The following is a 57,671-nucleotide window of genomic DNA, read 5'->3' as shown; positions in this document are numbered from 1 at the left end:
ACCCGGCGTCCTTGTCGCCCAGGTCCGGCCCGGTGAGCAGCGGACCCTTGCGGATCGAGTGGCTGAAGCCGAGCGTGCCGTCCGGTCCGGGGGTGTAGAGCAGGGCGGTCTCGCCGACCCCGTCCACCGCCGTGAGGTACGGCTGGACCATCGCCGTGCGGCCGGCCTCATGCAGACGGGCGACGTGCTTGACGGCCAGGTCCGCCTCGCCCGGGAACGCGTACCGCCCGGTGTCCTTGCTGCCCGCGCTGATCGTCGGCTTGACCACCCACTCGCCGGTGGTCCCGGGCTGCCAGGTCTCCCCCGGCTCCACGAACGTGGTGGGCGTGACGGGCACCCCGGCCGCGGCCAGTTCCCGCAGGTAGTGCTTGTCGGTGTTCCACTCGACCACGGCGGCCGGGTTGGCCAGCCGTGGCACGGTGTGCGCCCAGGCCACGAACTCGTCCCGGCGGGCCGGGTAGTCCCAGGTCGAGCGCAGCACCGCCAGGTCGTACGAGGCCCAGTCAGCCGCCGGGTCGTCCCAGAGCGGGGACTCCACGGTCACCCCACGGGCGCGTAACGCGTCCCGCAGGTGGAACTCCTCCTGGTACAGCTCGGGGAACATCTCGCACGTAACGAGAGCGACCCGGGGTTCGGCCCGGGTCGCTGCTGAGTCTTCTCGGGTCATGCGTGGTATCAGATCAGCTCTCGTTTCAGATCAGCTCTGGATTTTCAGCTCAGCGGGCCATGCTCCGGCGCGACATCGAGCGCCACAGGTCGTTGCTCGGGCGCATCTGCTCCATCAGCTCGCGCTCCCATTCGTTCTCCACCTGGACCCCGGCGGCGTCACATGCCTGCCGTGCCACGTCGGTGCTGCCGGCGAACTGGTCGGACCATTCGCCGTCGTCGCCGACCAGGACGATGCGCGCGCCCTTCTTGCCGACGTACTCGATGACCGCCTTCGCCCCGCCGTGCTCGCCGGCGAACGACTTGATGCCCGCGGTCAAATTCGTATCGGAACCGTCTGCCATGAACCGAAGAGTAAGCAGACTTCTAGGCAAGGCAAGCAGACATGCCCGCGAATTGTGATGCCAATTACCTGCGGGTTTAGCCTGGACGCGCATTGGTTCATACCGATTTTGTCCGAATTGCACCCCGACACGGTTCCACCGAAGGACGTACCCCCAGTGTCGGGCAAATCCGACATTAGATCAACGCGTCGACAGCCACCGCGATGAAGAGAATCGTCAGGTAAGTGGTGGACCAGTGGAACAGGCGCATCGGGCGCAGCGGCCGACCGGCCCGCGACCGGCGTACGAGGAGCACCGCCTCGCCGAGGAACAGCGCCCCGGTGACGAGAGCCGCGGCGCCGTAGATCGGGCCCAGCCCGATGCTCTCGCCCAGCGGCCACGCGGCCACCGAGGCGGCCACGGTCAGCGCCGTGAAGATCAGGATCTCCCGGTTGACCCGGGCCGCCGAACGCACCACGGGCAGCATCGGAATGCCGGCCCGCGCGTAGTCGTCCTTGTACTTGATGGCCAATGCGTAGAAGTGCGGCATCTGCCAGAAGAAGACAACTGCGAAGAGGGCCCAGCCCATCGGGCCGACTCCGCCGGTCACCGCGGCCCATCCGATGATCACCGGCGCGGCCCCGCAGACGCCGCCCCAGAAGGTGTTCTGCGAGGTCCGGCGCTTCAGCCACAGCGTGTAGACAACGTCGTAGTAGAAGATGGCGGCCGCGGTCAGCGCGGTCGCCAGCCAGTTGGTGAAGACCGCCATCAGGGCCACCGCGATCACCGCGAGGGTGAACCCGAAGATCAGCACCGCCCGCGGCGTCACACTGTGGGCCGGCAGCGGGCGCCGCTTGGTGCGGCGCATGAGCTGGTCGATGTCCCGGTCGATGTAGCAGTTGAGCGCGCTGGCCGCACCGGCCGCCAGCGCGCCGCCGACCAGCACGATCGCCATCAGGCCCAGGTCGGGAAGCCCGCCCGCGGCCAGCATCATGGCCGGGATCGTGGTGATCAGCAGAAGCTCGACGATGCGCGGCTTGGTGAGAGCCACGTACGCACCGAGGACGGCCCGCAAGTCGCGCTTGGCCGTCGTCCCGTCCCTCTCGGCGGTCGGCTGGGCCGCTGGGCCGCTCGACCGTCCCTGGGCGGGACGCTCGGTGATCATGCTCACGGACAGCCACCTTCCGGCATCGGCACAAGTGCTTGACGGCCGTTGCCGGGGTCGATCCGGCGGCACGCTCGGACAGACTACGCGCAGCCTGGGAGGCTCCTCCGACGACCCGTCGTAGATGCCGGGCGTCACATGTTTGAACCCTGCTGTCCGCTCTCAGCGTATGGGCCTGTGCTGTTACCCGGGCGGGGGTTTACGGGGAATGAGTAGGGTCAACTTCATAGAGTTCTGATAACAAGTCCGCTCACCATGTCTAGGAGCACACCGACGTGGCTGCCAAGCTGCCAGAGCTGAATTGGTCCGACCTCGACAAGCAGGCGGTCGACACCGTCCGCGTCCTGGCGATGGACGCCGTCGAGAAGTCCGGCAACGGCCACCCGGGCACCGCGATGAGCCTTGCCCCGGTCGCCTATCTGCTGTTCAACCGCGTGATGCGGCACGACCCGAGCGACCCGCACTGGGCCGGCCGCGACCGGTTCGTGCTCTCCTGTGGCCACTCCAGCCTCACCCTCTACATTCAGCTCTACCTCTCCGGCTACGGCCTGGAGATCGACGACCTGGCCTCGCTGCGTCAGTGGGACTCGCTCACCCCGGGCCATCCGGAGTACGGGCACACCCCCGGCGTCGAGGTCACCACCGGCCCGCTGGGCCAGGGCATCGGCAACGCGGTCGGCATGGCGATGGCCGCCCGGCGCGAGCGGGGCCTGTTCGACCCGACCGGCGAGCCCGGCGCGTCGCCGTTCGACCACAGCATCTTCGCGATCTGCTCGGACGGTGACATCGAGGAGGGCGTCAGCCACGAGGCCAGCGCCATCGCCGCGGTGCAGAAGCTCGGCAACCTCACGCTGATCTACGACGACAACGAGATCTCCATCGAGGACGACACCCGGATCGCCAAGAACGAGGACGTGGCGGCGCGCTACGAGGCGTACGGCTGGCATGTCCAGACCGTCGACTGGCGCACCGGCGACGCCGACAAGGGCGACTACCACGAGGACGTCGAGGCGCTCTGGGCGGCGATCCAGGCGGCGAAGGCCGAGACCGGCCGGCCGTCGTTCATCGCGCTGCGCACGATCATCGGGTGGCCGGCGCCGAACAAGCAGAACACCGGCAAGATCCACGGTTCCGCGCTGGGCGCCGACGAGGTGGCCGCCACCAAGCGGGTGCTGGGCTTCGACCCGGAGAAGACGTTCGACGTCTCCGCCGAGGTCATCGAGCACACCCGCCAGGTCAAGGCCCGAGGCCAGGAACTGCGCGCCGAGTGGCAGAAGTCGTTCGACGCGTGGGCCGCGGCCAACGACGACGCCAGCGCGCTGTTCCACCGCCTCGACGGCCGGAAGCTGCCGGAGGGCTGGGAGAAGTCGCTGCCCGAGTTCCCGGCCGACGCCAAGGGCCTGGCCACCCGGGCCGCGTCCGGCAAGGTGCTGGAGGCGCTGGCCCCGGTCCTGCCCGAGTTGTGGGGCGGCTCGGCCGACCTGGCCGAGTCCAACAACACCACGATGAAGGGCGAGCCCTCGTTCATCCCGGCGGAGTACGCGACCAAGGCGTTCCCCGGTAACGAGTACGGCCGCACGCTGCACTTCGGCATCCGTGAGCACGGCATGGGCGCGGTCCTGAACGGCATCGCGGTGCACGGCGGCACCCGCCCGTACGGCGGCACCTTCCTGGTCTTCAGCGACTACATGCGGGGCGCCGTCCGGCTCTCCGCGCTGATGAAGGTCGGCGTCGTCTACGTGTGGACGCACGACTCGATCGGTCTCGGCGAGGACGGCCCGACCCACCAGCCGATCGAGCACCTGACCGCGCTGCGCGCCATCCACGGGCTCGACGTGGTCCGCCCGGCCGACGCGAACGAGACCGCGTGGGCGTGGCGGGGCGCGCTGGAGCACAACGACCGGCCGACCGCGCTGGCGCTGTCCCGGCAAAACCTGCCGACCATCGACCGCTCGAAGTACGCGAGCGCCGAGGGCACCCTCAAGGGCGGCTACATCCTGTCCGAGGCGTCGAACGGCTCGCCGAGCGTGATCCTGGTCGCCACCGGCTCCGAGGTGGAGATCACCCTCATCGCGCAGGAGCGCCTGGAGGCCGCCGGCACACCCACCCGGGTCGTGTCGATGCCCTGCCAGGAGTGGTTCTTCGAGCAGGACACCGCGTACCAGCAGCAGGTTCTGCCGCGAGGTGTTAAAGCCCGCGTAACCGTTGAGGCTGGCATCCGGATGAGCTGGGACCGCATCCTGGGTGAGGCCGGCGAGGCGGTCAGCATCGAGCACTACGGCGCCAGCGCTCCCGCCAAGATCCTGTTCGAGCAGTTCGGGTTCACCGCTGACAACGTGGTGGCCAAGGCCAACGCCGCCCTCGCCAAGGTCGGCGAAATCACCGGTCACACGACCGGAAGCTGAGGAGTATCACGATGACCGACCGACTGGCCGAACTCTCCGCCGCGGGTGTCGCGGTGTGGCTCGACGACCTCTCCCGGGTCCGTCTGCAGAGCGGCTCGCTGGACAAGATGCGCCGCGAGCAGCATGTGGTGGGCGTGACCACGAACCCGACCATCTTCGCCAAGGCGCTGTCCGACGCCGACGCGTACGACGAGCAACTCAAGGACCTGGCCGCGCAGGGCGTCACCGTCGAGGAGGCGGTACGCCTGCTCACCTCGTACGACGTGCGCTGGGCCTGCGACGTGATGAAGCCCGCGTACGACGCGTCGAACGGGGTGGACGGACGGGTCTCCATCGAGGTCGACCCGCGCTCGGCGTTCCAGACCGAGAAGACCCAGGCCGAGGCCAAGACGCTGTGGTGGCTGGTGAACCGGGACAACCTGTTCATCAAGATCCCGGCCACCGAGGCCGGCCTGCCGGCGATCACCGCCACGCTGGCCGCGGGCATCAGCGTCAACGTGACGCTGATCTTCTCGCTCGAGCGCTACCGGGCCGTCATGGACGCGTTCCTGGCCGGCATCGAGCAGGCCAAGGCCAACGGCCACGACCTCACCAAGATCGCCTCGGTCGCCTCCTTCTTCGTGTCCCGGGTGGACACCGAGATCGACAAGCGTCTCGACAAGATCGGCAGCGAGGAGGCCAAGGCGCTCAAGGGCAAGGCCGCGGTGGCCAACGCCCAGCTCGCCTACCAGGCGTACGCCGAGGTCTTCGGCACCGGCCGCTGGCAGGCGCTGGCCGACGCGGGCGCCCACCCGCAGCGCCCGCTGTGGGCCTCGACCGGCACCAAGAACCCGGACTACAAGGACACGATCTACGTCGAGGAGCTCATCGCCCCCGGCGTGGTCAACACGATGCCCGAGGCGGTCATCAAGGCCTATGAGGACCACGGCGACACCAGGGGCGACACCGTCACCGGCGTGTACGCGCAGGCCCAGAAGGTCATGGACGACGTGGCCGCGGTCGGCGTGGACCTCACCGAGGTCTTCAAGGCACTCGAGGACGAGGGCGTGGAGAAGTTCGAGGCCAGCTGGGGCGAGCTGCTCGACGACGTGAAGAAGTCGCTGGACGCCGCGAAGGCGGGCTCCGACAGCCCGAGCGACGCCGCCGACAGCTGATCCACCACGGAAGCCGCCGCGGGTCACTTGACCTGCGGCGGCTTCCCCCCGCGTAACCCAGCGACATTTGGCAGGATGGACCCGTGGGCAATCCGCTGCGTACCGCACAGGACCGTCGCCTCCCCCGGATCCCGGAGCCCTGTGCTCTGGTGATCTTCGGAGTCACGGGTGACCTGTCCCGAAAGAAGCTCATCCCGGCCGTCTACGACCTCGCCAACCGCGGCCTCCTGCCGCCCGGCTTCGTGGTCCTGGGGTTCGCCCGGCGCGACTGGGGCGAGGGCGAGTTCGAGTCGCTCGCCTACGAGGCCGCCAAGAAGGGCGCCCGGACCACCTGGCGCGAGGACGTCTGGCAGCGGCTGGCCAGCCAGTTCCAGTTCGTGCCCGGCTCGTTCGACGACGACGCCGCATTCGACCAGCTTGCGGCCACCCTGGACGACCTGCGAGAGCGCAACGGCATCCCGGGTAACGCCGCCTTCTACTTCTCCATCCCGCCGGCCGCGTTCCCGCTGGTGCTCAATCAGCTGAACCGCACCGGGATGGCCGACAACGCCAAGTCCGGCGGCTGGCGCCGGGTGGTCGTGGAGAAGCCGTTCGGCAACGACCTGCCCACCGCGATCGCGCTGAACCAGCTGGTCGACGAGGTGTTCACGCCGGAGGACGTCTACCGGATCGACCACTACCTGGGCAAGGAGACGGTCCAGAACATCCTGGCCCTGCGCTTCGCGAACAGCCTGTTCGAGCCGGTGTGGAACTCCAAGTACGTGGACTCGGTGCAGATCACCATGGCCGAGGACGTCGGCATCGGCACCCGGGCCGCCTTCTACGACGCCTCCGGCGCTGCCCGCGACGTGCTGCAGAACCACCTCCTGCAGCTGCTCGCGCTGGTCGGGATGGAAGAGCCGACGAGCTTCGACCCCAATGAGGTACGCGCGGAGAAGCTCAAAGTCCTCAAGGCGATCAGCATCCCCGCCGACATCGAAGAGGGCTCGGTGCGCGGGCAGTACCTGCCGGGCTGGGTCGCCGGTGAGCGCGCGGTCGGTTACCTGGAGGAGAAGAACATCCCGGAGGACTCGACCACGGAAACCTACGTGGCGGTGCGGCTGGGCATCCAGAACCGGCGGTGGGCGGGTGTCCCGTTCTTCGTACGCGTGGGAAAGCGCATGCCGCGCCGGGTGACCGAGATCGCGGTCCTCTTCAAGCGCGCCCCGCACCTGCCCTTCGACCCGGCCGACGTGGAGATGCTGGGCCACAACCAGCTGGTCATCCGCGTGCAGCCGGACGAGGGCGTGGTCCTGAAGTTCGGCTCCAAGGTGCCCGGCACCACGATGGAGGTCCGCGACATCGCGATGGACTTCCAGTACGGCGAGGCGTTCACCGAGTCCAGCCCGGAGGCGTACGAGCGCCTGGTCCTGGACGTGCTGGTCGGCGACCGCACACTGTTCCCGGACGCGGCCGAGGTGGAGCAGTCCTGGCGAGTCATCGACCCGCTGGAGGAGGCGTGGGCGGGCACCAAGCCGGAGCCGTACCGCTCCGGTGAGTGGGGGCCCCGCGCGGCGGACGAATTGCTGGCCCGCGAGGGTCGTAGCTGGCGGCGTGCCTAAATGAAAAGGGGAACGAAGTGATCGGGCTCTGGGACACCACCGGCAACGAGGTCGTCAAGGCGCTCGCGGCAGAACGCCGCAGCGCCGGCGGCGTGGCCTCCGGACTCGCTCTGACGCTGGTCGCTGTGGTGGAGGAGAGGAAGGTACGCGAGGCCGAGGCCGCCGCTACCATCGCCGCCGCCGCACACCCCTGCCGGTTGCTCATCGTGGTCCGCTCCGACCTGGAGGCCAGCCGCAGCCGGCTGGACGCCGAGATCGTGGTCGGCGGACGCCTGGGCCCGGCCGAGGCGGTGGTGATGCGGATGTACGGCCGCCTCGCCCTGCACGCCGAGTCCGTGGTCATGCCACTGCTCGCACCCGACGTCCCCGTGGTGACCTGGTGGCACCAGGAGCCGCCAGGGGTCATCGCCAACGACTTCCTCGGCGTGGTGGCCGACCGCCGGATCACCGACGCCGCGCTCGCCGCCGACCCGGTCGCCGCGCTGCGCCAGCGGGCCAACGACTACGCGCCGGGCGACACCGACCTGACCTGGACCCGCATCACCCTGTGGCGGACCCTGGTGGCGGGCGCCTTCGACACCACCGACGAGCGGGTGACCGGCGCGACCATCGTGGCGCCGCCGAGCGACCCGACGGCCGCGCTGATGAAGGGCTGGCTGAAGTCGCGGCTGGGCATCGAGCCGGTGTGGGAGCCGACCGACCGCTCGCCGCGCATGCACTCGGTGCAGCTCGAGTGCGCCAACGGCGACTGCGTCACGGTCACCCGGGACGAGAACACGGCGCTGTTCAGCCGCACCGGCCAGGAGGACCGCTACATGCCCCTGCCGAAGCGGCCGGTCGGCGACGAGCTGGCCGAGGAACTGCGGCGGCTCGACCCCGACCAGATCTACGGCGAGGCGCTCGGTGCGATGGCCGGGCTCAGCGGCATGGAACAGAAGCCGCCGGCGCGCGTACACGTCTGGAAGGACCCGGCACAGGCCGCACGGGCCGGCGACACCTCAGGCGCGATGGCCGGACCGGGCGGCACCGCGGCATGACCGAGACCGTGGTGGTGGTAGTCCCCGACGCCGACATCCTGGCGTCGGCCGTGGCGGCCCGGCTGGTCGTCAAGATCATCGACGCGCAGGCGGAGCGCGGCTGGGCGAACGTGGTGCTCACCGGCGGCCGCATCGCCAAGAAGGTTCTGCGGTCCGTCAAGGAACTCCCGGCGTCCGACGCGATCGAGTGGTCACACGTCGACCTGTGGTGGGGCGACGAGCGGTTCGTGGCGTCCGGCGACCCCGACCGCAACGAGACCCAGGCCCGGGAGGCGCTGCTCGACGCGCTGCCGCTCGACCCGGCCCGGATCCACGCGATGCCGCCCTCGGACGGCCCCGACGGCACCGACGCGGAGGCGGCCGCCGACCGGTACGCCCGCGAACTGGCCGCCGCGACCAAGCCCGGGAGTTCCGAGCTGCCGCACTTCGACGTGCTGATGCTCGGCGTCGGCGAGGACGGCCACGTGGCGTCGATCTTCCCCGAGCACCCGGTGTACCACGAGACGGGCACGACGGCGGCCGTACACAACAGCCCCAAGCCGCCGCCCACCCGCATCACCCTGACCCTCCCCACGATCAACACGGCCGAGGAGATCTGGCTGATCGCGTCCGGCCCCGACAAGGCCGCACCGGTCGGCATGGCCATCGACGGGGCCGGCCCCAAGCAGCTTCCCGCGGCCGGGGTGAGCGGCACCAACAAGACGGTGTGGCTCCTCGACCGCGCGGCGGCCGCGAACGTGCCGGCCAAGCTGCGTAGCCTGCGGAGCTGAATGGTCGTCGCTTCGCTCCTCCGGGCATTTCGCCCTAAGGGCGGTCGGTGGCTTGGGCGCGAAAAGGACCACGGCTTCGCCTCGACCTTTTCGCGCCAAGTCACCGACGGGCGAAATGCGGGTGGTCAAGCTCTAGATCAAGACCTGCGGACTGGCTGCGTGCGCTTCAGCTGGTCGGGCGCGGACGGGTGCCGGCCGGGCTTGGCGCGACGTTGTCGTTGCGGCGGCCCGGCTCGGCCTCTTTGGCGCCGGGGCTCGGCTCGGCCCGGTCGGCGCCGGGACTCGACTCGGGAGCGCCGCCGCCGGGCGTGGGCAAGGGACCGGGCTTCCTGACGTCGGTCGGCGCCGGCTGCGGCCCGTCCACGACCGCAGACGGCGAGGGGGCGACCGGCGAAGGCGCGGCCGGGGTGGAACTCGCCGGCGGACCGGCGGGTTGCGCGGGCGGCCGGTCCGGCTGCCTGATCACGAGTACGGCGAAAAGCACCGCCATCGCCGCGGCCCCCACGAGCCCAGGCGCCAGCCACCGCCGCACCACATCCCACCGCGCCAACCTCCGCGGCCCGGCCGGTTCCGCCTTGCCGGGCAACTCCGCGGGCCGCAGCCGCTCCGCGGTGATCTGCCCCGCCCGCGCAGCGAGCGCCCGCCGCACCCGGACGTCCAGGTCGTCACTCATCGCCGCCCCTCCAACGCCCCACGCAGAATGGTCAGCGCCCGGCTGGCCGTCGACTTCACCGTGCCCCGCGAAACCCGCAGAGCGTCCGCGATCTCCTGCTCCGACAACTCCGACCAGTAGCGCAACACCACCACCTGCCGCTGCCGGGCCGTCAACCGCCCGAGCGCCGCCAGCACCTCCCGATCCCCTTCACCCAGCAGCGCCAGATCTTCGGCGGCCGGCGCCACACCCACCCGCGGCAACACATATCCCCGCGCCACCCGCCGCCGCCGCAACGCCGACCGGGCAACGTTGAGCACCGCGGTCGTCAGATAGGCGGAGGGGTCATCCACGCCGCGCAGATCCGCCCCGTGCCGCCGCCACAACTTGGCGAACGCCTCCTGCACCACATCCTCGGCAGTCCCCAGGTCATCCACCATGAGCACCGCGAGCCGCACCAGAGCGAGCCGCCGAGCCCGATAGAGCTCATCGATCCCCGCAGCCCCACCGCCGCCAACGCCACCACCGGCACGGGCACCACCGGCACCACCGGCGCTGACACCGGCGAGGCCGCCGCCAACGGCACGGCTGCCGACGCCAGCGCCGCCAAGGCCACCGGCACCGCCACCGGCACCGGCGCCGCTGCCCCGCCCCGGCCCCGGCCAGGCCGACGGAGCGACCCGCTCGGCCATCGACCGGAACAGCCGCGCCAACGTCCCACCCCGCCAGGAGGCGGAAGGCAGAGGAAGAAGAAGACTCATCGCATCCAGACGCCGAGAAGAGAGGGAAAGCCGGGCCGGCCCGACCTGTGGACAACCACCGAAAACTGTCGTACCCCTCCCCTACGTTGAAGCCCACCCAGTGCACGGGGTGGGGGTGGCGGCGGGGGCCGCAACCAAGATCAAAACCGACGGCCGAAGCGGCGACCAGCGACGATATCCGACCGGAGCGACCTCAACGCGCCAGCGCAGGCATCAGCCCGCACTCAACACACCGGCACTCAACACGCCCGCACAGGCGTCGCCTCGCACTCAACACGCCCGCACAGGCGTCGGCTCGCACTCAACACGCCCGCACAGGCGTCAGCCCACGCTCAACGCGCCGGCGCAGGCGTCGGCCGGTTCTCATCGGCCGGAGCAGGCCGCGGCGCCGAAGCACCCCCCGGCGACGGCACGGGCCGAGGCGCCTTCTCACCGAGCCTGGTCGGCGAAGGCGCAGGCGCCGGCGCACCCCGGCGTCCGGGCGCGGACTTGCCAGGCACCTTCCGAGCGTCCGAGGGCACCGGGCTCTCGGCGACCCCCGGCCGTGCGCCACCCGGCGCCGGGCTCTCCGCGGGCGCCGGCGCTCCCGGGCTGACCGTCGGCGCGGGCGCCGGATCGTCCGACGACGAGCGGTCCCAGTCGCTGCCGGTGGAGGCCGGCGGTCGCTTCGGCGCATCGTCCGCGTTGGCCACCGCCGCGATCGCCGTGCCACCTACTCCGGCTACCACAGCCGCCGAAACCAGCACCATCGTGCGCATCCGAGCCATCAGCTAACTCCCACCAGGCGAAAATCGAAGAGGATGTTTCCCTTACGCATGGAGGGACGCTTGAGCCGAAAAGAGGTTGGCCCCCCGTACGTGATCCACGTCACCCTGAGAGCGCTCTCTAGACTTGAGGAGTGCAGCCGATGATCCGCTCCTACCGCCCCTCCGACCTCGACGCCGTCTACGACATCTGCGTCCGCACCGCGAACAGCGGCGGCGACCTCCGCGGCGAGACGATCGACGACCGCCTGGTCGGCGACATCTTCGCCGTGCCGTATGTGACGTTCGAACCGCAGCACGCGTACGTCCTGGACGACGGCGACGGCAACGCGGTCGGCTACATCCTCGGCACCGCGGACACGCGAGCGTTCGTCCGCCGCTTCCGGGAGGAGTGGCTGCCGCTCATCAAGACGCGCTACCCGGCCCCGAGCGACCCGCCGGTCACCCGGTCGGACTTCTGGCTCGGCCTGGCCCTCGACCCGGATCGCATGCTCGTGCCGGAGCTCGCCGGCTACCCGGCCCACCTGCACATCGACCTGTTGCCGGACTGGCAGGGCAAGGGCTTCGGCCGCGGCCTGATGGAGGCGTTCCTGGGCGGGCTGCGCAAGGCCGGCGTCGACCGCGTCCACCTGGGCATGGCGCGGGACAATGTGAGCGCCCGCGCCTTCTACGACCGGCTCGGCTTCACCGAGCTGCCGGTCAAGGACGCGGGCGCACTCTTTCTGGTACGGGAGACCAGCTAGCCGGTCAGCGGCCGCGGCGCTGGCGAACCTTGGCCAGCGCCTCGGCGAGGATTGCCTCGCCGTCGGCCTCGGAGCGACGCTCCTTCACATAGGCCAGGTGCGACTTGTACGGCTCGGTCCGCATCCGCCCGGGCGGGTTCTGCCGGTCGAGGCCGGCCGGCTGACCGCAGCGCGGGCAGTCCCACACCTCGGGCTCGACGGCCTCGGCCGCGAACTTGATGATCGAGTCATGCCCTGCGGCGCAGAAGTAGTTCACCTCACGGCGCGGGGCGGGTTCACTGCGCTCGTCGGGGCGCATCGGGCTGGAACCGACGCGGCTGCCACGGATGGCGCTGCCACTGGACACGGAATGAACTCCTGTCAGGAGTGGAAAGTATTCCAAAAGAACCGCGCGACCCGGTGTAACCGGACCGCGCGGCAGAGTCTACGACTCCGATGTCGCCTGAGGAAGGCGCAATCGTCAGGCGGCCTGGTGGACCTTCAACCAGAGGCCGAGGCCCACGATGCACGCGAACCAGACGATGCCCACCAGGACGGTGTAGCGGTCGAGGTTCTTCTCCGCGACCGAGGAGCCGGCCAGGCTGGAACTGACACCGCCACCGAACATGCTGGACATGCCGCCGCCCTTGCCGCGGTGCAGCAGGATCAGCATCGTCAGCAGGACGCTCGTCAGCACGAGCAATGCCATCAACGTGTATGCGAACCAGGTCGGCATGGTCGGGGTCAGTCCTCTCAAAGGGCACAACAGCGCCCCAACAATAGCGGAGTACCCGGCCACTGCGGTGAGCGGCCGGGTGTTCTCAGCGAGCCACGTGCTCCTGGTAGCGACAGATGGACGCGAACTCCTCGGCGTCCAGGCTGGCGCCGCCGACGAGAGCACCATCGACGTCCGGCTTTGCCATGATCGCGGCGATGTTGGCCGCCTTCACAGATCCACCGTATTGGATGCGGACGACGTCGCCGACCTCAGCGCCGTGCGCCTCGGTGAGCCGGGCCCGGATGGCGCCGCAGACCTCCTGCGCGTCCTCGGGCGTGGCGGTCTTGCCGGTGCCGATCGCCCAGACCGGCTCGTACGCGATCACGGTCTGCTTGATCTGGTCGGCCTTGAGCCCGTCCAGGCCGGCGTCGACCTGGCTCAGCACGTACGCGACCTGGTCGCCCGCCTCGCGCACGTCCAAGCCCTCGCCGACGCAGAAGATCGGGGTGAGCCCCGCCGCGAAAGCGGCCTTGATCTTGGCGTTGACCAGCGCGTCGTCCTCGTTGTGGTGCTGCCGGCGCTCGCTGTGGCCGATCACGACGTACGTGCAGCCGAGCTTGGCGAGCATCGCGCCGGAAATGTCCCCGGTGTACGCCCCGCCCTTGTGCGGCGAGAGGTCCTGCGCGCCGTACACGATCTGGACCTTGTCCCCGTCCACCGACGTCTGCACGCTGCGCAGGTCGGTGAACGGCGGGATCACGGCCACCTCGACGGCGGCGAGGTGCTCCTCGGTGAGGCTGAAGGCCAGCTTCTGCACCAGGGAGATCGCCTCGAAGTGGTTGAGGTTCATCTTCCAGTTGCCGGCCATGATCGGCCGGCGAGCTTGGTCAGCCATTCACTTCTCCAGAGCGGCGACGCCGGGGAGGGTCTTGCCCTCGAGGTACTCCAGCGACGCGCCGCCGCCGGTTGAGATGTGCCCGAAGGCGGACTCGTCGAGCCCGAGCGTGCGCACGGCAGCCGCCGAGTCGCCGCCGCCGACCACGGAGAAGCCGTCGATCTTGGTGATCGCCTCGGCCACGCCCAGGGTGCCGGCCGCGAACGGCGCCAGCTCGAACACGCCCATCGGCCCGTTCCAGAACACGGTGCGAGCCCCGCCGATCGCCTCGGCGAAGAGCGCAACGGACTTGGGACCGATGTCCAGACCCAGCCGATCGGCCGGGATGTCCGAAATGTCAACGGTGTCGAATGAAGCGTCGGCGGCAAACGAAGAAGCGGCGACGACGTCCACCGGCAGCACCAGGCGGTCACCGGCCGACTCGAGGAGCGAACGACAGGTGTCGATCATCTCGGCCTCGAGCAGCGACTTCCCGACCTCGTGCCCCTGGGCCTTGAGGAACGTGAAGCACATGCCGCCGCCCACGAGCAGCTTGTCCACCTTGGGCAGCAGCGCCTTGATCACGGCCAGCTTGTCGGAGACCTTCGAGCCACCGAGCACCACCACGTACGGCTGTTCCGGGCTCTCGGTGACCTTCTTCAGCACCTCGAGCTCGCGCAGGACCAGGCCACCGGCGTAGTGCGGCAGGAGGGCCGGCACGTCGTACACGGAAGCATGCTTGCGGTGAACGGCGCCGAAAGCGTCATCGACGTAGGCGTCGCCGAAGGCGGCGAGCTGAGCGGCGAACTCGCCGCGCGCCGCATCGTCCTTCGAGGTCTCCCCCGCGTTGAAACGCAGGTTCTCCAGCAGCAGCACCTGGCCGTCCAGCAGCGCGTCCACGGCGGCCGAAGCGGCCGGGCCCACGGTGTCCGAGGCGAAGATCACCGGCGCGCCGAGCAGCTCACCCATGCGGGTCGCCACCGGGTCCAGCGTGAAAGCCGGGTCCGGCGCGCCCTTGGGGCGGCCGAGGTGTGAGAACACGATCACGCGAGCGCCCGCGTCACGCAGGGCGACGACGGTCGGCAGCACCGCACGGATCCGGCCGTCGTCGGTGATGACACCGGCCTGTTTCTTGTCGAACGGGACGTTCAGGTCGGCGCGCACGAGCACGCGCCGACCCGCAACACCCTCGCCGAGCAGGTCGTCGAGAGTCTTCAAGATCAGCCGACCAGCTTGACCAGGTCGACGAGGCGGTTCGAGTAGCCCCACTCGTTGTCGTACCAGCCGACGACCTTGACCTGGTTGCCGATCACCTTGGTGAGGCCGGCGTCGAAGATGCAGGAGGCCGGGTCGGTGACGATGTCCGAGGAGACGATCTCGTCCTCGGTGTAGACCAGGATGCCCTTGAGCGGGCCCTCGGCGGCGGCCTTGATGGCGGCGTTGACCTCGTCGACGGAGGTCTCCTTCTTCGCCTGGAAGGTCAGGTCGGTGGCCGAGCCGGTCGGGATCGGCACGCGCATCGCGAAGCCGTCCAGCCGGCCCTTGAGCTCCGGCAGCACCAGGCTGACGGCCTTGGCCGCACCGGTCGAGGTCGGCACCACGTTGAGGGCGGCGGCGCGAGCGCGACGCAGGTCCTTGTGCGGGCCGTCCTGCAGGTTCTGGTCCTGGGTGTAGGCGTGGATCGTGGTCATCAGGCCACGCTCGATGCCGATCGTGTCGTTCAGGACCTTCGCCATCGGCGCGAGGCAGTTCGTGGTGCAGGAGGCGTTGGAGATGACGGTGTGCTTCGCGCCGTCGTAGAGGTGGTCGTTCACGCCCATCACGATCGTGATGTCCTCGTTCTTGGCGGGCGCCGAGATGATGACCTTCTTCGCGCCGTTGTCGGCGTGCACCTTGGCCTTGGTGGCGTCGGTGAAGAAGCCGGTCGACTCGATGACCACGTCCGCGCCGACGTCACCCCACTTGAGGTTGGCCGGGTCACGGTCCGCGAACGCCTTGAAGGTCTTGCCACCCACGGTGATCTCGTCCGCGGTCGCCTTCACCTCGTGCGGCAGGCGGCCCAGGATCGAGTCGTACTTCAGCAGGTGCGCCAGGGTCGCGTTGTCGGTCAGGTCGTTCACGCCGACGATCTCGATGTCCGCGCCTGAGGCGAGCACCGCCCGGAAGAAGTTGCGGCCGATGCGGCCGAAACCATTGATGCCAACCCGGATGGTCACAGGTACTCCTCGTGCTAGGCCGACCTGTTCTTATCTCGGCCGGCGAGTCTGGGTGTGGCCGTCGCAGCCGCATCTGTGCAGCGCGGTCGGGCCATCAGTAGCGGCACCGTCGCCGTCACCCGCACCCTATCCGAGATGCGGGTCGACCCTTCTGCCGGGGCGCGACCCTATCGTTACTTAACGACCTTTAGGGGTACGCGCACAGCACCTGCACGTGACCCGCGCGCGGCCTCACTGCAACTCCAGGCCGTTCCGAGCCGCCGGGTCGGCGGGTTTACGCCGCAACCACCCGCATTTCGCCCGCTGACGACTTGACCGTGAAAAAGTGCTAGGCGAAGCCGTGGTGCTTTTTCGCGGTCAAGTCGTCAGCTACTCGGGGCGAAATGCCCGGAGGAGCGGAGCGACGACCAGCTAACAAGCCATCATCTCTGGCGTGACTGCGGCCTCGGTGTCCGGAATGCCCAGGTCGCGGGCGCGCTTGTCCGCCAAGGCTAGGAGACGCCTTATGCGGCCGGCGATGGCGTCCTTGGTCAGTGGGGGGTCGGCGAGGGCGCCGAGCTCCTCGAGTGAGGCCTGGCGGTGCTCCAGGCGCAGCTGGCCGGCGCTGGTCAGGTGGTTGGGGGCCTCGTCGGCCAGGATCTCCAGGGCGCGGGTGACCCGGGCGGCGGCGGCCACCGCCGCGCGGGCCGAGCGGCGCAGGTTCGCGTCGTCGAAGTTCGCCAGGCGGTTGGCCGTGGCGCGCACCTCACGGCGTACACGACGCTCCTCCCAAGCAAGCACGGACCCGTGCGCGCCGATCCGGGTGAGCAACGCCGCGATCGCGTCCCCGTCCTTGATCACGACCCGGTCGACGCCGCGCACCTCCCGCTCCTTGGCGGTGATGCCGAGCCGGCGCGCGGCGCCGCGAAGGGCGAGTGCCGCCTCCGGGCCCGGGCAGGTGATCTCCAGAGCGCTGGACCGGCCCGGCTCGGTGAGCGAGCCGTGTGCCATGAACGCGCCCCGCCACGCGGCGACCGCGCAGCAGACGTTCGCGGAGACGACGTGCGGCGGCAGGCCACGCACCGGGCGGCCGCGGACGTCCAGCAGTCCGGTCTGCCGGGCCAGCGCCTCGCCGTCCTTCACGATCCGGACGATGTAGTGGCTGCCCTTGCGCAGGCCGCCGGACGCGAGGACATGCACCTCGGACTGGTAGCCGTACACCTCGGCGATCTCCCGGCGAAGCCGCCTGGCCACCGCGCCGGTGTCGAGCTCGGCCTCCACCACCACCCGGCCGGAGACGATGTGCAGTCCGCCGGCGAACCGCAGCAGGGCCGCCATCTCGGCCCGCCGGCAGCACGGCTTGGGCACGTCGACCCGGCTCAGCTCGTCCTTGACCGCCGCCGTCATAGCCATCGCGTTCGTCACCTCGTGTGCCGGATCTTCAACAGTGTGTGCCTTGCTGCGCCTGATGCTTAACGATCGGCACCCAGGACAGGCACCAGTGCAACACCCAACGACTCAGGATCATGCCTGGCGCTGCCGTCCGCAACGGCCAGTGGTGCCAGAACGAGCCGCGCGCCGAGCGCTTCGGCGGCGTGATGCACCGGTTCGGGTTCGCCTACCCATTTCGCGTCGGCCAGCACCACATCGGCGCGCAACGCCGGCAGATACCAGCGCAGCGCCGCCAGGTGGTCGGCCACCGACATGCCGAACGTCTCGTTGTCCGCCGCCAGGTTCAGAGTGACCAGCCGGCGGGCCGGGCTGGCAACGATCGCCCCGGCCAGCTCGGGCACCATCAGGTGCGGGAGAACGCTCGTGTACCAGCTGCCCGGCCCGAAGATCAGCCAGTCCGCCTCGGCGATCGCGGCCAGCGCGTCCGGGCAGGCCGGCGGCGCCGACGGCACCAGGCGTACCGCCTCGACATGGCCGGTGGTGATCGCCACCTGATGCTGACCGCGGACCGTGACCGTCTCCTGAGGCCGATCCGGATCGGCGCCGCGGACCTCGGCCTCGATGCCCACCGCGTGACAGGCCATCGGCAGCACCCGCCCGTGCGCGCCGACCATCCGGCCGGCGTGCTCCAGAGCGACCACCGGGTCGCCGAGCAACTCCATCAGTCCGAGCAGCAGCAGGTTGCCGACGGCGTGCCCGCTCAGCGGGTCCGGGTCACCCGAGCCGACCGCGGCGAACCGGTGCTGCAACAACTGGGCGGTGCGCTGCGCCGTGGCGTCGTCGTCGGCCAGCGCGGCGAGCGCCTGCCGCAGATCGCCCGGGGGCAGCTGCGCGTCCCGCTCGGCTCGCAGCCGCCCGCTGGAGCCGCCGTCGTCCCCGACCGTGACGACAGCGGTGATGTCCAGATCGAGCTTGGACAGCCGCAGCGCCCGGAGGGACGCGCTGAGTCCGTGCCCACCGCCGAACGCGACGACCCGCGTTGCTCTTGTCACTCGCGCCCCACTCGTTCCTTCGTCACCCGCGCCCCACGCAGTCCGTCGTCAACAGCGGCCCGTCACAGCGCCGGGGGGCCTGTACCCCGTGCGGCACTTCACCACTCGCGGCCACTTCCCCACTCGCGGCCCTTGCTCATCTCCTGGCCTTGCTCATTTCCTGGCCCTTGCTCACTCCCGGCCCAGGTCGCGGTGCGAGGCGTGGGCGGACAGGCGAATGTCACGCAACTTGCTGGTCAGCTCCTCGGCGATCGCCACACTGCGGTGCTTGCCGCCGGTGCAGCCCACGGCGACGGTCAGGTACCGCTTGCCCTCACGCTCGAAGCCCGGCGCGGTGGTCGCGATCAGCGAGGCGTACGTGGTCACGAAGTCCCCGGCGCCCTCCTGACCCAGCACGTACCCGCTGACGGCCTCCTCGAGCCCCGTGTGCTCGCGCAACTCTGGCACCCAGAACGGGTTGGGCAGGAACCGCGCGTCCATCACGTAGTCGGCGTCCGGCGGCAGACCGTACTTGAAGCCGAACGACAACACCGTGATCCGCAGCTTCCGAGCGTCCTCCCCGCCGAACAGCTCCTCCACCCGGCGACGCAGCTGATTCACGTTCAGGTGGCTGGTGTCGATGATCACATCGGCCTGCTCGCGCGCCTCCTCGAGCAGTTTCCGCTCGGCGGCGATGCCGTCGGCCAGCCGCCCGTCCCCCTGCAACGGGTGCGACCGGCGCACCGACTCGAAGCGCCGGATCAGCACCTCGTCGTCGGCGTCCACGAACACCACGCGCGGCGAGAACCCGCGTTCACCCAGAGCACGAATCGCCCCGGCCAGGTCGGTGGAGAACGCCCGGCTGCGTACGTCGAGCACCATCGCGGTCCGCCGAGCAGCACCGCCGGCCTTCAACGCGAGCTGAGCCATGTCGAGCATCAGTGCCTGAGGAAGGTTGTCCACGACGTAGTAGCCGACGTTCTCCAGAGCGCGGGCCACCGTGCTGCGCCCGCCACCGGAGAGCCCGGTGACGACCACCAGGTCGGTCTCCTCCTCGGACAGCGTCTCGTCCGCCAGATCCGCCACGCACGCCTCCCGCGTCACTTCCCGCCCCCGTCGGGCGACACTGCATCCTAGGCCGACCGCCCCGGCCGCTGCCCGCGGATGCACTGTCCACTACCCGATCGGTCAGCCCTTCCGGGCACTCCTGTCCCCGAACCAGCCCTTGATCTTGCCGTCGCGGCCCCCGCCGCCGCACCAGGCCCTCACTGCAAAAGGTTTCTCGCAACGCTGCCCGCGCTGTCCGCGCCGGCGTCCGCGTTGTCAGAGGCGCCGACCGCGCCGCCCGAAGCGCCTACCGCGGCGTCAGGGGTCGCGGCGTCTTCGGCGTCGGCCCACTTCTCTGCGGGGCTGTCTTCCGTGTCGGGGCGGCGGGCCGGGCGGGCCACCCGGTTGCGGTTGGCTCCCGCCTTGGTTCGGCCGGCGCCGCCCGTGGGGACCGCTTCCGCGTCTGCCTCGGTCGCCGGCTTGGCGTCGGCGTTGAGGGCGTTGAGCACGGTCTCGGCGGTGCGCTTGCCGATGCCGGGCACCTCGGCGATCTCCTCCACCGTGGCCTGGCCGACCTTCTTCAGTGAGCCGAAGTGCCGCAGCAGCGCCTTGCGCCGCGTCTCCCCCAGCCCGGGGATGCTGTCCAGCGCCGACGCCGTCATGCGCTTGGAGCGCCGCTGCCGGTGGAAGGTGATCGCGAAGCGGTGCGCCTCGTCCCGCACGCGCTGCAGCAGGTAGAGGGCTTCGGAGGTGCGCGGCAGGATCACCGGGAAGTCGTCGCCGGGCAGCCACACCTCTTCCAGGCGTTTGGCCAGCCCGCACAGCGCCACGTCGGTGATGCCGAGGTCGGACAGCACCGCGGCGACGGCGTTGACCTGTGGTTGCCCACCGTCGACCACGACGAGCTGGGGCGGGTACGCGAAACGTCGCGGCCGCCCGGTCAGCGGGTCGATGCCGGGCAGGTCGCTCGTCGCCAGGTCGATGCCACCAGCCTCGCCGCCGACCCCCGCGCCGCCGACCCCCGCGCCGCCGACCCCCGCGCCGCCATGACCGACGTCCGCGCCGCCAACGCCGCCCTGTCCGGCGCCGACCACGCCGCCCTGACCAACGCCACGCCCGGCCGCCCCGCCAACGCCACGCGCGGCCGCGTCATCGATGACCGCGCTGTCGATCGCCGCGTCGTCGATCGCCGCGTCGTCGATGACCTCCTCGATGTCGTCCTCATCGGACTCGGGGGTGTCGCGGGGTGCCTCGGCGCCGGCCTGTGCCTTGTAGCGCGCGAACCGCCGCCGCATCACCTCGCTCATCGCGGCGAGGTCGTCCGTGCCGCTGCCGTCCGCGTTGCCGCGCACCGCGAAGCGCCGGTACTCGCTCTTGCGCGCCAAGCCGTCCTCGAAGACGACCATGCTGGCGACCACGTCGGTGCCCTGGATCTGCGACACGTCGAAGCACTCGATGCGCAGCGGCGCCGTTTCCATGCCCAGCGCCTCGGCGATCTCGTCGAGGGCCTTGCTGCGGGTCGTCAGGTCGCCGGCGCGGCGCAGCTTGTGCCGGGCCAGGGACTCGCCGGCGTTGCGGGCCACGGTCTCCATCAGCGACCGCTTGTCGCCCCGCTGCGGCACCCGCAGGTGGGCCTTGCCGCCTCGCTTGTCGGAGAGCCACTCGTCGAGTGCCGCGGAATCGGACGGCAGCTCGGGGACGAGGATCTCGCGGGGGACGTCGCCGCCTTGCTCCGCTCCGTACATCTGGGAGCAGAAGTGGTGGACCAGGTCGCCGGTCGTCAGGTCCTCGACCTTTTCCACCACCCAGCCGCGCTGGCCGCGCACGCGGCCGTCGCGGACGTGGAAGACCTGGACGGCCGCCTCCAGTGGGTCCTCCGCGAAGGCGACCACGTCGGCGTCGGTGCCGTCGCCGAAGACGACGGTCTGCTTTTCCATCGCGCGGCGCAGGGCGGCGATGTCGTCGCGGAGCCGGGCCGCCCGCTCGAACTCGAGCTCCTCGGAAGCGGCGAGCATGTCGCGCTCGATCCGCTTGACGAACGTGTCGGTCTTGCCGCCCATGAAGTCGCAGAAGTCGTCGACGATCTCGCGGTGTTCCTCGACGGTGACCGACCCGACACACGGCGCCGAACACTTGCCGATGTAGCCGAGGAGGCACGGCCGGCCGATCTGCCCGGAGCGTTTGAAGACGCCGGCCGAGCAGGTGCGCGCGGGGAAGACCCGGAGCAGCAGGTCGAGCGTCTCGCGGATGGCCCACGCGTGCGAGTAGGGGCCGAAGTAGCGCACGCCCTTGCGCTTGGCGCCGCGCATCACCTGCAGGCGCGGGTATTCCTCGTTCAGCGTGACGGCGAGGAACGGGTACGACTTGTCGTCGCGGTATTTGACGTTGAACCGCGGGTCGAACTCCTTGATCCAGGTGTACTCCAGCTGGAGCGCCTCGACCTCGCTGTTGACCGTGACCCAGTCGACCGAGCCCGCGGTCGTCACCATCTGCTGGGTGCGCGCGTGCAGGGACCAGGTGTCGGCGAAGTAGGAATTCAGCCGGCTGCGCAGGCTTTTCGCCTTGCCGACGTAGATGACCCGGCCCTGGGGATCGCGGAAGCGATAGACGCCCGGAGCGTCGGGGATGGTCCCTGGAGCGGGTCGATAACTGGACGGGTCAGGCACAGGTCCCACAGTAGTGCGGACCCCTGACATGATTGTCCGACCGGAGGTCCGTTGCCGCCGCCACGGCGTCGGGCCTCCGGCCGGACATCGAGCACATGGTCAGGCGGCGACGATGTTGTCGCCGTCCACCTTGACCTTGGTTTCCGGCAGCGGCTGCTTGGCCGGGCCGCCCTGCGGCGAGCCGTCGGTGATCGAGAACTCGCTCTTGTGGCAGGGGCAGAAGATCACGCCGCCGTCGACCTTGCTGACGTCGCAGCCCTGGTGCGTGCACACCTTGCTGAACGCCTTGAAGGTGCCCGCCTGCGGCTGGGTGATCACCAGGTCGCCCTTGATGATGCCGCCGCCCTCCGGCACGTCAGCGACCGCGGCCAGAGCGGCGCCGCCGCCCGAGCTGTCGCCACCACCGGTGCTGCCGGCGCCCGGGCTGGCACTGCCGGCCGGAATGGGGTCGTTGGTGAAGCCGGGCTCGTCGCCTGCGCCCGAACTGCTGGTGCCGCAGGCCGCCAGCAGGCAGGCGGCGCCGACCGCGCCGGCGCCCGCGAAGACCGCCCGGCGTGGCGCGCCCGAACGCCCGTGCTGGCAGGTGGCCTCGGGCCTCGTCTGCACGTCAGTCATCTGTCGGAACCCTCCCAGTACCCGTCTGTCCGCGCACGACGGTCACGCGGCGTCCTCACTGAATACGCTTCTGGCCGTCATCCGGTTCATAACTTGAAGCTGCAATTATTAGCCTCTCACCCCGAGGATTTGCCCCATTCATCCGGTACGGGCTATGAATTTGCAGGGATTTCCCAGGTTAGCGAGCGCTGGGGCCACCGTGACAGCACCCCCACAGCTGCGGCAGCGCATCGAGATCGACAAATGACGCTCTGTAGTCGATCCTGTGACACACCTCACCGTTGGCGACCGGGAGAACAAGGCGAGCCCGCGCACATCGGCGCGGGCTCGCGGGCAGAACGTCGGCTACGAAGAGGCCTTGGCGCGGGAACGAGCGGTCGTCTTGGCCGGAGCAGCCTTGGCGGGAGCGGCCTTCGCCGTGGTCGACTTGGCGGCGACAGCCTTGGCCGGAGCCGTCTTGGCGGCAACAGCCTTGGCGGGAGCCGTCTTGGCAGGAGCCGTCTTGGCGGAAGCTGTCTTGGCCGGAGCCGTCCTGGTCGCCGTCGACCGGCCGTTGGTCGCCGGCCTGGCACCGTTGGCCTTGGCCGCGCGGGCCACCGCCTTGGCGGACCCCGCCGGCTCCCCGGACAGACCCAGGACCGGGCGCAGGAAGGCCCCGGTGTGGCTGTCCGGCACCTCGGCAAGCTCCTCCGGTGAGCCGGCCGCGAGCACCAGCCCGCCCTTGTTGCCGCCCTCGGGGCCCATGTCGATCAGGTAGTCCGCGGTCTTGATGACGTCCAGGTTGTGCTCGATCACGATGACCGTGTTGCCCTTGTCGACCAGGCCGTTGAGGACCATGAGCAGCTTGCGGATGTCCTCGAAGTGCAGGCCCGTGGTCGGCTCGTCGAGCACGTAGACGGTCCGGCCGGTGGAGCGTTTCTGCAGCTCGGACGCCAGCTTGACGCGCTGCGCCTCGCCGCCGGAAAGGGTCGGCGCGGGCTGGCCGAGGCGTACGTAGCCGAGCCCCACGTCGACCAGGGTCTTGAGGTGCCGGTGGATCGAGGTGATCGGCTCGAAGAAGCCGGCCGCCTCCTCGATCGGCATCTCCAACACCTCGGAGATCGTCTTGCCCTTGTAGTGAACCTCGAGCGTCTCCCGGTTGTAGCGGGCGCCCTTGCACACCTCGCACGGGACGTAGACGTCCGGCAGGAAGTTCATCTCGATCTTGATAGTGCCGTCGCCGGCGCAGTTCTCGCAGCGCCCGCCCTTGACGTTGAACGAGAACCGGCCGGGGCCGTAGCCGCGGACCTTGGCCTCGACGGTCTCCGCGAAGAGCTTGCGCACGTTGTCGAACACGCCGGTATAGGTGGCCGGGTTGGAGCGCGGGGTGCGGCCGATCGGCGACTGGTCGACGCCCACCACCTTGTCGACGTGTTCCATGCCGGAGATCCGGGTGTGCCGCCCGGGCACCATGCGCGCGCCGTTGATGGTGTTCGCCAGCACGGTGTAGAGGATGTCGTTGACCAGCGTGGACTTGCCGGACCCGCTGACCCCGGTGACCGCGATGAACTGCCCGAGCGGGAAGCCGACAGTCAGGTTGCGCAGGTTGTGCTCGCGCGCGCCCTGCACGACCAGCTCGCGCCCGTCGGTCTGCGGCCGTCGGTGGCCGGGCAGCGGGATCTTCTTGCGGCCGGACAGGTACGCCCCGGTCGGCGACTGCTTGTTGGCCAGCAGCCCCTTGACCGAGCCGCTGTGCACGATGTTGCCGCCGTGCTCGCCGGCGCCGGGCCCGATGTCGACGATCCAGTCGGCGGTGCGGATGGTGTCCTCGTCGTGCTCGACGACGATCAGCGTGTTGCCCAGGTTCTTCAGCCGGACGAGCGTCTCGATCAGCCGGTGGTTGTCGCGCTGGTGCAGGCCGATGGACGGCTCGTCGAGCACGTAGAGCACGCCGACCAGCCCGGAGCCGATCTGGGTGGCCAGCCGGATGCGCTGCGCCTCGCCGCCGGAGAGGGTGCCGGCGCCGCGGTCGAGCGACAGGTAGTCGAGGCCGACGTCGACCAGGAACCGCAGCCGCGCGTTGATCTCCTTGAGCACCCGCTCGGCGATCATCGTCTGCCGGCTGTCGAGCTTGATGGTCGACAGCAGGTCGGCGCACTCGCCGACGGACAGGTTGCAGACCTCGGCGATGCTCTTGCCGGCGATGGTCACCGCGAGCACCTCGGGCTTGAGCCGCGCGCCGCCGCAGGTCGGGCAGGGCACGTCGCGCATGTAGCCCTCGTACTTGTCGCGAGACCAGTCGCTCTCGGTGTCGGTGTGCCGGCGCTCGATCCACTGGATGACGCCCTCGAAGCCGGTGTAGTAGGACCGCTCGCGGCCGTACTTGTTCCGGTACCGGACGTGGACCTGGTCCTCCGAGCCGTACAGGATCGTTTTCTGCGCCCTCGACGGCAGCTGGCGCCACGGGGTGTCGACGCTGAACTTCTCCGCGTTGCCGAGCGCCTCGAGCAGCCGCAGGAAGTATTCCAGGGTCGAGCCGCCGGACCAGGGCTGGATCGCGCCCTCGCGGATGCTGCGCTCCTCGTCCGGGATGATCAGCTCGGGGTCGACCTCTTTCTTGGTGCCCAGGCCGGTGCACTCGGGGCAGGCGCCGTAGGGCGCGTTGAAGGAGAACACCCGGGGCTCGAGGTCCTCGATCGCGAGCGGGTGGTCGTTGGGGCAGGCCAGGTGCTCGGAGAACCGGCGCTCGCGGGCCGGGTCGTCCTCGGGCAGGTCGACGAAGTCGAGCAGGACGATGCCGCCGGCCAGGCCGAGGGCGGACTCCACCGAGTCGGTCAGCCGCTGCTTGTTCGTCGTCTTGACGCTGAGCCGGTCGACCACCACCTCGATGGTGTGTTTCTCCTGCTTCTTCAGCTTCGGCGGCTCGGTCAGCGGGTGCACGACGCCGTCGACGCGGGCCCGGGCATAACCCTTGGCCTGGAGCTCGGCGAACAGGTCGACGTACTCACCCTTACGCCCGCGGACCACCGGGGCGAGCACCATGAACCGGGTGCCCTCCTCCATCGCGAGGACCCGGTCGACGATCTGCTGCGGGGTCTGCCGGCTGATCCGCTCGCCACACACGGGGCAGTGCGGGATGCCGGTGCGCGCGAAGAGCAGCCGCAGGTAGTCGTACACCTCGGTGATCGTGCCGACTGTCGAGCGAGGGTTGCGCGAGGTGGATTTCTGGTCGATCGAGACGGCCGGGGACAGGCCCTCGATGAAGTCGACGTCGGGCTTGTCCATCTGCCCGAGGAACTGCCGGGCGTACGACGACAGCGACTCGACATAACGCCTCTGACCCTCGGCGAAGATCGTGTCGAACGCGAGGCTCGACTTGCCGGAGCCGGACAGCCCGGTGAAGACGATCAGCGCGTCACGGGGCAGGTCGAGGTTGACGTCGCGGAGGTTGTGCTCCCGCGCGCCGCGGACGATCAGTCGGTCGGCCATCAGGCAGGCGCTCCGTACATGTGTATGAGAGTCAGCAGAATCGCGGCCACTCTAGCCACGGGGTATGACAAGAACCGGCCGCTGTTAGGCAGCGTCGTGCACTTGACGCACATTCCCGCAGATCCGGCGGATCAACCGTCACTCAAGAGGGGGAACCGGGATGTCGCGTACGTCCCAGAGCAGCACCCCGCCGACCCGCTGCGGTTCCCTGCCCAGCAGCTGGGTGAGTGTCACACCCAGCGCGTCAACGTTACGACTCTCCGGCACCAGGACGACGATCGCGGCACGCCAGTACGTGAGGTCCGCCACGGCCGCGCTCCGGTCCGCGTCGGTCAGCGCCGGGATCTGCCCGTTCTCGCGAACCCTCCACAGCAGCACCGACGTGGGCCGGTGCGGCGCGTTCCAGGAGCCGGTCAGGTTGCCGGGCGGGTCGGCCGGTCCCATGAAGTAGCCGCGCGGCACCCGGAACTCCAGGTGCGAGAGCGCGGCCCAGCGCATCGCCTCGCGTCCCGTGGTGACCTCGGGCAGCGGCACCGGCACCAGGCTGCGGTCGTCGGTGACGTAGTCGCGCCACATCCCGGCGGAGATGAACGGCGGCAGCGGCGTGGCCGCGACGGTGGGCAGCGGCTTGGGGAGCACCGGAACCAGGGCCACCACCAGCCCGATCAGGAACCACCGGCGGGAGCGGCCGGTCAGGCGTACGCCCCGGTCGACGATCAGGGCGAGCAGGACGCCGACGATCGTGGCGGTGACCATCGCGAACCGGGTCACGCTCACCAGGTCGATGATCGGCAGGTGACTGACCAGCCCGAACGGCAGCGGGACGGAGGTGTCGGTGCCGGCGGCGCGCAGGTGCGGGCCCATCGAGACGAGCAGCAGCACGAGCGCGGCGATCCCGGCGGCCCGGGCGGCGACCGACCGCCACACCAGGCGCATCCCGATCACCAGCAGGACCAGCAGCGGCAGGCCGAAGAAGGTGTTCTCCTCGGTCGCGCTGACGGTCAGGATGTCGGCGAGGCGGGTGTTGCCGGCCAGCGACTGCCGGGCGTACGCGCCCAGCGAGAGCAGGTCGGTCACGTACTCGCCGGGGGTGAAGGGCTGGCCCTTGTAGCTGCTCGGACCGGAGAACTGCCACCACAGCGGGTAGATCAGCAGCACACCGGCGGTGACGGCGGCGACACCGAGTCCCGCGGCGACCCGCCCGGCGACCGCCCTGGCCTCGGTCCGCGCCATCGCGGCGTACGCGATCACGAAGACCCCGAGCGTGAGGGCCGTGAAGAGCAGGACCTCCTCGTTGATGAAGACCTGCAGCACGATCAGCAGACCGAGCGTGACGCCGCCGCGCACCGCGCGGCCCGGCTCGCGCAGCCGCAGCACCTGCCAGACGATGAACGGCACCACGAACTGGCTGACGAAGTTGATGTGCCCGTTGGCGTGCGACACCATCGCCGGGCAGAACCCGCACCACAGGCCGCCGATCCAGGCGGCGAGGCGGCTGGTCACCAGGTGCCGGGAGAACACCCAGTACCAGGCCGCGGCGGTGCCGGCCAGGCCGAGGGTGAGCAGCAGCACCACGGAGACGGCCGGGCCGAGGAAGTGGGTGATCGGCGCGACCGGCAGGGTCAGCGCCAGGACGGTCGTGTTGGCCATGATGTTCACGCCGTCCGGCACGTTCAGCCGGCCGGTGAAGAACGGGTTGTCGCCGTGGAACAGCACCCGCTCGCCGTGCGCGACGACGAAGAGGAAGAAGCCGTGGTCGTCGTCGTTGGCCGACAGCACCCGGCCGCTCGGGTTCGCCCACAGCTGGATCAGCACGATCACGGCCAGGACCGGGTAACTCAGCCAGGCGAGCAGCTCACCGCGGCTCGCACGAGGGCCGGGAGAAAGTTCAGCCGAAGCCTCGTCCACCGCCTGCACCGGAGCATTGTGTCAGAGCCTTCGCTTGCGGCGGCCCGAGGCGGCCATGCGGGCGCTCTCCACCGCGACCTCGCGATGCAGTTTGCGCCAGCTGTCCAGGCGGCGCGTCGTGAGGGTGCCGGCGGCGATCGCGTCGCGGACCGCGCAGCCCGGTTCGGCCTCGTGCCCGCAGTCGCCGAATCGGCAGAAGACGGCCAGCCCGGCGATGTCGGCGAACGCCTGATCCAGCCCCGACGCGGTGTCCAGCAGGCCGACGCCCCGGATGCCCGGTGTGTCGAGGATCGCGCCGCCGCCCGGCACCGGGACCAGGTTGCGGTAGGCGGTGGTGTGCCGGCCCTTGCCGTCCGCCCGCCGGATCGCCTGCACCGGCATCACGTCCGCACCGGCCAGCGCGTTCACCAGCGTCGACTTGCCGGCGCCGGATCGGCCCAGCAGGGCCAGGGTCTTTCCCGGCGCGGCGAGAGCTCCGAGCTCCGCCAGACCTTTTCTTCCGGTCACGCTGACGGCATGCACGGGTACGCCCGGAGCGAGCTCACCCATCTGACGGGCGATGGCACCGGGGTCTCGTGACGTGTCCGCCTTCGACAGCACCAGCACCGGGTCGGCGCCGGACTCCCAGGCCAGCGCCAGCAGCCGTTCGATCCGGGCGGCGTCCGGGGCGGGGTCGATCGGTTCCACCACGGCGACCGTGGTCATGTTGGCGGCCAGCACCTGGCCACTGGCGTCCTTGTCGGCGGTCCGCCGGATCAGCGTGGTGCGCCGTGGCAGCACACTTTCCACAGTGGTACGCCGGTCCGGCCAGCGCCGCAGCACCACCCAGTCGCCGGCGCACGGCAGCCGGGCCGGGTCGCCGGCGGCCGCCATCAGCAGCCCACCGGCCAGCGAGGCGCGGATCACCCCGCTCTCGGCGAGGACGGTGCAGACGCCACGATCGGCGCGGAGCACCCGGGCGGGTACGGAATCGGTCGCCGGACGGTAAAAGGATGCGAAGGTTTGGTCCCAGCCGAGCTGGGACAGGTCATGTTTCATCAGAGCCCTTACGCGTGAGGGGTAGAAAACAGTAGGGACGCACCAACGACGAGCAGCACGCTTCCCACCCCCTTACGCGGCTCTTGTTCGAGGTCACTGCGACTGACGGTACGTTCGTGGTCACCGGCGGGGAAAGCGAATTCCGGCGGGCGCGGCCCGCTAGGGTCTTCTGGTGACCATCGATCCGCTCGTCCTGATGACCGATGTCGAGGCCGCCACGGCCCGCCTCGTGCGTACCGCCGAAGGGCTCGAGCCTCTGACCGTGTCCCAGCCCTCCGGCCTGCCCGGCTGGACAGTGGGGCACGTGCTCACCCACGTGGCGCGCAACGCCGACGCGTACACCAACCTGCTGACCTGGGCACGGACCGGGGTGGAGACGCCCGCGTACGCGTCGCCGTCGGCCCGCGCCGAGGGCATCGAGTCGGGCGCCGAGCGTCCGTTGCGCGAGCAGATCGTCGACCTGCGCGAGTCGCACGAGCGCTTCTCCGACGCCGCGGCCACCATGACGGCCGAGGCCTGGACCTTCTTCGTGCCGCCGACCGGCCAGTCGGCGGCCGCGATTCCGTGGGCCCGGCTGCGGGAGGTGGAGGTGCACCACGTCGATCTGGCGGCCGGTTACGGTCCGGCGGACTGGTCCGACGCCTTCGCGCTGCGTCTGCTGCGCGAGGTCGTGAGCGGGTTCGGCGCCGGTGAGTTCGAGCTCGTGCTCAGGCCGTACGGAACAGATCATCCGCTGGTCATCGGCGACAACCCGGACGCGCCCGTCGTGGGCGGGCCCACCCGCTCGATCGCGGCCTGGCTCTCCGGCCGCGGCGACGGCGCCGACCTGACCGTTTCGCCCGACGGGGAGCTCCCTGTCGTCCCGCGCTGGAAATGACGAGGTGGAAATGATGAGCGATTACACCGGCGACGTGACCCCCGGCGGACCGGCCGCGGTGCGCCAGCTGCCCGGCCTGACCATCAGCAAGCTGTCGGTCGGACCGATGGACAACAACGCCTACCTGCTGCACTGCAACGCCGACGGCAGCCAGGTGCTGATCGACGCCGCGAACGAGGCGGACCGGCTGCTCGAGCTGTTCGACCCGATCGCCCTGAAAGCGGTGATCACGACCCACCGGCACAAGGACCACACCGGCGCGCTGGCCGAGGTGGTCCGGGTGACCGGCGCCGAGTCGCTGGCACACGCCGACGACGCCGAGGAGATCCCGGTGGTCACCCGCACGGTGGCCGACGGCGAGACGATCGCGGTCGGCGACTGCGCGCTCGAGGTGATCCACATCGTCGGGCACACGCCGGGCTCGATCACGCTCGCCTACCGTGACCCGTCGGGCACCGCGCACCTCTGGACCGGCGACAGCCTCTTCCCGGGCGGCGTCGGCAACACCCGCGGCAACAAGGAGAACTTCGCGTCCCTGATCGGCGACGTCGAGACCAAGCTGTTCGGCCGGTTCGGCGACGACACCTGGTTCTACCCCGGGCACGGCAAGGACTCGACCCTCGGCGCCGAGCGCGCATCGCTCCCGGAGTGGCGCGAACGCGGCTGGTAACGCGATTCTCCTCGGCTTCACATGTGGTTTTGATGTGATGCCGGGATCATGGACACGGCACGCATCCTGGTCGTCGACGACTAGCCGAACATCGTCGACATGCTGCGGACCGCCCTGGCGTCCACGGCTTCACCGTCGACACCGCGCTGACCGTGGCGCAGGCGCTGGAGCTCGCCGCGCGGCACCGGCCGGACCTGGTCCTGCTGGACGTGATGCTGCCGGACCGAGCTCGAACTGCTCTACAGTGCTCGCTCCAAGGCAGATCGTGAGCAAAAGATCGAGTTGTTGGCGGCGGCGTTCGGCTGGGTGGTAATTCCTGATCGGGTCTATGGACGCGCTACCGCGGTACAGAACATGTTGACTATGCGGGGAACGCATCGATCCGCCCGCGTTGTCGATCTGCTCGTTGCCGCGACGGCCGAACTGAGCGGGCTCGTCCTCGTTCACTACGACCACGACTTTGATGAGGTGGTCAAGGCGACCGGCCAGGCCGCGGTCTGGCTAGCTGAGCCTGGATCGATCCCCTGAGCTTCTCCGGACCTCAGGACGACACGCGAAACCGGCCCATTGACCACTGACCGGCGCCCAGATGACCGTTGATCATGGGCTTTGGCCGGCCGGAGGGCTGGTCCGGCGGCTCTGAGCGCGACGTTCAGGTGGTGGTCATGTGGTGGTCAGATCCGTGCGGGAGCGTTCGGACATGCGTTGGCGATCGGGTCTTGTCGTTCTGCTCGCTGTGGTCGGTGGCGGGGTGGTGCCCGGCTCGGCGTTCGCCTCCGGTGGGCGGCAGCGGGACGCCGTCGCGAGGGTGGAGACGCCGGCGCTCTTCGACGATGCGGACGGTGGGGACGCCGACGCGGACGATCCGGCCATCTGGGTGCATCCGTGGGACCGGACGCGCACCCGGATCATCGGCACGGCCAAGAACGGCGGGCTTCGGGTGTACGACCTCGGGGGACGCGAGGTGCAGGCGATCGCCGCGCCCGCCGCGCCGGGACCGGAGGATGAGGCGGGGCGGTTCAACAACGTCGACGTCGTCAGCGGGTTCCGGCTGGCGGGGCGGCGTACCGATCTCGCCGTGGTGACCGACCGCGGCCGTGACCAACTCCGGGTTTATCGCATCGACCCCGCCACGGCGTTGCTGACCGACGTCACCGTGGCGGATGCGCCGCTGCTCTTCTCCGACGACCAGGACGAGGTCAACGAGCAGGCCACCGGCTACGGGCTGGCCATGCGCGGCGACCTCGCCGTGGTCAGCCGGCGGCACGCCACGCGGCTCGGAACGTGGAGGCTGGTGGAGAGGCACGGCCGGGTGACCTACCGGGAGGTGGACACGCTGGACCTGCCGGGGACGTTCACGCTGCGGGACGGCGGCAGCTGGGCGCCGTGCGCCGAGCCCGGCGAGGATCCGCAGGTCGAGGGCATGATCGTGGACGCGGAGAACGGCGTGCTCTACGCCGGCCAGGAGGATGTCGGGCTGTGGCGGATCGGGCTCGGCCGGGACGGGCGGTTCGGGCGGAAGTCCATCGTGGAGCGGACTGCGGAGTTCGGCGTGCCCGGCACCTACGACCCGGAGACCGAGGAGTGCGTGCCGGACACCGCGAACGACCCGGGTGAGGGCGGCCGGATCCGCGCCGATGTGGAGGGCGCGGCGATCTACCCGACCGCGCGAGGAGAAGGCTATCTGCTGGTGAGCAGCCAGGGGGACAGCACGTTCTACGTGTACGACCGGCGCACCAACCGGCCGTTGAGCCGTTTCGCGGTGGTGGACGGGCCGCGGACGGACGGCGTTCAGCACTCCGACGGCGCCGCGGCCACCTCGGTGCCGTTGCCCGGTTACCCGCGCGGCCTGCTGGTCCTGCACGACGGCGAGAACACGCCGGACGAGGGACGGGTCAGCACCAACTTCAAGTACGTCGACTGGCGGCGGCTCAACTACCGTTGACCAGGTGACCGGCCGCCTGCTGGGTCTCGGCCTGATCGCCGGACCGCTCTTCACCGCGACCTACCTCGTGCTGGGCGTGGTCCACGGCGACGGGTACTCGGCCGTGCGCCATCCGATCAGTTCCTTGGCGCTGGGTCCGCACGGCTGGGCACAGGTCGCGAGCTTCCTGACGTCCGGGCTGTTGCTGGTCCTCTTCGCGGCCGGCCTGCGCCGCGGCCTGGGCTCGGTGGCCCTGCCCGCCCTGGTGGCAGCCGGCGGCGTGGGATTGGCGGGTGCGGGCATCTTCCTCAGCGACGACGTGGGCGCCCCGATCACCTGGCACGGCAGGCTGCACAACGAGGCGTTCTCGCTGCCGGGCTTTGCCGCGCTGACCTTGGCAATGCTGGTGGCCGCGGTGGTGTTCGCCGGTCGCTTCGCCGTCTACTCGGCAGTCAGCGGTTTGGTCTTCGCCGCTCTGTTCGTCGTGGCGATCCTCGGATTCACCGGCTCGGCCCCGTGGGCGGCGGCCCCGGGCCTGCTGCAACGCCTGTGTATTTCGGTCGGCTGGCTGTGGGTGTTCCTGCTGGCTCGGCACGTCGACACCGGTCCCCGCCGCCGTGCAACCGATGGGCGGAGACTGCCGCCGGGTCGACGACCTGCGGCGTCAAGAGTCCACGACTGGTAGCCAGGGCGAGACGAGTCAGGGCTTCTTTTTCTTCTTCGCGTTCACGTTGATAGTGCCCGTGAACGGTGCGGTGACAACCGTGATTGCATCGTTGATGATGTTCGTATTGCCGGAACCCACCGGGGCTGGCGGCGGTGTCGCGTCCTCACGCGCGGGCTGCTGGCGGCGCCGCAAATGGGCGATCAGGGTGACACCAGCGACGGCGAGCGCCAGCAACAGGCTGGCCACACTGGCGAGCCGATCGGCACGATCAAGGCCTTGGGCGGCGAAGAACACCCCGGTGCCGAGGAGAACGGCGATCAAGGCCGCTGGGGCGATGAGCTTCATCAGTGGAAACCTCCTATGCCGGGATGGCGATGCCCGGGGTTCGGCGGCGAGACGGACGGCGACTCCGGCACATACGGGTGATCTGATGGCACTGGCGAAGGTGGCGGCTCGGGCGGCGCCAAGGGAAACCTGCCGTGCGGTCGTGGTCGATGCGCCACAAGGGCCGCATCGATCTGCATCCTGATGATTTCGTCGAACCGGGACAGGTTGCCATCCTCCGTCGTGCCCACATCGACAGCGCTTCTCGCGACGAGCCGATTGCCGTAGCCGATCATCACAGCCGAGGCAAGTCCGACCCGGACTCCGAACGCGGAACGCGTCACCGAGACTTGACCGTCGTCCAATTCGTGTGAGTGGTGCAGCAGGTCCGCATCCTCCACATCAGCTAGGGCGGAGCGGATATGCCTTGCCGGAGTGCCGTAGAGGTACTCGTTCACCAGGTCGTCGATCAGAGCGGGCTGATGATAGAGAAGATCAGCGAGAGGGAAGATCGTCTCTCGCACGTGATATCGGGTTGTGCTGCAAATCGTTGACCGATCGCCGAGAAAAACGACGTCAGGCTGGTTGGCCAACGTGTCTGCCTGCGGCGAGAGCTTCTGATGATGAGTCTGGCCGCCGACCTCGGCGGCGGTATGGACGATCTCGGACAGTCGTTCGCGAAGTTCGGCGCGGTTCCGCGCGGACGGATCGAGCAGCAGCGCGACGAATGCCTTCACTGCGGGGCCGTTCGAATAGAGGCTTTCACAGTCCAGCGACACTCGCCGCAGGTGGTAGTGGTCGACCGCCTCGAGCGTGCAATCGTTGGCGGTGACAACAGTGGTAGCGGTCTCGGTCACGACGTGATTCGGGGCGAAGCGAGATCTCTCACCCATGACATTGATCCGACCGTGGGCGGGTGATGCCACGTCCAGCCAGATCGGGACCGTCCGCCGATCAAACTCTATTGCATCACCGAGCTTTTCACCGAGCTGCCAGGCCAGCCGCGTGATTTCGAGGTCGAAGCGCTCGCGGTCGTCGCTCGCAAGAACCGCTTTGTCCAATTCGGCGGCGACCTTCCGTGCAGCGGAGAGCACCGGGAGAAAATCCGCCGCTTCCTGTCCAGTCCCGAGACGACGGGCAAAGACGTGTTCACCAAGCCTGACGGCGGCGCTGTGGGCGTCGCGGAGACCCGGCTCATCGGCTGTCATTTCCCGCAGCGCGAGAACCGTCACGATCATTGCGTCCGACGAATCATCGTCTTCCTGGCCGGACTCCTCAGGGATCGGAGTCCAATCCCGTTCATCCGGGCCCGTATCAGAGTCGTACTCGTGCTGCGTGCAGTCGGGCATGTCAGGATCTTCTGATCCACCGTCCGGCGGCATCGAGACCTCCCGATGTTGTGGTGACTGAGAACAGCATTGCGGAAAGCGGACGTCGCGGGGTGTCGGATCGAGGACGGCCCCGGCCGCACGAACCGCGGAGAACGAACTGCCCGGTCCGGGCGTCCAGATCGGCCTTCGGCCTGACCGGGCAGAGAACCTCAAGTCCGAACTGGATACCGTCGATCGCCCTTCCATGATCAGCCGTCGATCGGCCGTTGCTTTCACGACCATCCGAACGGTGACCCGGCCAGATCGATCGCTGGCGGTTAGCCTGCATACGATGGGCGGAGAATGCGGCTACGACGACGAACTGCGGCGGCACGACGAGGTCCTGCGGCGGGCCTGCGGCGTTGACGTCCGTGACCGGGTTCTCGACATCGGGTGCGGGACGGGGCACACGACCCGGCAGGCCGCGCGGGCGGCCCGGGACGGCAGCGCGCTCGGGGTCGACATCTCCGCCGCCGCCGTCCAAAGCGCCCGCGAGTTGTCCGGGGATCTGGGCAACGTCGCCTTCGAGCAGGCCGACGCGCAGGTCCGCCCGTTCGCACCGGGCAGCTTCGACCTGGCGATCAGCAGGTTCGGCACGATGTTCTTCGACGACCCGGGTGCCGCGTTCGCCAACGTCGGGCGGGCGCTGCGGCCGGGTGGGCGCCTGGTGATGATGGTCTGGCAGGCGCGGGACGACAACGAGTGGGCCGTGGCCATCCGCCGTGCCCTCGGCGACGCGCCGGCGACCGGCGGCCCGGACGCGTTCTCGCTCGCCGATCCGGTCGCTGTGAAACAGATGCTGGGCGGCGCGGGGTTCACGGACGTCGACGTCACCGACGTGCGCGAACCGGTCTACTACGGCCCGGACGTGGCCGCGGCGCTCGGCTGGGTCCGCCGCTTCCGGGGCGTCGGCGAGATCGTGGAAGAACGGCTCACCGAGATGCTCGCCGCGCACCTGCGCGATGACGGCGTCTGGTTCGGCTCGCGCGCCTGGGTGATCACGGCTCGCCGCGACTGAAGCCCTCGAGCAGACCGGTGTACGCCTTCGGGGGCGGTGGGGCGTACTCCCCTCGGGCGGACGTGGAAGCACCCAGCCGGACCAACGCCTCGGTCATCGCGACCGCCGCCGCCACCCCGTCGATGACCGGGACGCCGAGCTCGGACGAGACGGCCGCGCACAGGTCGGCCATGCCGGCGCAGCCCAGCACGATCACGTCGGACCCGTCGCGTTCCAGCGCGACGCGGCCCAGGTCCACCACGCGCTTGAGCACCGCCGGGTCGGACTCCAGCTCCAGCACCGGAATGTCGCAGGCGTAGACGCCCTTGCAGGCGCCGGGTGCCACGTAGCGGGCGGCCAGGTCCCACGTGCGGCCCTTCGACCGGTCGAGCGTGGTGACCACGCTGAAGCCGCGGCCCACCATCGTCGCCGCGTGCATCGCCGCCTCAGCTATGCCGACCACGGGACCGCTCGCGACCTCGCGGGCCGCGTCGAGGCCGGGGTCGCCGAAGCACGCCAGCACGTACCCATCGGCTTTTGATCTGAGGGCCGTGAGAATCCCCGGAACCGCGAGCGCCTCGTCGTAGTGGCTCTCGATCGAGGCCGGTCCCATGGCCGAGGTGACCGCCGCGATGGTGGTGCCCGGGCCTGCGACGGCCCGGGCACTCCGCTCGATCAGCGCCGTCATCGACGCCGTGGTGTTCGGGTTGACAACCCTAAGCAACACGGGACAGTTCCCGCACCTTGTAGACCGGCACCAGCAGGTGGTAGACGGCGAAGCCGAGGCCGCAGCCGATGAACCAGCTGTACTGGGCGATCGTGTGCATGCCCGGCCCGCCGGTCCACAGCACCGGGATCATCGCGATCACGGCACCCACCGCGGTCGCGAGGACGGCCGCCGGGTTGTAGCCCTTCTTGTACCAGTAGCGGCCCTGTGGCGACATGGTGAACATGTCGTCGACGTCGACCTGCTGCTTGCGGATCAGGTAGAAGTCGGCGATCAGCACACCGAACAGCGGGCCGATGAACGCGCCCAGCGTCTCCAGCGTGTAGTGGATGACGTCGGGGTTGTTGTAGAGGTTCCACGGGGTGATCAGCACCGAGCCGACCGCGGCGATCATGCCGCCGGCGCGCCAGCTGATCCGTTGCGGGCTGACGTTGGAGAAGTCGAACGCCGGCGAGATGAAGTTCGCGACGATGTTGATGCCGATCGTGGCGATGGTGAAGGTCAGCGCGCCGAGCACGATCGCGAACGTGGAGTCGATCCGGGACACCGTCGCCACCGGGTCGGTGATCAGCTCGCCGAAGACCGGGATGGTCAGCGACGCGGTGATCACCACGAGCAGGCTGAAGACCAGGAAGTTCACCGGCAGGCCGAGCAGGTTGCCGCGTTTCACCGCGCCGAAGCTCTTGCCGTACCGGGAGAAATCCCCGAAGTTCAACATCGGACCCGAGAAGTACGAGACCACGAGCGCGATCGCCCCCAGCATGATCGGCAGCGCGTCCCAGCCGTGATACTTCACGTCGCCGAGGGACAGGTCGATCCCGCCGAAGCCGGCCTTCCAGATCAGGTACCCGCAGAGCAGGAACATCACGACGTAGACGGCCGGGCCGCAGAAGTCGATGAACCGGCGGATCGTTTCCATGCCGGTCCAGAACACCGCCGCCTGCAGCACCCACAGCAGCGCGTACGTGCACCAGCCCAGCAGCGGCAGCCCGAGGAAGCCGTACTGGTTCACGTCCGCATAGGGCATCAGGGACGGGAACAGCTTGAGGATCACCACGTCCAGGGCGGCGGACGCCAGGTAGGTCTGGATGCCGTACCAGGCGACCGCGATCAGGCCGCGGATGATCGCCGGCACGTTGGCGCCGAGCACCCCGAACGCCGAGCGGTTGATCACCGGGTAGGGCACGCCGGTGACCTGGCTGGGCCGGGCGACCAGGTTGCAGAAGAAGTAGACGATCGTGATGCCGACGACCAGCGCCACGAGGACCTGCCAGCTCGACAGGCCCAGGGCGAAGAGGCTGCCCGCGGTCACGTACCCGCCGACGCTGTGCACGTCGGACATCCAGAACGCGAAGATGTTGTAGGAGCCCCACGACTGTTTCCTCAGCGGGGCGAGGTCCTCGTTGGTGAGCCGCGGGTCGTACCCCGGCTTGATGAGTCCGCCACCGACCGGATGGCCGGCGGCCTCGATGATGTCCGCGTGTTCCCCGGCAGGGGTGATGGTGGTGTCGGCCATGCGGTCAAACTAAGAACGCAGTGTTACCGATCTATGACTGGAACGGTATATCTTCGCGGCTCGACAGGGTGGCCACGAACGATTGCAGCCGCCGGTGATGGTCCGCGCAGACCGTCAGCAGCCGGTCGGTGTCCCGATCGGTGAACGCCGTCAGCATCGCCGCGTGGTCGCCGTGCAACGACTCCCGCTCGGCACTGTCCAGGTGTGACATCGGCTGCAGCGGCTCGGTCATGTTCCACGCCGTGTCCAGCATGTGCAGCAGCCGGCGCATCCGGCACGGGCGGATCAGCGCCAGGTGGAAGCGGCGGCTCTCCCGGTGGTGCGCCCGCGCGTCACCGGCCACCACGGCGGCGTCCAGCGCGGCGTGCGCCTGCTGGGCTTTCAGGTCGTCGTCCGCGCCGGCCAGCGCCACCGCCGACCGCAGCGCCGCCGTCTCCAGGGCCTCGCGCACCAGGTAGAACTCGCCGAACTCGTGCGCGGTCATCATCGCGACCCGATACCCGCCGTTCGGACGGTGATCGACCAGACCTTCACCGATCAAGGTCATCAAGGCTTCGCGTACGGGGATCCGGCTGACCCCGAACGCAGTCGCGACCTGATCGACCGGGATCGGCGAACCGGGCGGCACCTCGCCCTCGAGGATCGCGGCGCGCAGCTCGTCCAGGATCACGCTCTGCGGGCTGCCGACGGGCTTGTCCGCGAGCCGCGAGATCAGAATCGACCGGCGTCGCGGACCAGGCATGCCCCACCATAGGCCGACCGTGTTACAGCCCGCCGCCTCCGCCGCCCGCCTCCGCCTCCGCCACCCGCCTCGCCGCCCTTCGCCCTCCGCCACCCACCTCCGCCACCCGCCTCGCCGCCTTTCGCCCTCCGCCGCCTCGGCCACCCGCCTCCGCGTCCGCCGCCCGCCTCGCCGCCTTTCGCCCTCCGCTCCAGGCCGCCGCGGTCCCTTCCGTTCGGCTCGCCTGCTTTCACCGTTCCGCTCCGGGCCTTTGCTTCTGCCTTCAGCGGAAGCACTGGGGCGGCGCGGGCGGGCCTGGCTAGATTCGAGCGCATGGACGTGCGCTGGCAACCGCGACCCGATCGGCCCACCGACCCCTGGTCGGTGCCGCCGCCACCCGGCCCGTCCGGCGCGTCGGTGCCCGGCTGGCTGGAGGAGCGGCTCTTCGACCAGCGCATCGTGATGATCCGCGGCATGGTCACCTCGGCCGACGCCACCGGCATCGCGGCCGCGCTGCTCACTCTGGAGGCGGCCGGGCCGGCCCCGGTGCAGCTGCACGTGGCCAGCCCCGGCGGCGAGCTCGGGGCCGCGCACGCGATCACCGACGTCATCGACTCGATGGCCGCGCCGGTCCACGCCGTGGTCACCAGCGAGGCGGGCGGTGCGGTGCTCGCCGTGCTGGCCGCGGCGCAGCAGCGGTCGGCGTACCGGCACGCTCGTTTCCGTCTCACCGAACCGCGCGCCGCCGGCGTCACCGGAACCGCCGACGAGGTCGCGTCCGCCGCCGGGCAGCACCTGCGCGAACTGGAGGAGATGGTGCTGCGCCTGGTCGAGGCGACCGGCCAGACCCGCAGCCGGATCGAGGACGACCTCACCACCGGCCGCATCATGAGCGCGACCGAGGCCCGCGCCTACGGCCTGATCGACACCGTCGTCGGCGAGACGACCTGATCGCCGCGCCACCACCCCGGCCCCCACGCCGCGCCACCACCCCGGCCACCACGCCGCGCCACCACCTCGGCCACCACGCCGCCGCGGCGCGGCCCCGCCGCGCCCCTGGCCCCGCTGTGAGCGGCTCCGCCTTGAGCGGCCCCTGTCGGTGAGACGAAACAAGGCCCGCCTGATTACTCAGGCGGGCCTTGTTTGAAATACCTACTGTCCGGCGACCTTCACACCCATGGAACGGGCGGTGCCGGCGACGACCTTGATCGCGGCGTCGACGTCGTTGGCGTTGAGGTCGGGCAGCTTGCGCTCGGCGATGCCGCGCACCTGCTCCTGGCTCAGCGTGCCGACGGTCTGGGTCAGCGGGTTGGAAGCGCCCGACTGGATGCCCAGAGCCTTGCGGATCAGGAAGCTGGTCGGCGGGGTCTTGTAGACCAGCTGGTGAGAGCGGTCCTCGAAGACGGACACCACGACCGGGATGATCTCGCCCCGGTTCTTCGAGGTGGCCTCGTCGTACTCCACCTTGACAGCCCGCATGTTGGCGCCGGTCGGGCCGAGCATCTTACCGAGGTCGACCATCGCGGCGTTACCCGCCTCAAGCGCGAGGGTCACCTCATGGGTCTTCTTCTTGGGCGGCATTACTTTCAGGCTCCTTCTGGTGTGCTGCACGGGCCGAAAGTCGGAGCCACGCGGAGCATCTGAACGCACAACAACCCCGAGACCTTACAGCGGCGCCCAGAAGCGGGTCAAAACAGCAGGGATCTCGGGTTCCACCGACTAGTGTAGCCGCCCGCTCTCCCCCGCCTGCGACCAGGTCAGTATCGGTCGCAGTAGCAGGACTTCATCAGCGAACGCACCGAGTCGACGTACGCGGGATTGGGCAGGTCGCCGCTCTCGTACGCCGTGTCCACCCCGTCCCGCCCGGCGTTGTAGCCGGAGATCACCATGTTGAGCAGGCACATGCTGCCGTGGGTCTTGCAGCGCGCCGGGCTCAGGTCGTACTTGCCCTTGAAGTGGTCGTCGCCGAACGCCTTGGTCAGCCAGGCCAGGTAGTTGGCGCCGGCCAGGGCGTTCTGTTTGTAGTCCGCGGCGTCGTAGCTCTGCCCGAACCGGAGGTTGATCTGGTCGACCGTACCGGGCATCACCTGCATCAGGCCGCGGCCGCCGTCGCAGTTCACGATGTTCGACTGCCAGCCGCTCTCCTGCCAGGCGATCGCCTTGACCAGGTCGGCGGGGACCTTCAGCCTGGGCGCCGACGTCTTCCAGTACGCCCTGCCGGCCGCGGTGCTCAGCGCCGCCTTGGCCGCCTTCTTGGACACCAGCTTGCCCTCGCGGGTGGCGCACTCGGGCAGCGTGAAGTTGTTCGGGTCCTCGGTCGGCGTCGGCTTGGCCTTCTTCACCGGCCTCTTGGACGGCGCCTCGGTCGGCGGCGGCTCCTCGGCGGGCGTCTCCACGACCTCGATGGGCGTGATCGGCTCGGGGCTCGCCTGGGCGACCGGCTGCTGCTCAGCCGCCGAGCGACCCGTCACCCCACACCCCGACACCATGACCAGTACGGCGGCCAGCGCCGCGATGTGCCCCCGCTGCATAGAAAGAACGCTAACAATACGCCCCGTCGCCGCGCTGCCCCGGAAAACGGACAAAACGCTCGGGTATGAAGTGGGGCACGCAGTACACCCCCGGGGCGTCGTCCGCAACCACCGCCTTGGACAATGGAGCCATGCAGACCCGCTCGGACCTACGTAACGTCGCCATCATCGCGCACGTCGACCACGGCAAGACCACCCTGGTCGACGCCATGCTCCGGCAGGGCAGCCAGTCCCACGCCCGCGGCGAGATGGCCGACCGAGCGATGGACTCGATGGATCTTGAGCGGGAAAAGGGCATCACCATCCTCGCCAAGAACACGGCCATCAGCTACCGGCCGGCCGATGGCGAGCCCGTCACCATCAACATCATCGACACCCCCGGCCACGCCGACTTCGGCGGTGAGGTCGAGCGCGGCCTCACCATGGTCGACGGCGTCGCCCTCCTCGTCGACGCCTCCGAGGGCCCGCTGCCGCAGACCCGCTTCGTGCTGCGCAAGGCCCTGCAGGCCAAGCTGCCGATCATCCTGATCATCAACAAGGTCGACCGGCCGGACGCCCGGATCAAAGAGGTCGTCGACGAGACGTACGAGCTGTTCCTCGACCTCGACGCCGACGAGCACCAGATCGAGTTCCCGATCGTGTACGCCTGCGCCCGCGACGGCATCGCCTCGCTGACCCAGCCCAAGGACGGCACCATCCCCGAGGACAGCACCGACCTCGAGGTGCTGTTCAGCACGATCCTCGAGACCATTCCCGCGCCGACCTACACCGAGGGCGCGCCGCTACAGGCGCACGTCGTCAACCTCGACGCCTCGAACTTCCTCGGCCGGCTCGCGCTCTGCCGCGTCCACGAGGGCACCATCCGCAAGGGTCAGACCGTCGCCTGGTGCAGGACCGACGGCACGATCAGCAACGTACGCATCTCCGAACTGCTCATCACCGAGGGCCTCGACCGCAAGCCCGCCGAGAGCGCCGGCCCCGGCGACATCATGGCGGTCGCCGGCATCGCCGACATCATGATCGGCGAGACGCTGGCCGACGCGGAGAACCCGGTGCCGCTGCCGCTGATCACCGTGGACGAGCCGGCCATCTCGATGGTGCTCGGCACCAACACCTCCCCCATGGTCGGCAAGGTGAAGGGCAGCAAGGTCACCGCCCGCATGGTGAAGGACCGGCTCGACCGCGAGCTGGTCGGTAACGTCTCGCTGCGCGTGCTGCCGACCGAGCGGCCGGACGCGTGGGAGGTGCAGGGCCGCGGCGAGCTCGCCCTGGCGATCCTGGTCGAGCAGATGCGGCGCGAGCAGTACGAACTGACCGTGGGTAAGCCGCAGGTCGTCACCCGGCTCGTCGACGGCAAGGTGCACGAGCCGGTCGAGCGCCTCACGATCGACGCCCCGGATGAATACATGGGCGCGATCACCGGCCTGCTGTCTCAACGCAAGGGCCGGATGGAAGAGCTGATCAACCACGGCACCGGCTGGCTGCGCATGGAGTGGCTGGTCCCGGCGCGCGGCCTGATCGGCTTCCGCACCGAGTTCCTCACCGACACCCGCGGCACGGGCATCATGCACCACATCTTCGAGGACTACGAGCCGTGGTTCGGCGAGCTGCGGACCCGCAGCAACGGCTCCCTGGTCGCCGACCGCTCCGGGCCGGTCACCGCGTTCGCGATGACCAACCTGCAGGAGCGCGGCTCACTCTTCGTCGAGCCGACCACCGAGGTGTACGAGGGCATGATCGTCGGCGAGAACTCCCGCGCCGACGACATGGACGTCAACATCACCAAGGAGAAGAAGCTCACCAACATGCGGCAGTCGACCTCCGACGAGACGGAGAAGCTGATCCCGCCGCGCAAGCTGTCCCTGGAGCAGGCCCTCGAGTTCTGCCGCGAGGACGAGTGCGTCGAGGTCACGCCGGCCGCCGTACGCATCCGCAAGGTCGTCCTGGACCAGCAGACCCGCGGCCGCGCCGCCGCCCGCAGGAAACACCAGGGATAAAGCTTCCGCTACGTTGAAGGCCGGTCGGGGGAACCCCGGCCGGCCTTCGTCATCTGGCGCCCGTGTCGTCAGACCCGGGCGCCGACGAGCTCTTTCTTCTTGTCCCGGGATGACTTCACCAGGCTCGCCGCGGTCGCGATGCCGAGCGTTCCGATGATCACCAGCAGGGACAGCCAGATCGGGATCTCCGGCGCCCAGTGGAAGCCGTGCCCGCCGTTGACGAAGCTGATCGTGTTCGTGTGCAGCGCCTCGAGGACGAGCTTCACGCCGATGAAGGCGAGCACGAAGGCCAGCCCGATGTTCAGGAAGACCAGCCGCTCCAGCAGGCCGCCGAGCAGGAAGTACAGCTGCCGCAGGCCCATCAGCGCGAAGACGTTCGCGGTGAAGACGAGGTACGGCTCCTTGGTGATGCCGAAGATCGCCGGGATCGAGTCGAGCGCGAAGATCAGGTCCGTGGTGCCGATCGCGATCATCACGATCAGCATCGGCGTGAACAGCTTCTTGCCGGTCACCGCGACCGTCGTGGTCAGCTTGCCGTCGCCGAACGACGAGGAGATCGGGAAGGCTTTCTTCGCCCACCGGATGAGGATGTTCTCCTTGAAGTCGTCCTCGTCGTTCTGACCCTGCCTGAGCAGCGTGATCGCGGTGTACACGAGGAAGGCGCCGAAGATGTAGAACACCCAGGAGAACTGCGCGATCAGGGCGGCGCCGGCGGCGATGAACGCGCCGCGCATCACCAGGGCCAGCACGATGCCGATGAGCAGCACCTTCTGCTGGAAGACCCGGGGCACCGCGAACCGGGCCATGATGATCACGAAGACGAAGAGGTTGTCGACCGACAGGCTGTACTCGGTCAGCCAGCCCGTGTAGAACTCACCGGCTGCGGTGCCACCGGCGAAGACCCAGACGCCGACGCCGAAGAGCAGAGCCAGGCCGACGTAGAACCCGACCCACGTGCCGGCCTCGCGCATGCTGGGCTCGTGCGGTCGACGGCCGACGATGAGCAGGTCGACGGCGAGCATCACGACAAGAGCGGCAAGGGTGGCGATCCACACCCAGGCGGACACATTCACAGTCGGGGAACCTCCGGCAGACACGGGGCACCGCCAGACGGGGGATCCAGCGGCGTGCGGCTGTCGAAGGTCTCTTCCGCCGCAGCCAGTCCGATCCTGACTGCGACCGCCGGCCCCGGGCTGCCCCTGGTCAGAGGACAGATCCGTGTTGACGAGACCGGCGCGCTAGGAATACTCCCCTTGCAACCCCGCCATTGTGTCGCATCCGGCTGCGTTTCTGCACATCTCCTCCGTAAGAAGTGCGCGACATCTCCTCGTTACCCGCTCGCAGCGTCCCACGCCACCAGTCCTGTCGCATCCTAGGAGGCTAGTTCACTCATGGCTCACTCCTTGCCGGCCGCGCACGTTCCCAGTCGCGCGGTGCATGTGGCAGGCTGCCGATCATGGTTCTCGAAGTCGCGCTCATCGACGTGATCCCTGGCCAGGAGGACGCCTTCGAGGCCTCCTACCGGCTCGGCCACCCCATCCTGGCCGGCGCCCCCGGCTGCCGTTCGGTGCGGATGACCCGCGGCATCGAGTCGCCGTCCCGCTTCGTGCTCCTCGTCGAGTGGGACAGCGTCGAAGCCCACGACCAGAACTTCCGCGCCACCGACCGCTTCGCCCAGTGGCGCGGCCACATCGGCCCCCACTTCGCGAACCCGCCGCGGGTCGAGCACTTCACCGACGTCCAGCCCGGCTAGGTGACTAGTGTCAAACGCGTTCATCGCGGTCGGTGATCGACAAACACGGCTGTGTCGGCAGCTCGGCGCCAAACGGAGGCCCCCGAGGGTCAAGTCGACCCTTCGGCGAGGCGCGAACCCGTATTTAACACCAGTCACCTAGCGGCCCGAGCCGGCGTTGACCCGGCCCGGCCCGCTGACCGCGCTCACCCGGGCGGCATCGCCCGTGGGGTGAAGGTGGCTACCGTGTCCGCGCCCCAGTGCCGCTCCGCGTCGGCGCGCATGTCCTGCAGGTCGGCATCGCTCATCGTCGGCCTCAGGAAGGTGTAGTTCGCGGTCCAGCGGAACTTGCCGTCGCCGAGTTCCGTGCTCATCCAGGAGCTCCCGGTCATGCCGGTGCCGGGCTTGAACCTGGGCGCCATGATCTCCTTCTGCGGCAGGGGGGTGGATCGCACCACCGTCGCGGTCACGCCGAACCAGTAGCCGCGAACCGTGATGAGCTCAGCGCGGCGTACCCCGGGTCGTTCGGCCATCTCGGCCACGAACTGTTCGGCCCGCGACCGGGTCGGCGGCTGCCTGAGGCCCCCCAGCACCAGGTAGTCGCCGGCCGGGGTGTCCGGGAAGTAGTTCCGAAGGTTCAACCGTCCGCCACCGATGACCTCGACGTATGCCTGCGGTTTGTTCAGGAGCTCCCGCAGGATCTCTTCGCTCGATGCACCGTTCTCGAAGCTCCAGGAGAGGACCGGGACATCCGTCTCCAAAGCGCCCGGCGTCAGATCCGCCGAGGCCGAGGCCGACGCTGCCGCTTGGACACCGGCCCCCGGAACGGGCGCCGGGCCGCCGGGCAGGCCGGCCAGCACCACCGCCCCGACCGCGATCGCGGCGACCAGCCCCGCCGCGCCGGCCCCGGCCAGCCGGGCACGCCGCCGCCGGGCGCCCCGCTCGACCGCGTCGAAATCACCGCCCCGCGTCTGCGCGGCGGCCCCGTACGCCGCCTCACGCAACAGTTCGTCCAGTTCAGGCATGACGCGCCCCCACAGTCTGCTCGAAGGTCTCGTCACCGCTGGACAACAGCTCGCGCAGGGCCACCCGGCCCCGCGAGAGGCGCGCCTTGATCGTTCCGGTGGGTACGCCCACCTCGGCCGCCACCTGGTCGACGGAAAGGTCGCACAGGTGGTGCAGGACGATCGCTCGGCGCTGCGGCTCGGGCAGTTTCGCCAGCGCCGCCACGACCAGCGGCGTCTCCACGCCGGGGCCGGGATGGTCGGGCGCCGGGCCGGCCCTGCGCCAGGCGGCCAGCGTGGACCGGGCGGCCCGCCAGCGGCTCACCGCCAGCCTGCGGGCCACCGTCCGGATCCAGGCGTCCGGCGCATCGCCCTCGGCGAAGGACCGGCGCCTGCCCCAGCCACGAATGAACGCCTCCTGGACGACGTCCTGTGCCTCACTGAGGTCACCCGTCATCAGGTACACCTGGCCCACCACCCGGCTGTACGCAGCCGCGTAGTAGGCGCGGTATTCCTCGTCCGTCACGTCGTCGTCCCCCGATTCGGCTGCCCGCGGTGTCGTCTCACACACGCAGCCCGAGGGGTGAATGGTTGCGGACTATTTCACGCCGGTCATGTCCATGCCGCGGAGCTCCTTTTTCAGCTCCTTGACCTCGTCGCGGATCCGGGCCGCCAGCTCGAACTGGAGCTCGCGCGCGGCCCCCAGCATCTGGTCGCTGAGGTCCTGGATGAGCTGGGCGAGCTCGGCCCGGGCCATGCCCTCGCGGGCCGGCGTGGCCGCCGAGCGGGGCGGCCGGGACCGAGTCTCCGGCGTCGGGCCCTTGCCCCGCGACATCTGCCGGCCGCCGCCACCGACCATCGGGGCGGTGCCCACGGCGGCGTCGGTGTCCTCGGCCTCCTTGTAGATGTCGTCCAGGATGTCGTGGATCCGTTTCCGCAGCGCCGTCGGCACGATGCCGTTCGCCTCGTTGTGGGCGATCTGCTTGGCCCGGCGGCGGTCGGTCTCGTCGATCGCGTCCCGCATCGACGGCGTCATCTTGTCGGCGTACATGTGGACCTCGCCGGACACGTTCCGCGCGGCGCGGCCGATGGTCTGGATCAGGGACCGGCCGGAGCGCAGGAAGCCCTCCTTGTCCGCGTCGAGGATCGCGACCAGCGACACCTCGGGCAGGTCGAGGCCCTCGCGCAGCAGGTTGATGCCGACCAGCACGTCGTAGTCGCCCTTACGCAGTTCCTTGAGCAGCTCGACCCGGCGCAGGGTGTCCACCTCGGAGTGCAGGTAACGCACCCGGATGCCGTTCTCCAGGAGGTAGTCGGTGAGGTCCTCGGACATCTTCTTGGTCAGCGTGGTGACCAGGACCCGCTCGTCCTTGTCGGTACGTTCCTTGATCTCGTACATCAGGTCGTCAATCTGGCCCTTGGTGGGTTTGACCACGACCTGGGGGTCGACCAGGCCGGTCGGGCGGATGACCTGCTCGACGAACTCGCCGCCGGCCTCCCGCATCTCCCACGGCCCGGGCGTCGCGGACAGGAACACCATCTGCCCGACCCGCTCCTGGAACTCGTCGAACCGCAGCGGGCGGTTGTCGGCCGCGCTGGGCAGCCGGAAGCCGTGCTCGATGAGGATCCGCTTACGCGAGGCGTCGCCCTCGTACATGCCGCCGATCTGCGGGATCGTCACATGCGACTCGTCGATCACGGTCACGTAGTCGTCCGGGAAGTAGTCGAGCAGCGTGTACGCCGGCTCGCCGGGACTGCGCCCGTCCATGTGCATCGAGTAGTTCTCGATGCCGTTGCAGAAGCCGACCTGCCGCATCATCTCGATGTCATAGGTCGTCCGCATCCGCAGCCGCTGCGCCTCCAGCAACTTGCCCTGCCGCTCGAACTCGGCCAGCCGGTCGGCGAGCTCGGCCTCGATCTGCCGGATCGCCCGGTCCATCCGCTCCGGCCCCGCCACGTAGTGCGTCGCCGGGAAGATCACCAGCTCGTCGACCTCGCGGACCACCTCGCCGGTCAGCGGGTGCAGGTAGTAGAGCTTCTCCACCTCGTCGCCGAACAGCTCGATGCGGACGGCGAGTTCCTCGTACGCCGGAATGATCTCCAGCGTGTCACCCCGGACCCGGAACGTGCCCCGCTGGAAGGCCATGTCGTTCCGCGCGTACTGAATGTCGACCAGCCGGCGCAGCAGCTTGTCACGGTCGACCTCCTCGCCCACCTTGACCACCACGGACCGGTCGATGTACTCCTGGGGCGTGCCCAGGCCGTAGATCGCCGAGACGGTCGCCACCACGATCGTGTCGCGCCGGGTGAGCAGGGACATCGTCGCCGAGTGCCGGAGCCGCTCGACCTCCTCGTTGACCGACGAGTCCTTTTCGATGTAGGTGTCGGTCTGCGCGATGTACGCCTCGGGCTGGTAGTAGTCGTAGTAACTCACGAAGTACTCGACGGCGTTGTTGGGCAGCAGCTCGCGGAACTCCTTGGCCAGCTGCGCGCACAGCGTCTTGTTCGGCGCGAGCACCAGCGCCGGCCGTTGCAGCTTTTCGATCAGCCAGGCCGTGGTGGCCGATTTGCCCGTGCCGGTGGCGCCGAGCAGCACGGTGTTGCGGTCGCCCCGGCGCACGCGTCGCTCCAGCTCAGCGATGGCCGCGGGCTGGTCGCCGGCCGGCTGGAATTCGCTGACGACCTCGAAGCGGCCGTCGAGTCGTGGGATGTCGAGCGCCATGGGGACCACGGTACGTCGGGGGTACGACAAGTTCCGCCGGGCCGTGGTTTGCGGGTGATGCCAATTCGGCTCCGGCCTCGATGCAACCGGTGTTCCGGCGCCTACTCTGGTGCGGTAGGCCGCTCGCGGCGGCCGCCAGGCGGGGTCTCCGGATCACCACACGGTCCCTCCCCGCCGGCATCGTGATCGCAGCCCCGGTTCCGCCGGCGAGCGCGTCACGATGGTCTCCGGACCGGCCGCCGCGACGGCCCTTATTTCTGCCCGTCCTGGGTGTGACCAACCGCACACACTCTGAGTAAGTTCTGAGATACCTCGCGTGATCAGGGGCGGAAACATCACGGCAACAAGCCGTCTACCTGCGCCTTCTTGAAGATTGAGCATGCAACTTATTAGCGTGCATCAATGTTCTTCGTTCCGAGGCAAGGGAGTACGCCATGAGCACGCACAAGTTCGCCGGGCCGATCTGGTCGCTCTTCCGGATCGTGGTCGGCTTGCTGTTCACCCTCAACGGCACGGGCACGGTCTTCGGCGTCCTCGGCGCGGCGGGCAAGAGCGCCGCGCCACTCGGGCAGTGGCCGGGCTGGTGGGCCGGGCTCATCCAGGTCGTCTGTGGACTTCTCGTGCTGTCCGGGCTGTTCACGACGGTCGCGGCCGTGGTGGCGTCCGGCTCCATGGCGTACGCGTACTTCACGGTGCACCAGCCGCAGGCCCTGCTCCCCAGCCAGAACGGTGGCGCCTCGGCCGCCCTCTACTGCTGGTCCTTCCTGGCGATCGCCGTGATCGGCGCCGGGCCGTGGTCGCTGGACGCCCTCCGCCGCCGCGCCACCGCCAAGCCGGCCGCCGAGCCCTCCCCCGCGCCCGCCACCACCTGACCGGCCCGGCCCTGTGGACGGCCGCCCAAAATCGTCGTACCCCGGCCCTACGTTCAGGCCCACCCGGAACAGGGGTGGGGGAGGCGGCGGGGGCGATCGATCCGCAAGATCAACTTTGTCTCCGGCCAGCGCCACCGCCTGCGCCTGACTGCCCGATGAGAACGCGGCGATACCCCGGCCCGCTCAAGCAGCCGGCGGAACCCCGGCGCCGCCCCGAGCCCGGGCACCGTGGGAGGCGATCCAGGTAGCGACGGCTTCGTCAGCGTTCGACCCGATCACCGAGTGCGCGGCGGCCCGCAGCTCCGGGATCGCGTTGGCCACCGCGATCGCCCGATCGGCGATCGCGAACATCGGCCCGTCGTTGGGGCCGTCCCCGAAGCAGGTCAGCGACGTCGCCCCGATCTCGTCGCGCAGGGCGGCCACCGCGGCGGCCTTGGTGGCGGCGCTCGAGGTCAGTTCCACCCACCATTCGCCGGGGGCGTAGACGTCCTCGCTGTAGACGGCGTGACAGGTGGCCGCGAAGGCGTCCAGGTCGGTCCGGACCGGCAGGAGGGCCTCGGGGCTGCCGATCAGGGCGATGCTGATCACGGCCGCGAGGTCGATCTGGGACCAGGCGGTGAGGGGAAGCAGGCGCGGGTCGTCGCGGCGGTAGCTGAGGAACGTGTCCACGGCCGGTGTGTGGTGGTCGGTGAGCCAGCAGACCCGGTCGCGGTCCTCCCGCATGACGAACAGGATCGGCTGGAGGCTCGGGCGCGCGGTGCAGTGGCTGAGCACGGTGTCGACGACGGCCTGGTCGAGCAGGTGGGCGGGGCGGGCGTCGCCGGTGCGCGGGTCGACCATCATGGCGCCGCCGTAGGTGATCACCGGCAGGGTCAGGTCGAGGGCGGCGGTCGCCCGGGCGGCGCTGGCGAAAGAGCGGGCCGTCGCGTACGTGAACAGGCCGCCGTCTGCCAGGAAGCGGTTGACGGTCCGCACGGTCCGGGTGCCGAGCTTGCCGTCCGGCCGCAGCAGTGTTCCGTCCAGATCGGATACCAGCAGCTCCCTCATGGCCACCACTATGGGTACGACAATCAAGCGGGGCGAGGCATTTTCCAGCCGGTGTCGACGGCCCAGGCTTCGGCAGCGACCGCCTCCTGGTCGAACCACGGTTCCTTGTCGTCGGCGTAGGAGGACGGGTCCAGCGCGGCCTTCAGGGCGGCGTACTCGTCGCGCGCGGCGGGGTCGGCCCGGAGGTGGTCGCGCATCAGCAGGGCGAACCGCCAGCCCGGCGACCCGGTGACCCGGACGTGCAGGTTGACCGGGCGGCCGGGGTCGGCGCTGTTGTGGAAACGCTTCGGCCAGGTCTGGCCGGGCAGGCCGCGGGCGTTGTCCCACCACTCCCCCGGCTGCCGCGGGAAGCCGGCCTCCTCGAGGCGGCCGGCCAGGGCGTCCGCCTCGTCCAGCGAGTCCACGGCGAGCATCAGGTCGATGACGTCCTTGGCGGGCAGCCCGGGCACGGAGGTGGAACCGATGTGGTGCGCCGCCGCCGAGGAGGCGCGCCGGATGCGCGCGAGGAGCCGGTCGGCCTGCGCCGGCCAGGTCGGGTCCGGCGGCACCACCCGGATCTCGGGGGCGGGCGCGGCGCGGTGCCGGCGGAGGTTCTCCTCGAAGGGGACCAACCTGTCCTGCCACAGCCGGGAGAGCAGCGAGCCGAGGCCGTCGAGGGTGCCGTCGTTGGGGATCAGCACGTCGGCCGCGGCGGCGCGGGTCTCGTCGGTGGCCTGCGCCGCGATGCGGGAGCGGGCCTGGTCGGCGGTCATCCCGCGGGTCTCGGCGAGGCGGCGCACCCGGGTCGCCTCGGAGGCGGTCACCACCAGGACCAGGTGGTAGGACGACGCCTGGCCGGTCTCGACCAGCAGCGGGACGTCGTGCACCACGATCGCGTCGCCGGGCGCCGCGGTGGCCAGTTCGGTCGCTCTGGCGCGTACGCGTGGATGAATGATCTTCTCGAGCCGGTGGCGCGCCTCGTCGTCGCCGAAGACCATCGCCCCCAGCGCCGGACGGTCCAGCGAGCCGTCGGGGCCCAGCACCCCGTCGCCGAACGCGGCCACCACCTCGGCCAGGCCCTCGGTCCCGGCGGCGACGACCTCGCGCGCCAGCACGTCCGAGTCGATGATCACGGCACCCAGGGCGGCCAGGCGGGTGGACACCGCGCTCTTACCCGCCCCGATCCCGCCGGTCAGACCCACCTTCAGCACGGATCGAGTATTCCGGAAAGGCGAAGGCCCGCCCGCGACCGGGGTCGCGGGCGGGCCTGCCTCACTGCTGGGTGGAACTGGTTACTTGCCGCCTGCCAGCTTCTCGCGAAGCGCGGCCAGCGCCTCGTCGGTAGCCAGGGTGCCGGCCGGCTCCTCCGACGAACGCGCCGGTGCGGGCGAGCTCGACGAGCTGGAGCTGCCGCCGCCACCGGTGGTGGAGGACGACGCGGGCACACCGGCCGGGACCGGGTTGAGCGCAGCCTCGGCGTCGGCCTCGCGGGACGCCTGCACCTGCTTGGTGTGGGCCTCCCAGCGCTCGCGGGCGTCGGCGTACTGCTTCTCCCACGTCTCGCGCTGCTTGTCGAAGCCCTCGAGCCACTCGCCCGTCTCGGGGTCGAAGCCCTCCGGGTAGATGTAGTTGCCCTCGGTGTCGTAGGTGGCCGCCATGCCGTAGAGGGTGGGGTCGAAGTGCTCCTCGCCCTCCACGAAGTTCTCGTTCGCCTGCTTCAGCGAGAGCGAGATCCGGCGACGCTCGAGGTCGATGTCGATGACCTTGACCATGACGTCCGAGCCCACCTGGACGACCTGCTCGGGCAGCTCGACGTGCCGCTCGGCCAGCTCGGAGATGTGGACCAGGCCCTCGATGCCGTCGTCGACGCGGACGAACGCGCCGAACGGAACCAGCTTGGTGACCTTGCCCGGCACGATCTGGTTGATCGCGTGAGTCCGGGCGAACTGGCGCCACGGGTCCTCCTGCGTCGCCTTGAGCGACAGCGAGACGCGCTCGCGGTCCAGGTCGACGTCGAGCACCTCGACCTCGACCTCCTGGCCCACCTCAACCACCTCGGAGGGGTGGTCGATGTGCTTCCAGGAGAGCTCGGAGACGTGCACGAGGCCGTCCACGCCGCCAAGGTCGACGAAGGCGCCGAAGTTGACGATCGAGGACACGACGCCCTTACGGACCTGGCCCTTCTGCAGCTTGTTGAGGAACTCGGTGCGAACCTCGGACTGCGTCTGCTCGAGCCAGGCACGGCGGGACAGGACCACGTTGTTGCGGTTCTTGTCCAGCTCGATGATCTTGGCTTCGAGCTCGCGGCCCACGTACGGCTGGAGGTCGCGGACACGACGCATCTCGACCAGGGAGGCCGGGAGGAAGCCACGGAGGCCGATGTCGAGGATGAGGCCACCCTTGACGACCTCGATGACGGAGCCGCGCACGACGCCGTCGTCCTCCTTGATCTTCTCGATGGTGCCCCACGCGCGCTCGTACTGCGCACGCTTCTTCGAGAGGATCAGGCGACCTTCCTTGTCCTCCTTGGTGAGGACGAGGGCTTCGATGTGGTCACCGACCGACACCACTTCCGCGGGGTCCACGTCATGCTTGATCGACAACTCGCGCGAGGGGATGACACCCTCGGTCTTGTAGCCGATGTCGAGCAGGACCTCGTCCCGATCGACCTTGACGACGGTGCCTTCGACAATGTCGCCGTCATTGAAGTACTTGATGGTCTCGTCGATGGCTGCGAGGAAAGCTTCCTCCGAGCCGAGGTCGTCGATCGTGACCTTGTTGGCGCTCGAGGTGGCCTCGATGCTGCTCGTCATGTGGACTGTTGCTCCGAACGGATGGTGTCGTGGTGTCTCTCGCGTCCCGCGGAACTGCCGGCGGGCACAGCACGAACATCCGGAGTGATCATGACGGTGGAGTCTGATCAGGCGACGCTGAACGGGCTGAAACCGACGACTTGCGGAACCTGCTCCCTGCCGAGGCACACGTTCCGCGAGCGCATCGACTAGCTTACCGTGCGCATTACCACAGGTTGCAAGCCCTCCCGAGGACCCGGGCATATTCTTGGCCTGGACGACCGTTTTGCCCGTTTCTGACCCTGAAGCGCCGTGGCTTAGCCTAGCCCGGTGATCGACAAAGTTGCCCGACGCCCCGTCTCGGACGCCGAAAGCAGGGTCGCGAGCCGCGGCTGGTGGGACATCGACGCCGACGACTACCAGGCCGAGCACGGCGCCTTCCTCGGCGACGTGGATCTCGTCTGGTGCCCCGAGGGCGTGCGCGAGGCGGATGCCCATCTGCTCGGCGAGGTCCGCGGCCGGCGGGTGCTGGAGCTCGGCTGCGGCGCGGCCTCCGGCGCGCGCTGGCTGCGCGGCGCGGGTGCCGAGGTGGTTGCCATGGATCTCTCGGCGGGCATGTTGCGGCAGGCGCGCGAGGGGTCAGACCGTTCGGGGGTACGCGTCCCGCTCGTCCAGGCTGACGCTCTGGCGCTTCCCTTCGCCACCGGCGCCTTCGACATCGTGTTCACCGCTTTCGGCGCGGTCCCGTTCGTTGCCGACTCGGGCGCCGTGATGCGCGAGGTGGCACGCGTGCTCCGTCCGGGCGGCTCCTGGGTGTTCTCGATCACCCATCCGATGCGGTGGGTCTTCCTCGACGAGCCGGACGAGCGCGGCCTGCTCGCGGTCAACTCGTACTTCGACCGCCGGCCGTACGTGGAGGAGGACGAGTCGGGTGCGCCGACCTACGTCGAGCAGCACCGGACCCTCGGCGACCGGGTCCGCGAGCTGGTGGCGGCCGGTCTCCGCCTGCGGGACCTGGTCGAGCCGGAGTGGCCGGACGGCCACGAGCAGATCTGGGGGCAGTGGAGCCCCCTGCGCGGCCGGCTCTTCCCGGGCACCGCGATCTTCGTCTGCACCCGGGACGAATGACCCGCCTGACCTGGGGTAACGGGAGGTCATGGGCAAGGTCGTCGGCTACGTGCACCGGCACCTCGCCCAGCGGCCCGACGGCGACGTCGAGGACACCGCCCGGCGCTGGTCGCCGATCAACTGGGACCACCACCCGCTGAAGTGATCAGAGGGCGGCGGCGACCGGCTCGGCGATCGCGAGCAGACCCGCCATCAGCGTGATCGCCGCCGGCACCAGGCGGTAGTACACCCAGGTGCCGCGGCGGTCACTGTCCACCAGGCCGGCCTCGCGCAGCACCTTGAGGTGGTGCGAGATGGTCGGCCCGGTCAGCGCGAACGACCCGGTGAGGTCGCAGACGCAGACCTCGCCGCCGCCCGCCGACGCGATCATCGAGAGCAAGCGGAGCCGGACCGGATCACCCAGAGCCTTGAACATCGGTGCGAAAGCGGTCGCGTGCTCGGCGTCCAGTGCACCTCGCGTGATCGGTTGCCACGCGGCGGTGTCTGTCTGTGACGTCATCTCCGTCGTCGAGACTGGCATGTGGCACAGCTAAGCAAACGACCGCAACCCCGATGTTTTCCCAGGTCACGCCCATCTGATTAGAGATGTGTCGAAAGCGTTCACGAGATCGGCACGGATGACATCAGTGCTCACGCTCAGTGGTCGGCGCCGTTCCAGTCCCGGCCCACGCCGACCGACACCTCAAGCGGCACGGACAGCTGATGCGCGGCGCCCATCTCGCGCCGGACCAGCTCCTCCAGCGGCTCCTGCTCCCCCGGCGCCACGTCGAAGACCAGCTCGTCGTGCACCTGGAGCAGCATCCGCGACCGCAGCCCGGACGTGCGCAGCGCCGCGTCGGTCTTCAGCATCGCGACCTTGATGATGTCCGCCGCCGACCCCTGGATCGGGGCGTTCAGCGCCATCCGCTCGGCCATCTCCCGCCGTTGCCGGTTGTCGCTGGTCAGATCGGGCAGATAGCGCCGGCGGCCGAGGATCGTCGCGGTGTAGCCGTCCTGCACGGCCCGTTTCACCACGGCCTGCAGGTAGTCACGGACGCCACCGAACCGGGTGAAGTACTCCTCCATCAGGCCCTTGGCGTCGTCGGTGGAGATGCTCAGCTGGTTGGAGAGACCGAACGCGCTCAGCCCGTACGCCAAGCCGTAGTTCATGGCCTTGATCTTGCGCCGCTGATCGGGGACGACCTCCTCGACCGGGACGTGGAACACCGACGACGCGGTGGCCGCGTGGAAGTCGAAGGCCGAGTTGAACGCCTCGATCAGCGCCTCGTCGCCGGACAGATGCGCCATGATCCGCATCTCGATCTGGCTGTAGTCGGCGGTCATCAGCTGGTCGAAGCCGGCGCCGACCACGAACGCCCGGCGGATCCGCCGGCCCTCCTCGGTGCGGATCGGGATGTTCTGCAGGTTCGGGTCGGTCGACGAGAGCCGGCCGGTGGCGGCCACCGTCTGGTTGAACGTGGTGTGGATGCGCCCGTCGTCGGAGACCGACTTGAGCAGGCCGTCCACCGTGGACTTGAGCTTGGCCACGTCGCGGTGCCGGAGCAGGTGGGCGAGCAGCGGGTCGCCGGTCTGCGTGAACAGGCTCTGCAGCGCGTCGGCGTCGGTGGTGTAGCCCGACTTGATGCGCTTGGTCTTGGGCAGGCTCCGCTCGGTGAACAGGATCTCCTGGAGCTGCTTGGGCGAGCCCAGGTTGAACTCGCGGCCGACCACCTCGTGCGCGGCCTGCTGCGCCGATTTCACCTCGGCGGCGAAGTGCGACTCGAGCTCGGAGAGGTAGTCGGTGTCGGCCGCGATGCCGACGTGCTCCATCTCGCCGAGCACCATCGACAGCGGCTGCTCGACCTCCACCAGGAGCCGCTGGGAGGCGCCGTCGTCGCGGGACAGCTCCTCGGTCAGGGTGTCGGCCAGGTCGAGGGTGGCGCGGGCGCGGAGCATCACGTTCTGCTCGGCGGTGCCCTCCTGCTGGTCGCCCATGACGTCGAGGGTGAGCTGGCCGTCCTCCGGCGCGTCCACCCGCAGCTCGCGCTTGAGGTAGCGCAGGGCGAGGTCGGTCAGGTCGTAGGCGCGCTGGTCGGGCTTGGCGAGATAGGCCGCCAGGGCGGTGTCGACGCGTACGCCGGCCAGGGTCCAGCCGTGCGCCCGGAACGCCAGCCTCGCGGGCTTGGCGTCGTGGATGACCTTGGGCCGCGCGGGATCGGCCAGCCAGCCGGCCACCGCCTGCTCGTCGGACTCGTCGAGCGCCGCGGGATCGAACCAGGCCGCCGGCCCGTCGCCGGTGGCCACCGCGATGCCGGTCAGCTCGCCGGTGCCCCGGCCGAATTTCCCGGTGACCGCGACGCCGATCGGCGCCTCCCGGGCGTGCTCGGCCAGCCAGCCCGCCACCTCACCGGCGCCCAGCACACTGGCGGACAGGTCGAAGCCGGACTCCGCCTCGGGCTCGACCGACTCGAGGTAGGAATAGAGCCGCTCGCGCAGCACCCGGAACTCGAGCGCGTCGAAGACCTGGTGCACCGCCTCACGGTCCCAGCCCTGCCACTTCACGTCCTGCGGGCCGAGCGGCAGCTCCAGGTCGCAGACCAGCTTGTTGAGCTCGTAGTTGCGCATCACCTCGGCCAGGTGCGAGCGCAGGTTCTCGCCGGCCTTGCCCTTGATCTTGTCGGCCGCGGCGATGATGCCGTCCAGGCCGCCGTACTCGTTGATCCATTTCGCCGCGGTCTTGTCGCCGACACCGGGGACGCCGGTCAGGTTGTCGCTGCTCTCGCCGACCAGGGCCGCCTTGTCGCGGTAGCGGTCGGGCCGGACGAAGTATTTCGCCTCGATCGCGTCCGGCGTCATCCGCCACACCTCGGACACGCCGCGGACCGGGTAGAGGATCGTCACGTGCTCGTCGGCGAGCTGGAACGCGTCCCGGTCGCCGGTGGAGATGACCACCTCCATGCCGGCCTCGCGGCCCTGCGTGGCGAGCGTGCCGATCACGTCGTCCGCTTCGTACCCCGGCTTTTCGACCACCGGGATGCGTAGCGCCTCCAGCACCTCTTTGATCAGGCTGACCTGACCCTTGAAGGGTTGTGGCGTCTCGGATCGACCGGCCTTGTAGTCCGC

The 57,671-nt window shown here is 69.6% G+C and carries 50 protein-coding genes and 3 pseudogenes (2 of these 53 only partly in view); 19 read left to right on the top strand and 34 right to left on the bottom strand.

Translation table 11 applies throughout. From position 1 onward, the window contains the following. The 3 genes from QSK31_RS04240 to QSK31_RS04230 all read right to left on the bottom strand — a co-directional run. On the bottom strand, positions 1–667 hold the 5' portion of the coding sequence (locus tag QSK31_RS04240) for an ATP-grasp domain-containing protein (RefSeq protein ID WP_285681072.1). Its footprint begins 233 nt before the window's first position; 667 of the gene's 900 nt are visible here — the first part of the coding sequence; its start codon is at positions 665–667; the stop codon falls past the left edge of the window. Positions 668–716: 49 nt separating this feature from the next. Then, on the bottom strand, positions 717–1,010 hold the full coding sequence (locus tag QSK31_RS04235) for a hypothetical protein (RefSeq protein WP_285681070.1): 294 nt from the start codon (positions 1,008–1,010) through the stop codon (positions 717–719). Between the two features lie 175 nt (positions 1,011–1,185). After that, complete coding sequence (locus QSK31_RS04230) at positions 1,186–2,154, bottom strand: heme o synthase (protein WP_285681419.1); 969 nt, start codon at positions 2,152–2,154, stop codon at positions 1,186–1,188. 275 nt (positions 2,155–2,429) lie between these two features. On the opposite strand from QSK31_RS04230, the gene tkt reads away from it, so the two are divergent. The 5 genes from tkt (at position 2,430) to pgl (ending at position 9,121) form a co-directional block, all read left to right on the top strand. Continuing rightward, a complete protein-coding gene (gene tkt / locus QSK31_RS04225) occupies positions 2,430–4,559 on the top strand; it encodes a transketolase (protein WP_285681068.1) in 2,130 nt (709 codons plus the stop codon). 11 nt (positions 4,560–4,570) lie between these two features. Further along, positions 4,571–5,713: a transaldolase gene (gene tal / locus QSK31_RS04220; protein ID WP_285681067.1), complete on the top strand. Its 1,143-nt coding sequence runs from the start codon at positions 4,571–4,573 to the stop codon at positions 5,711–5,713. 83 nt (positions 5,714–5,796) lie between these two features. Beyond that, positions 5,797–7,314, top strand: coding sequence for a glucose-6-phosphate dehydrogenase (zwf, locus tag QSK31_RS04215; RefSeq protein WP_285681066.1), 1,518 nt, complete (start codon positions 5,797–5,799; stop codon positions 7,312–7,314). A 17-nt stretch (positions 7,315–7,331) separates the two neighbouring features. After that, the gene (locus QSK31_RS04210) at positions 7,332–8,351 is read left to right on the top strand and encodes a glucose-6-phosphate dehydrogenase assembly protein OpcA (RefSeq protein ID WP_285681064.1); all 1,020 of its coding nucleotides are present in this window, start codon (positions 7,332–7,334) and stop codon (positions 8,349–8,351) included. Beyond that, complete coding sequence (gene pgl / locus QSK31_RS04205; protein ID WP_285681062.1) at positions 8,348–9,121, top strand: 6-phosphogluconolactonase; 774 nt, start codon at positions 8,348–8,350, stop codon at positions 9,119–9,121. The genes QSK31_RS04210 and pgl overlap by 4 nt, the downstream gene beginning before the upstream one ends. Positions 9,122–9,287: 166 nt before the next feature. Here pgl and QSK31_RS04200 read toward each other — a convergent pair whose 3' ends face one another. Together QSK31_RS04200 and QSK31_RS04195 are read right to left on the bottom strand one after the other, a co-directional pair. Beyond that, positions 9,288–9,794, bottom strand: a complete 507-nt coding sequence (locus QSK31_RS04200; protein ID WP_285681060.1) for a hypothetical protein — start codon at positions 9,792–9,794, stop codon at positions 9,288–9,290. Beyond that, on the bottom strand, positions 9,791–10,486 hold the full coding sequence (locus QSK31_RS04195) for an RNA polymerase sigma factor (protein WP_285681058.1): 696 nt from the start codon (positions 10,484–10,486) through the stop codon (positions 9,791–9,793). The genes QSK31_RS04200 and QSK31_RS04195 overlap by 4 nt, the downstream gene beginning before the upstream one ends. A 537-nt stretch (positions 10,487–11,023) precedes the next feature. Here QSK31_RS04195 and QSK31_RS04190 point away from each other — a divergent pair. Then, on the top strand, positions 11,024–11,308 hold the full coding sequence (locus QSK31_RS04190) for a hypothetical protein (RefSeq protein WP_285681056.1): 285 nt from the start codon (positions 11,024–11,026) through the stop codon (positions 11,306–11,308). Positions 11,309–11,441: 133 nt separating this feature from the next. Then, positions 11,442–12,041, top strand: a complete 600-nt coding sequence (locus tag QSK31_RS04185; RefSeq protein WP_285681053.1) for a GNAT family N-acetyltransferase — start codon at positions 11,442–11,444, stop codon at positions 12,039–12,041. 4 nt (positions 12,042–12,045) lie between these two features. On the opposite strand, the gene QSK31_RS04180 is transcribed toward QSK31_RS04185, so the two are convergent. The 13 genes and pseudogenes from QSK31_RS04180 to rsgA all read right to left on the bottom strand — a co-directional run bounded on the left by QSK31_RS04180 (position 12,046) and on the right by rsgA (position 28,972). Next, positions 12,046–12,387 carry an RNA polymerase-binding protein RbpA gene (locus QSK31_RS04180; RefSeq protein ID WP_285681051.1) on the bottom strand — a complete coding sequence of 114 codons (342 nt, stop codon included), beginning with the start codon at positions 12,385–12,387 and terminating at the stop codon, positions 12,046–12,048. A 114-nt stretch (positions 12,388–12,501) separates the two neighbouring features. Continuing rightward, complete coding sequence (secG, locus tag QSK31_RS04175) at positions 12,502–12,756, bottom strand: preprotein translocase subunit SecG (RefSeq protein ID WP_285681049.1); 255 nt, start codon at positions 12,754–12,756, stop codon at positions 12,502–12,504. Between the two features lie 85 nt (positions 12,757–12,841). Beyond that, positions 12,842–13,633: a triose-phosphate isomerase gene (gene tpiA / locus QSK31_RS04170; protein ID WP_285681047.1), complete on the bottom strand. Its 792-nt coding sequence runs from the start codon at positions 13,631–13,633 to the stop codon at positions 12,842–12,844. Further along, complete coding sequence (locus QSK31_RS04165) at positions 13,634–14,836, bottom strand: phosphoglycerate kinase (protein ID WP_285681417.1); 1,203 nt, start codon at positions 14,834–14,836, stop codon at positions 13,634–13,636. It lies immediately after the preceding gene. Continuing rightward, positions 14,833–15,828 (bottom strand): type I glyceraldehyde-3-phosphate dehydrogenase, encoded by a 996-nt coding sequence (gene gap, locus QSK31_RS04160; RefSeq protein WP_285681045.1) that lies wholly within the window; start codon positions 15,826–15,828, stop codon positions 14,833–14,835. Before gap ends, QSK31_RS04165 begins: the two co-directional genes overlap by 4 nt. Before the next feature lie 411 nt (positions 15,829–16,239). After that, the gene (gene whiA / locus QSK31_RS04155; protein ID WP_285681042.1) at positions 16,240–17,220 is read right to left on the bottom strand and encodes a DNA-binding protein WhiA; all 981 of its coding nucleotides are present in this window, start codon (positions 17,218–17,220) and stop codon (positions 16,240–16,242) included. A gap of 59 nt (positions 17,221–17,279) precedes the next feature. Then, positions 17,280–18,251: a gluconeogenesis factor YvcK family protein gene (locus QSK31_RS04150; RefSeq protein WP_285681041.1), complete on the bottom strand. Its 972-nt coding sequence runs from the start codon at positions 18,249–18,251 to the stop codon at positions 17,280–17,282. A gap of 171 nt (positions 18,252–18,422) precedes the next feature. Further along, complete coding sequence (rapZ, locus tag QSK31_RS04145) at positions 18,423–19,316, bottom strand: RNase adapter RapZ (protein ID WP_285681040.1); 894 nt, start codon at positions 19,314–19,316, stop codon at positions 18,423–18,425. Between the two features lie 433 nt (positions 19,317–19,749). Continuing rightward, positions 19,750–21,943 (bottom strand): annotated as a pseudogene (gene uvrC / locus QSK31_RS04140) (excinuclease ABC subunit UvrC); the annotation flags it as partial. A gap of 99 nt (positions 21,944–22,042) precedes the next feature. Further along, the gene (locus QSK31_RS04135) at positions 22,043–22,558 is read right to left on the bottom strand and encodes a Rieske (2Fe-2S) protein (RefSeq protein ID WP_285681038.1); all 516 of its coding nucleotides are present in this window, start codon (positions 22,556–22,558) and stop codon (positions 22,043–22,045) included. A gap of 516 nt (positions 22,559–23,074) precedes the next feature. After that, positions 23,075–26,026 (bottom strand): annotated as a pseudogene (gene uvrA / locus QSK31_RS04130) (excinuclease ABC subunit UvrA); the annotation flags it as partial. Positions 26,027–26,164: 138 nt separating this feature from the next. Continuing rightward, positions 26,165–27,943, bottom strand: a complete 1,779-nt coding sequence (locus QSK31_RS04125; RefSeq protein ID WP_285681036.1) for a DUF6311 domain-containing protein — start codon at positions 27,941–27,943, stop codon at positions 26,165–26,167. Between the two features lie 12 nt (positions 27,944–27,955). After that, on the bottom strand, positions 27,956–28,972 hold the full coding sequence (gene rsgA / locus QSK31_RS04120; protein ID WP_285681033.1) for a ribosome small subunit-dependent GTPase A: 1,017 nt from the start codon (positions 28,970–28,972) through the stop codon (positions 27,956–27,958). 172 nt (positions 28,973–29,144) lie between these two features. Between rsgA and QSK31_RS04115 the strand changes: the two genes are divergently transcribed. From QSK31_RS04115 to QSK31_RS04095, 5 genes are all read left to right on the top strand, one after another. Beyond that, positions 29,145–29,849: a maleylpyruvate isomerase family mycothiol-dependent enzyme gene (locus QSK31_RS04115; protein ID WP_285681031.1), complete on the top strand. Its 705-nt coding sequence runs from the start codon at positions 29,145–29,147 to the stop codon at positions 29,847–29,849. Positions 29,850–29,859: 10 nt separating this feature from the next. After that, positions 29,860–30,519 (top strand): MBL fold metallo-hydrolase, encoded by a 660-nt coding sequence (locus QSK31_RS04110; RefSeq protein ID WP_285681029.1) that lies wholly within the window; start codon positions 29,860–29,862, stop codon positions 30,517–30,519. 282 nt (positions 30,520–30,801) lie between these two features. Beyond that, positions 30,802–31,047, top strand: coding sequence for a PIN domain-containing protein (locus QSK31_RS04105; protein ID WP_285681027.1), 246 nt, complete (start codon positions 30,802–30,804; stop codon positions 31,045–31,047). A gap of 172 nt (positions 31,048–31,219) precedes the next feature. Continuing rightward, complete coding sequence (locus QSK31_RS04100; RefSeq protein ID WP_285681024.1) at positions 31,220–32,464, top strand: phytase; 1,245 nt, start codon at positions 31,220–31,222, stop codon at positions 32,462–32,464. Positions 32,465–32,468: 4 nt separating this feature from the next. Further along, positions 32,469–33,128, top strand: a complete 660-nt coding sequence (locus tag QSK31_RS04095) for a DUF998 domain-containing protein (protein WP_285681022.1) — start codon at positions 32,469–32,471, stop codon at positions 33,126–33,128. 15 nt (positions 33,129–33,143) lie between these two features. On the opposite strand, the gene QSK31_RS04090 is transcribed toward QSK31_RS04095, so the two are convergent. After that, positions 33,144–33,455: a hypothetical protein gene (locus QSK31_RS04090; RefSeq protein ID WP_285681020.1), complete on the bottom strand. Its 312-nt coding sequence runs from the start codon at positions 33,453–33,455 to the stop codon at positions 33,144–33,146. Next, positions 33,455–34,783, bottom strand: coding sequence for a hypothetical protein (locus QSK31_RS04085; protein WP_285681018.1), 1,329 nt, complete (start codon positions 34,781–34,783; stop codon positions 33,455–33,457). Before QSK31_RS04085 ends, QSK31_RS04090 begins: the two co-directional genes overlap by 1 nt. Before the next feature lie 313 nt (positions 34,784–35,096). Here QSK31_RS04085 and QSK31_RS04080 point away from each other — a divergent pair, with 313 nt between their 5' ends. Continuing rightward, on the top strand, positions 35,097–35,822 hold the full coding sequence (locus tag QSK31_RS04080) for a class I SAM-dependent methyltransferase (protein ID WP_285681016.1): 726 nt from the start codon (positions 35,097–35,099) through the stop codon (positions 35,820–35,822). Here the strand turns inward: QSK31_RS04080 and QSK31_RS04075 are convergent. The 3 genes from QSK31_RS04075 to QSK31_RS04065 are packed head-to-tail and all read right to left on the bottom strand — an operon-like array spanning position 35,803 to position 38,786. After that, positions 35,803–36,528 (bottom strand): aspartate/glutamate racemase family protein, encoded by a 726-nt coding sequence (locus QSK31_RS04075; RefSeq protein ID WP_285681014.1) that lies wholly within the window; start codon positions 36,526–36,528, stop codon positions 35,803–35,805. The two genes, QSK31_RS04080 and QSK31_RS04075, sit on opposite strands and share 20 nt — an antisense overlap. Next, entirely contained in the window at positions 36,518–38,044 is a 1,527-nt protein-coding gene (locus tag QSK31_RS04070; protein ID WP_285681013.1) for an NCS1 family nucleobase:cation symporter-1, read from the bottom strand. Before QSK31_RS04070 ends, QSK31_RS04075 begins: the two co-directional genes overlap by 11 nt. Positions 38,045–38,075: 31 nt before the next feature. Beyond that, a complete protein-coding gene (locus QSK31_RS04065) occupies positions 38,076–38,786 on the bottom strand; it encodes a GntR family transcriptional regulator (protein WP_285681011.1) in 711 nt (236 codons plus the stop codon). A 312-nt stretch (positions 38,787–39,098) separates the two neighbouring features. Here QSK31_RS04065 and QSK31_RS04060 point away from each other — a divergent pair, with 312 nt between their 5' ends. Then, positions 39,099–39,716 (top strand): ATP-dependent Clp protease proteolytic subunit, encoded by a 618-nt coding sequence (locus tag QSK31_RS04060; protein ID WP_285681010.1) that lies wholly within the window; start codon positions 39,099–39,101, stop codon positions 39,714–39,716. A gap of 201 nt (positions 39,717–39,917) precedes the next feature. Here the strand turns inward: QSK31_RS04060 and QSK31_RS04055 are convergent, their stop codons facing one another. After that, complete coding sequence (locus tag QSK31_RS04055) at positions 39,918–40,346, bottom strand: uL11 family ribosomal protein (RefSeq protein WP_285681008.1); 429 nt, start codon at positions 40,344–40,346, stop codon at positions 39,918–39,920. A gap of 176 nt (positions 40,347–40,522) precedes the next feature. Continuing rightward, the gene (locus QSK31_RS04050) at positions 40,523–41,296 is read right to left on the bottom strand and encodes a transglycosylase SLT domain-containing protein (protein ID WP_285681006.1); all 774 of its coding nucleotides are present in this window, start codon (positions 41,294–41,296) and stop codon (positions 40,523–40,525) included. Positions 41,297–41,427: 131 nt separating this feature from the next. Here QSK31_RS04050 and typA point away from each other — a divergent pair, with 131 nt between their 5' ends. Then, positions 41,428–43,293, top strand: a complete 1,866-nt coding sequence (typA, locus tag QSK31_RS04045) for a translational GTPase TypA (RefSeq protein WP_285681005.1) — start codon at positions 41,428–41,430, stop codon at positions 43,291–43,293. A 68-nt stretch (positions 43,294–43,361) separates the two neighbouring features. On the opposite strand, the gene QSK31_RS04040 is transcribed toward typA, so the two are convergent. After that, entirely contained in the window at positions 43,362–44,360 is a 999-nt protein-coding gene (locus tag QSK31_RS04040; RefSeq protein ID WP_285681414.1) for a TerC family protein, read from the bottom strand. 389 nt (positions 44,361–44,749) lie between these two features. On the opposite strand from QSK31_RS04040, the gene QSK31_RS04035 reads away from it, so the two are divergent. After that, on the top strand, positions 44,750–45,046 hold the full coding sequence (locus QSK31_RS04035; protein ID WP_285681004.1) for an antibiotic biosynthesis monooxygenase family protein: 297 nt from the start codon (positions 44,750–44,752) through the stop codon (positions 45,044–45,046). A gap of 185 nt (positions 45,047–45,231) precedes the next feature. Here QSK31_RS04035 and QSK31_RS04030 read toward each other — a convergent pair whose 3' ends face one another. The 3 genes from QSK31_RS04030 to uvrB form a co-directional block, all read right to left on the bottom strand. Beyond that, the gene (locus QSK31_RS04030; protein WP_285681003.1) at positions 45,232–46,050 is read right to left on the bottom strand and encodes a hypothetical protein; all 819 of its coding nucleotides are present in this window, start codon (positions 46,048–46,050) and stop codon (positions 45,232–45,234) included. Then, the gene (locus QSK31_RS04025; RefSeq protein ID WP_285681001.1) at positions 46,043–46,555 is read right to left on the bottom strand and encodes a SigE family RNA polymerase sigma factor; all 513 of its coding nucleotides are present in this window, start codon (positions 46,553–46,555) and stop codon (positions 46,043–46,045) included. The genes QSK31_RS04030 and QSK31_RS04025 overlap by 8 nt, the downstream gene beginning before the upstream one ends. 72 nt (positions 46,556–46,627) lie before the next feature. Then, positions 46,628–48,751 (bottom strand): excinuclease ABC subunit UvrB, encoded by a 2,124-nt coding sequence (gene uvrB / locus QSK31_RS04020; protein ID WP_285680999.1) that lies wholly within the window; start codon positions 48,749–48,751, stop codon positions 46,628–46,630. Positions 48,752–49,185: 434 nt separating this feature from the next. Between uvrB and QSK31_RS04015 the strand changes: the two genes are divergently transcribed. Further along, positions 49,186–49,623 carry a DoxX family protein gene (locus QSK31_RS04015; RefSeq protein WP_285680997.1) on the top strand — a complete coding sequence of 146 codons (438 nt, stop codon included), beginning with the start codon at positions 49,186–49,188 and terminating at the stop codon, positions 49,621–49,623. A 183-nt stretch (positions 49,624–49,806) separates the two neighbouring features. On the opposite strand, the gene QSK31_RS04010 is transcribed toward QSK31_RS04015, so the two are convergent. The 3 genes from QSK31_RS04010 to rpsA form a co-directional block, all read right to left on the bottom strand. Beyond that, the gene (locus tag QSK31_RS04010) at positions 49,807–50,670 is read right to left on the bottom strand and encodes an HAD-IIB family hydrolase (RefSeq protein ID WP_285680995.1); all 864 of its coding nucleotides are present in this window, start codon (positions 50,668–50,670) and stop codon (positions 49,807–49,809) included. Between the two features lie 23 nt (positions 50,671–50,693). Beyond that, the gene (gene coaE, locus QSK31_RS04005; RefSeq protein WP_285680993.1) at positions 50,694–51,860 is read right to left on the bottom strand and encodes a dephospho-CoA kinase; all 1,167 of its coding nucleotides are present in this window, start codon (positions 51,858–51,860) and stop codon (positions 50,694–50,696) included. 81 nt (positions 51,861–51,941) lie between these two features. After that, entirely contained in the window at positions 51,942–53,462 is a 1,521-nt protein-coding gene (gene rpsA / locus QSK31_RS04000; protein ID WP_285680991.1) for a 30S ribosomal protein S1, read from the bottom strand. A 309-nt stretch (positions 53,463–53,771) separates the two neighbouring features. Between rpsA and QSK31_RS03995 the strand changes: the two genes are divergently transcribed. Further along, positions 53,772–54,569 carry a class I SAM-dependent methyltransferase gene (locus tag QSK31_RS03995; RefSeq protein WP_285680989.1) on the top strand — a complete coding sequence of 266 codons (798 nt, stop codon included), beginning with the start codon at positions 53,772–53,774 and terminating at the stop codon, positions 54,567–54,569. A 28-nt stretch (positions 54,570–54,597) separates the two neighbouring features. Then, positions 54,598–54,714: pseudogene (locus QSK31_RS03990) on the top strand (DUF3140 domain-containing protein); the annotation flags it as partial. Here QSK31_RS03990 and QSK31_RS03985 read toward each other — a convergent pair. Both QSK31_RS03985 and polA read right to left on the bottom strand, forming a co-directional pair. Then, positions 54,715–55,068: an ArsR/SmtB family transcription factor gene (locus QSK31_RS03985; RefSeq protein WP_285680988.1), complete on the bottom strand. Its 354-nt coding sequence runs from the start codon at positions 55,066–55,068 to the stop codon at positions 54,715–54,717. Between the two features lie 137 nt (positions 55,069–55,205). Further along, positions 55,206–57,671: the 3' portion of a DNA polymerase I gene (gene polA / locus QSK31_RS03980; RefSeq protein WP_285680986.1), read on the bottom strand. 228 nt of this gene lie beyond the right edge of the window; 2,466 of the gene's 2,694 nt are visible here — the last part of the coding sequence; its start codon lies off the right edge, out of view; it ends in the stop codon at positions 55,206–55,208.

It is taken from the genome of Actinoplanes sp. NBRC 103695 (assembly GCF_030269485.1).
Lineage (GTDB): Bacteria > Actinomycetota > Actinomycetes > Mycobacteriales > Micromonosporaceae > Actinoplanes.
This window is presented reverse-complemented; position numbering and strand designations above follow the sequence as displayed.

Excerpts from the sequence above, each read along its gene's own strand:
- QSK31_RS04065 (WP_285681011.1), bottom strand. The coding sequence starts at position 38,786 with ATGCCTGGTCCGCGACGCCGGTCGATTCTGATCTCGCGGCTCGCGGAC.
- QSK31_RS04110 (WP_285681029.1), top strand. The coding sequence starts at position 29,860 with ATGATGAGCGATTACACCGGCGACGTGACCCCCGGCGGACCGGCCGCG.
- QSK31_RS03985 (WP_285680988.1), bottom strand. The coding sequence starts at position 55,068 with ATGACGTCACAGACAGACACCGCCGCGTGGCAACCGATCACGCGAGGT.
- QSK31_RS04090 (WP_285681020.1), bottom strand. The coding sequence starts at position 33,455 with ATGAAGCTCATCGCCCCAGCGGCCTTGATCGCCGTTCTCCTCGGCACC.
- QSK31_RS04070 (WP_285681013.1), bottom strand. The coding sequence starts at position 38,044 with ATGGCCGACACCACCATCACCCCTGCCGGGGAACACGCGGACATCATC.
- QSK31_RS04085 (WP_285681018.1), bottom strand. The coding sequence starts at position 34,783 with ATGCCCGACTGCACGCAGCACGAGTACGACTCTGATACGGGCCCGGAT.
- uvrB (WP_285680999.1), bottom strand. The coding sequence starts at position 48,751 with ATGGCGCTCGACATCCCACGACTCGACGGCCGCTTCGAGGTCGTCAGC.
- QSK31_RS04055 (WP_285681008.1), bottom strand. The coding sequence starts at position 40,346 with ATGCCGCCCAAGAAGAAGACCCATGAGGTGACCCTCGCGCTTGAGGCG.
- tpiA (WP_285681047.1), bottom strand. The coding sequence starts at position 13,633 with ATGGCTGACCAAGCTCGCCGGCCGATCATGGCCGGCAACTGGAAGATG.
- rsgA (WP_285681033.1), bottom strand. The coding sequence starts at position 28,972 with ATGAAACATGACCTGTCCCAGCTCGGCTGGGACCAAACCTTCGCATCC.
- QSK31_RS04035 (WP_285681004.1), top strand. The coding sequence starts at position 44,750 with ATGGTTCTCGAAGTCGCGCTCATCGACGTGATCCCTGGCCAGGAGGAC.
- QSK31_RS04100 (WP_285681024.1), top strand. The coding sequence starts at position 31,220 with ATGCGTTGGCGATCGGGTCTTGTCGTTCTGCTCGCTGTGGTCGGTGGC.
- pgl (WP_285681062.1), top strand. The coding sequence starts at position 8,348 with ATGACCGAGACCGTGGTGGTGGTAGTCCCCGACGCCGACATCCTGGCG.
- QSK31_RS04015 (WP_285680997.1), top strand. The coding sequence starts at position 49,186 with ATGAGCACGCACAAGTTCGCCGGGCCGATCTGGTCGCTCTTCCGGATC.
- typA (WP_285681005.1), top strand. The coding sequence starts at position 41,428 with ATGCAGACCCGCTCGGACCTACGTAACGTCGCCATCATCGCGCACGTC.
- QSK31_RS04010 (WP_285680995.1), bottom strand. The coding sequence starts at position 50,670 with ATGAGGGAGCTGCTGGTATCCGATCTGGACGGAACACTGCTGCGGCCG.
- rpsA (WP_285680991.1), bottom strand. The coding sequence starts at position 53,462 with ATGACGAGCAGCATCGAGGCCACCTCGAGCGCCAACAAGGTCACGATC.
- QSK31_RS04200 (WP_285681060.1), bottom strand. The coding sequence starts at position 9,794 with ATGAGTGACGACCTGGACGTCCGGGTGCGGCGGGCGCTCGCTGCGCGG.
- secG (WP_285681049.1), bottom strand. The coding sequence starts at position 12,756 with ATGCCGACCTGGTTCGCATACACGTTGATGGCATTGCTCGTGCTGACG.
- QSK31_RS04230 (WP_285681419.1), bottom strand. The coding sequence starts at position 2,154 with ATGATCACCGAGCGTCCCGCCCAGGGACGGTCGAGCGGCCCAGCGGCC.
- QSK31_RS04235 (WP_285681070.1), bottom strand. The coding sequence starts at position 1,010 with ATGGCAGACGGTTCCGATACGAATTTGACCGCGGGCATCAAGTCGTTC.
- QSK31_RS04060 (WP_285681010.1), top strand. The coding sequence starts at position 39,099 with ATGGACGTGCGCTGGCAACCGCGACCCGATCGGCCCACCGACCCCTGG.
- QSK31_RS04135 (WP_285681038.1), bottom strand. The coding sequence starts at position 22,558 with ATGACTGACGTGCAGACGAGGCCCGAGGCCACCTGCCAGCACGGGCGT.
- QSK31_RS04050 (WP_285681006.1), bottom strand. The coding sequence starts at position 41,296 with ATGCAGCGGGGGCACATCGCGGCGCTGGCCGCCGTACTGGTCATGGTG.
- QSK31_RS04030 (WP_285681003.1), bottom strand. The coding sequence starts at position 46,050 with ATGCCTGAACTGGACGAACTGTTGCGTGAGGCGGCGTACGGGGCCGCC.
- QSK31_RS04185 (WP_285681053.1), top strand. The coding sequence starts at position 11,442 with ATGATCCGCTCCTACCGCCCCTCCGACCTCGACGCCGTCTACGACATC.
- tal (WP_285681067.1), top strand. The coding sequence starts at position 4,571 with ATGACCGACCGACTGGCCGAACTCTCCGCCGCGGGTGTCGCGGTGTGG.
- whiA (WP_285681042.1), bottom strand. The coding sequence starts at position 17,220 with ATGGCTATGACGGCGGCGGTCAAGGACGAGCTGAGCCGGGTCGACGTG.
- QSK31_RS04080 (WP_285681016.1), top strand. The coding sequence starts at position 35,097 with ATGGGCGGAGAATGCGGCTACGACGACGAACTGCGGCGGCACGACGAG.